The organism is Shewanella sp. SR43-4, from assembly GCF_014163845.1.
GTDB lineage: Bacteria > Pseudomonadota > Gammaproteobacteria > Enterobacterales > Shewanellaceae > Shewanella > Shewanella vesiculosa.
In genome coordinates this window covers 57,672-115,342 of the sequence record NZ_JACJEB010000012.1, presented here as the reverse complement: position 1 = coordinate 115,342, position 57,671 = coordinate 57,672, and the positions used below count along the sequence as shown (strand labels likewise).

54 protein-coding genes and 1 tRNA gene (2 of these 55 cut by a window edge) are annotated in these 57,671 nt (G+C 41.6%); 25 read left to right on the top strand and 30 right to left on the bottom strand.

Annotated features, from left to right (window positions below):
• The 3 genes in view from H5123_RS14670 to H5123_RS14660 are tightly spaced (at most 9 nt apart) and all read left to right on the top strand, a layout consistent with a single transcriptional unit that may run on beyond the window.
• Positions 1–4: the 3' end of a fumarate reductase cytochrome b subunit gene (locus tag H5123_RS14670; RefSeq protein WP_182698438.1), read on the top strand. The gene continues 740 nt to the left of window position 1, outside the view; the window shows 4 of its 744 coding nt (coding positions 741–744); the start codon falls outside the window, past its left edge; the stop codon is at positions 2–4.
• A gap of 9 nt (positions 5–13) precedes the next feature.
• Positions 14–2,008 (top strand): fumarate reductase flavoprotein subunit, encoded by a 1,995-nt coding sequence (locus H5123_RS14665; RefSeq protein WP_182698437.1) that lies wholly within the window; start codon positions 14–16, stop codon positions 2,006–2,008.
• A 1-nt stretch (position 2,009) separates the two neighbouring features.
• Positions 2,010–2,735, top strand: coding sequence for a fumarate reductase iron-sulfur subunit (locus H5123_RS14660; RefSeq protein ID WP_182698436.1), 726 nt, complete (start codon positions 2,010–2,012; stop codon positions 2,733–2,735).
• Between the two features lie 199 nt (positions 2,736–2,934).
• Here the strand turns inward: H5123_RS14660 and rho are convergent, their stop codons facing one another.
• Both rho and trxA read right to left on the bottom strand, forming a co-directional pair.
• A complete protein-coding gene (gene rho, locus H5123_RS14655) occupies positions 2,935–4,197 on the bottom strand; it encodes a transcription termination factor Rho (protein WP_124017248.1) in 1,263 nt (420 codons plus the stop codon).
• A gap of 221 nt (positions 4,198–4,418) precedes the next feature.
• Positions 4,419–4,745 carry a thioredoxin TrxA gene (gene trxA, locus H5123_RS14650; RefSeq protein WP_124017249.1) on the bottom strand — a complete coding sequence of 109 codons (327 nt, stop codon included), beginning with the start codon at positions 4,743–4,745 and terminating at the stop codon, positions 4,419–4,421.
• 153 nt (positions 4,746–4,898) lie between these two features.
• Here trxA and rhlB point away from each other — a divergent pair, with 153 nt between their 5' ends.
• The gene (rhlB, locus tag H5123_RS14645; protein WP_124017250.1) at positions 4,899–6,203 is read left to right on the top strand and encodes an ATP-dependent RNA helicase RhlB; all 1,305 of its coding nucleotides are present in this window, start codon (positions 4,899–4,901) and stop codon (positions 6,201–6,203) included.
• A 3-nt stretch (positions 6,204–6,206) separates the two neighbouring features.
• Entirely contained in the window at positions 6,207–7,142 is a 936-nt protein-coding gene (locus tag H5123_RS14640; RefSeq protein WP_182698435.1) for an exopolyphosphatase, read from the top strand.
• A gap of 99 nt (positions 7,143–7,241) precedes the next feature.
• On the opposite strand, the gene H5123_RS14635 is transcribed toward H5123_RS14640, so the two are convergent.
• From H5123_RS14635 to rraA, 13 genes are all read right to left on the bottom strand, one after another.
• Positions 7,242–7,793 (bottom strand): thioredoxin family protein, encoded by a 552-nt coding sequence (locus H5123_RS14635; RefSeq protein ID WP_124017382.1) that lies wholly within the window; start codon positions 7,791–7,793, stop codon positions 7,242–7,244.
• A gap of 213 nt (positions 7,794–8,006) precedes the next feature.
• Positions 8,007–9,020, bottom strand: a complete 1,014-nt coding sequence (gene hemB / locus H5123_RS14630; RefSeq protein WP_124017252.1) for a porphobilinogen synthase — start codon at positions 9,018–9,020, stop codon at positions 8,007–8,009.
• A 14-nt stretch (positions 9,021–9,034) separates the two neighbouring features.
• Positions 9,035–10,957: a diguanylate cyclase gene (locus H5123_RS14625; RefSeq protein ID WP_182698434.1), complete on the bottom strand. Its 1,923-nt coding sequence runs from the start codon at positions 10,955–10,957 to the stop codon at positions 9,035–9,037.
• Positions 10,954–11,775, bottom strand: coding sequence for a TatD family hydrolase (locus tag H5123_RS14620; RefSeq protein ID WP_182698433.1), 822 nt, complete (start codon positions 11,773–11,775; stop codon positions 10,954–10,956). The genes H5123_RS14625 and H5123_RS14620 overlap by 4 nt, the downstream gene beginning before the upstream one ends.
• A gap of 24 nt (positions 11,776–11,799) precedes the next feature.
• Positions 11,800–12,324 (bottom strand): hypothetical protein, encoded by a 525-nt coding sequence (locus tag H5123_RS14615; protein ID WP_124017255.1) that lies wholly within the window; start codon positions 12,322–12,324, stop codon positions 11,800–11,802.
• 53 nt (positions 12,325–12,377) lie between these two features.
• A complete protein-coding gene (gene tatC, locus H5123_RS14610) occupies positions 12,378–13,127 on the bottom strand; it encodes a twin-arginine translocase subunit TatC (RefSeq protein WP_124017256.1) in 750 nt (249 codons plus the stop codon).
• Between the two features lie 12 nt (positions 13,128–13,139).
• Positions 13,140–13,544, bottom strand: a complete 405-nt coding sequence (tatB, locus tag H5123_RS14605; RefSeq protein WP_124017257.1) for a Sec-independent protein translocase protein TatB — start codon at positions 13,542–13,544, stop codon at positions 13,140–13,142.
• 6 nt (positions 13,545–13,550) lie between these two features.
• Positions 13,551–13,784: a Sec-independent protein translocase subunit TatA gene (tatA, locus tag H5123_RS14600; protein ID WP_124017258.1), complete on the bottom strand. Its 234-nt coding sequence runs from the start codon at positions 13,782–13,784 to the stop codon at positions 13,551–13,553.
• 110 nt (positions 13,785–13,894) lie between these two features.
• Positions 13,895–15,544, bottom strand: a complete 1,650-nt coding sequence (ubiB, locus tag H5123_RS14595; RefSeq protein WP_182698432.1) for a ubiquinone biosynthesis regulatory protein kinase UbiB — start codon at positions 15,542–15,544, stop codon at positions 13,895–13,897.
• Complete coding sequence (locus H5123_RS14590) at positions 15,541–16,161, bottom strand: SCP2 domain-containing protein (RefSeq protein WP_182698431.1); 621 nt, start codon at positions 16,159–16,161, stop codon at positions 15,541–15,543. The genes ubiB and H5123_RS14590 overlap by 4 nt, the downstream gene beginning before the upstream one ends.
• The gene (ubiE, locus tag H5123_RS14585) at positions 16,161–16,916 is read right to left on the bottom strand and encodes a bifunctional demethylmenaquinone methyltransferase/2-methoxy-6-polyprenyl-1,4-benzoquinol methylase UbiE (RefSeq protein WP_124017261.1); all 756 of its coding nucleotides are present in this window, start codon (positions 16,914–16,916) and stop codon (positions 16,161–16,163) included. The genes H5123_RS14590 and ubiE overlap by 1 nt, the downstream gene beginning before the upstream one ends.
• A 256-nt stretch (positions 16,917–17,172) precedes the next feature.
• Entirely contained in the window at positions 17,173–18,207 is a 1,035-nt protein-coding gene (locus H5123_RS14580; protein ID WP_404948319.1) for a formimidoylglutamase, read from the bottom strand.
• Between the two features lie 345 nt (positions 18,208–18,552).
• Positions 18,553–19,038, bottom strand: a complete 486-nt coding sequence (gene rraA / locus H5123_RS14575) for a ribonuclease E activity regulator RraA (RefSeq protein WP_124017263.1) — start codon at positions 19,036–19,038, stop codon at positions 18,553–18,555.
• A 386-nt stretch (positions 19,039–19,424) separates the two neighbouring features.
• Between rraA and H5123_RS14570 the strand changes: the two genes are divergently transcribed.
• The 3 genes from H5123_RS14570 to H5123_RS14560 all read left to right on the top strand — a co-directional run bounded on the left by H5123_RS14570 (position 19,425) and on the right by H5123_RS14560 (position 21,678).
• Positions 19,425–19,673 carry a YgjV family protein gene (locus H5123_RS14570; protein ID WP_182698429.1) on the top strand — a complete coding sequence of 83 codons (249 nt, stop codon included), beginning with the start codon at positions 19,425–19,427 and terminating at the stop codon, positions 19,671–19,673.
• 339 nt (positions 19,674–20,012) lie between these two features.
• Positions 20,013–20,528, top strand: a complete 516-nt coding sequence (locus H5123_RS14565; RefSeq protein ID WP_182698428.1) for a phosphatase PAP2 family protein — start codon at positions 20,013–20,015, stop codon at positions 20,526–20,528.
• Positions 20,529–20,628: 100 nt separating this feature from the next.
• The gene (locus tag H5123_RS14560) at positions 20,629–21,678 is read left to right on the top strand and encodes an MJ1255/VC2487 family glycosyltransferase (protein ID WP_182698427.1); all 1,050 of its coding nucleotides are present in this window, start codon (positions 20,629–20,631) and stop codon (positions 21,676–21,678) included.
• An 87-nt stretch (positions 21,679–21,765) separates the two neighbouring features.
• On the opposite strand, the gene rsd is transcribed toward H5123_RS14560, so the two are convergent.
• Positions 21,766–22,233 (bottom strand): sigma D regulator, encoded by a 468-nt coding sequence (gene rsd / locus H5123_RS14555; RefSeq protein WP_124017266.1) that lies wholly within the window; start codon positions 22,231–22,233, stop codon positions 21,766–21,768.
• Positions 22,234–22,687: 454 nt separating this feature from the next.
• Here rsd and hemE point away from each other — a divergent pair, with 454 nt between their 5' ends.
• The 5 genes from hemE to H5123_RS14530 all read left to right on the top strand — a co-directional run bounded on the left by hemE (position 22,688) and on the right by H5123_RS14530 (position 27,958).
• Positions 22,688–23,752 carry a uroporphyrinogen decarboxylase gene (gene hemE / locus H5123_RS14550; protein WP_182698426.1) on the top strand — a complete coding sequence of 355 codons (1,065 nt, stop codon included), beginning with the start codon at positions 22,688–22,690 and terminating at the stop codon, positions 23,750–23,752.
• A 269-nt stretch (positions 23,753–24,021) separates the two neighbouring features.
• Positions 24,022–25,023 (top strand): hypothetical protein, encoded by a 1,002-nt coding sequence (locus tag H5123_RS20525; RefSeq protein ID WP_220487655.1) that lies wholly within the window; start codon positions 24,022–24,024, stop codon positions 25,021–25,023.
• Positions 25,024–25,029: 6 nt separating this feature from the next.
• A complete protein-coding gene (locus tag H5123_RS14540) occupies positions 25,030–25,377 on the top strand; it encodes a hypothetical protein (protein ID WP_182698425.1) in 348 nt (115 codons plus the stop codon).
• A 648-nt stretch (positions 25,378–26,025) separates the two neighbouring features.
• Positions 26,026–26,577 (top strand): GNAT family N-acetyltransferase, encoded by a 552-nt coding sequence (locus H5123_RS14535; protein WP_404948317.1) that lies wholly within the window; start codon positions 26,026–26,028, stop codon positions 26,575–26,577.
• 40 nt (positions 26,578–26,617) lie between these two features.
• Positions 26,618–27,958: an FAD-binding oxidoreductase gene (locus tag H5123_RS14530; RefSeq protein WP_182698423.1), complete on the top strand. Its 1,341-nt coding sequence runs from the start codon at positions 26,618–26,620 to the stop codon at positions 27,956–27,958.
• Here the strand turns inward: H5123_RS14530 and nhaC are convergent.
• The 4 genes from nhaC to purH form a co-directional block, all read right to left on the bottom strand.
• Positions 27,955–29,454, bottom strand: coding sequence for a Na+/H+ antiporter NhaC (gene nhaC / locus H5123_RS14525; protein WP_182698422.1), 1,500 nt, complete (start codon positions 29,452–29,454; stop codon positions 27,955–27,957). The genes H5123_RS14530 and nhaC overlap by 4 nt on opposite strands.
• A 352-nt stretch (positions 29,455–29,806) precedes the next feature.
• Positions 29,807–30,025 carry a hypothetical protein gene (locus H5123_RS14520; RefSeq protein WP_182698421.1) on the bottom strand — a complete coding sequence of 73 codons (219 nt, stop codon included), beginning with the start codon at positions 30,023–30,025 and terminating at the stop codon, positions 29,807–29,809.
• 256 nt (positions 30,026–30,281) lie between these two features.
• Positions 30,282–31,583 (bottom strand): phosphoribosylamine--glycine ligase, encoded by a 1,302-nt coding sequence (gene purD / locus H5123_RS14515; protein ID WP_182698420.1) that lies wholly within the window; start codon positions 31,581–31,583, stop codon positions 30,282–30,284.
• A 219-nt stretch (positions 31,584–31,802) separates the two neighbouring features.
• Positions 31,803–33,392 (bottom strand): bifunctional phosphoribosylaminoimidazolecarboxamide formyltransferase/IMP cyclohydrolase, encoded by a 1,590-nt coding sequence (gene purH / locus H5123_RS14510; protein ID WP_182698419.1) that lies wholly within the window; start codon positions 33,390–33,392, stop codon positions 31,803–31,805.
• 328 nt (positions 33,393–33,720) lie between these two features.
• On the opposite strand from purH, the gene zntR reads away from it, so the two are divergent.
• Both zntR and H5123_RS14500 read left to right on the top strand, forming a co-directional pair.
• Positions 33,721–34,182 carry a Zn(2+)-responsive transcriptional regulator gene (gene zntR / locus H5123_RS14505; RefSeq protein WP_124017274.1) on the top strand — a complete coding sequence of 154 codons (462 nt, stop codon included), beginning with the start codon at positions 33,721–33,723 and terminating at the stop codon, positions 34,180–34,182.
• A gap of 2 nt (positions 34,183–34,184) precedes the next feature.
• Complete coding sequence (locus tag H5123_RS14500; RefSeq protein ID WP_182698418.1) at positions 34,185–35,684, top strand: SO_0444 family Cu/Zn efflux transporter; 1,500 nt, start codon at positions 34,185–34,187, stop codon at positions 35,682–35,684.
• A 127-nt stretch (positions 35,685–35,811) separates the two neighbouring features.
• Here H5123_RS14500 and H5123_RS14495 read toward each other — a convergent pair whose 3' ends face one another.
• On the bottom strand, positions 35,812–36,618 hold the full coding sequence (locus H5123_RS14495; protein WP_182698417.1) for a S1/P1 nuclease: 807 nt from the start codon (positions 36,616–36,618) through the stop codon (positions 35,812–35,814).
• Between the two features lie 294 nt (positions 36,619–36,912).
• Here H5123_RS14495 and H5123_RS14490 point away from each other — a divergent pair, with 294 nt between their 5' ends.
• Entirely contained in the window at positions 36,913–40,086 is a 3,174-nt protein-coding gene (locus H5123_RS14490; RefSeq protein ID WP_182698416.1) for a TonB-dependent receptor, read from the top strand.
• 123 nt (positions 40,087–40,209) lie between these two features.
• On the opposite strand, the gene H5123_RS20670 is transcribed toward H5123_RS14490, so the two are convergent.
• Together H5123_RS20670 and H5123_RS14485 are read right to left on the bottom strand one after the other, a co-directional pair.
• The gene (locus H5123_RS20670) at positions 40,210–40,332 is read right to left on the bottom strand and encodes a hypothetical protein (protein ID WP_011635985.1); all 123 of its coding nucleotides are present in this window, start codon (positions 40,330–40,332) and stop codon (positions 40,210–40,212) included.
• Between the two features lie 267 nt (positions 40,333–40,599).
• On the bottom strand, positions 40,600–41,538 hold the full coding sequence (locus tag H5123_RS14485; RefSeq protein ID WP_124017278.1) for a LysR family transcriptional regulator: 939 nt from the start codon (positions 41,536–41,538) through the stop codon (positions 40,600–40,602).
• Between the two features lie 96 nt (positions 41,539–41,634).
• Between H5123_RS14485 and H5123_RS14480 the strand changes: the two genes are divergently transcribed.
• The 4 genes from H5123_RS14480 to H5123_RS14465 are packed head-to-tail and all read left to right on the top strand — an operon-like array spanning position 41,635 to position 45,197.
• Positions 41,635–42,729, top strand: coding sequence for an HlyD family secretion protein (locus H5123_RS14480; protein ID WP_182698415.1), 1,095 nt, complete (start codon positions 41,635–41,637; stop codon positions 42,727–42,729).
• 1 nt (position 42,730) lies between these two features.
• Complete coding sequence (locus H5123_RS14475; RefSeq protein ID WP_182698414.1) at positions 42,731–44,362, top strand: DHA2 family efflux MFS transporter permease subunit; 1,632 nt, start codon at positions 42,731–42,733, stop codon at positions 44,360–44,362.
• A 44-nt stretch (positions 44,363–44,406) separates the two neighbouring features.
• Positions 44,407–44,865, top strand: coding sequence for a GNAT family N-acetyltransferase (locus H5123_RS14470; protein WP_182698413.1), 459 nt, complete (start codon positions 44,407–44,409; stop codon positions 44,863–44,865).
• 14 nt (positions 44,866–44,879) lie between these two features.
• The gene (locus tag H5123_RS14465; protein WP_124017282.1) at positions 44,880–45,197 is read left to right on the top strand and encodes a putative quinol monooxygenase; all 318 of its coding nucleotides are present in this window, start codon (positions 44,880–44,882) and stop codon (positions 45,195–45,197) included.
• Positions 45,198–45,361: 164 nt separating this feature from the next.
• Here the strand turns inward: H5123_RS14465 and H5123_RS14460 are convergent, their stop codons facing one another.
• Entirely contained in the window at positions 45,362–46,390 is a 1,029-nt protein-coding gene (locus tag H5123_RS14460) for a porin (RefSeq protein ID WP_124017283.1), read from the bottom strand.
• Between the two features lie 799 nt (positions 46,391–47,189).
• On the opposite strand from H5123_RS14460, the gene tcdA reads away from it, so the two are divergent.
• On the top strand, positions 47,190–47,993 hold the full coding sequence (tcdA, locus tag H5123_RS14455) for a tRNA cyclic N6-threonylcarbamoyladenosine(37) synthase TcdA (protein ID WP_404948316.1): 804 nt from the start codon (positions 47,190–47,192) through the stop codon (positions 47,991–47,993).
• 26 nt (positions 47,994–48,019) lie between these two features.
• Here the strand turns inward: tcdA and H5123_RS14450 are convergent, their stop codons facing one another.
• On the bottom strand, positions 48,020–49,600 hold the full coding sequence (locus H5123_RS14450) for an ATP-binding protein (protein ID WP_182698412.1): 1,581 nt from the start codon (positions 49,598–49,600) through the stop codon (positions 48,020–48,022).
• A 229-nt stretch (positions 49,601–49,829) separates the two neighbouring features.
• Between H5123_RS14450 and H5123_RS14445 the strand changes: the two genes are divergently transcribed.
• Positions 49,830–50,441 carry a superinfection exclusion B family protein gene (locus H5123_RS14445; protein WP_124017285.1) on the top strand — a complete coding sequence of 204 codons (612 nt, stop codon included), beginning with the start codon at positions 49,830–49,832 and terminating at the stop codon, positions 50,439–50,441.
• Positions 50,442–50,614: 173 nt separating this feature from the next.
• Here the strand turns inward: H5123_RS14445 and H5123_RS14440 are convergent, their stop codons facing one another.
• Positions 50,615–50,746 carry a DUF3149 domain-containing protein gene (locus tag H5123_RS14440; RefSeq protein ID WP_011635995.1) on the bottom strand — a complete coding sequence of 44 codons (132 nt, stop codon included), beginning with the start codon at positions 50,744–50,746 and terminating at the stop codon, positions 50,615–50,617.
• A 349-nt stretch (positions 50,747–51,095) separates the two neighbouring features.
• Here H5123_RS14440 and H5123_RS14435 point away from each other — a divergent pair.
• A tRNA-Leu gene (locus H5123_RS14435) sits at positions 51,096–51,180 on the top strand.
• A gap of 327 nt (positions 51,181–51,507) precedes the next feature.
• Here the strand turns inward: H5123_RS14435 and H5123_RS14430 are convergent.
• Positions 51,508–52,479 (bottom strand): DUF4862 family protein, encoded by a 972-nt coding sequence (locus tag H5123_RS14430; RefSeq protein WP_182698411.1) that lies wholly within the window; start codon positions 52,477–52,479, stop codon positions 51,508–51,510.
• Positions 52,480–52,946: 467 nt separating this feature from the next.
• Here H5123_RS14430 and nagA point away from each other — a divergent pair, with 467 nt between their 5' ends.
• Entirely contained in the window at positions 52,947–54,083 is a 1,137-nt protein-coding gene (gene nagA, locus H5123_RS14425) for an N-acetylglucosamine-6-phosphate deacetylase (protein ID WP_182698410.1), read from the top strand.
• Between the two features lie 17 nt (positions 54,084–54,100).
• Entirely contained in the window at positions 54,101–55,018 is a 918-nt protein-coding gene (locus H5123_RS14420; protein WP_182698409.1) for a dihydrodipicolinate synthase family protein, read from the top strand.
• Positions 55,019–55,476: 458 nt separating this feature from the next.
• Here the strand turns inward: H5123_RS14420 and nagB are convergent, their stop codons facing one another.
• The 3 genes in view from nagB to H5123_RS14405 are tightly spaced (at most 33 nt apart) and all read right to left on the bottom strand, a layout consistent with a single transcriptional unit that may run on beyond the window.
• The gene (nagB, locus tag H5123_RS14415) at positions 55,477–56,277 is read right to left on the bottom strand and encodes a glucosamine-6-phosphate deaminase (protein WP_182698408.1); all 801 of its coding nucleotides are present in this window, start codon (positions 56,275–56,277) and stop codon (positions 55,477–55,479) included.
• 33 nt (positions 56,278–56,310) lie between these two features.
• Positions 56,311–57,195 (bottom strand): ROK family protein, encoded by an 885-nt coding sequence (locus H5123_RS14410; protein WP_182698407.1) that lies wholly within the window; start codon positions 57,193–57,195, stop codon positions 56,311–56,313.
• On the bottom strand, positions 57,192–57,671 hold the 3' portion of the coding sequence (locus tag H5123_RS14405; RefSeq protein ID WP_182698406.1) for an N-acetylmannosamine-6-phosphate 2-epimerase. The gene runs 240 nt beyond the window's last position; 480 of the gene's 720 nt are visible here — the last part of the coding sequence; its start codon lies beyond the right edge, outside the window — the gene reads right to left on this strand; its stop codon occupies positions 57,192–57,194. The genes H5123_RS14410 and H5123_RS14405 overlap by 4 nt, the downstream gene beginning before the upstream one ends.

The window sequence follows — 57,671 nt, the reverse complement described above, 5'->3', positions numbered from 1 at the left end:
ATAAGGAATTCGCATGAAAATTATCTATACCGACACCTTAGTGGTTGGCGCAGGGCTGGCAGGATTAAGAGTCGCGATAGCATCAAAAGATCGCGGACTTGATACCTTAGTTTTATCGCTTATTCCTGCAAAACGTTCTCACTCTGTCGCTGCCCAAGGTGGTATGCAAGCCAGTTTAGCCAATACCATTAAAGGTGCTGGTGACGATGAAGATATACATTTTCAAGATACGGTAAAAGGTTCTGACTGGGGCTGCGATCAAACCGTGGCTCGAATGTTTGCTCATTGCGCGCCTAAAGCGGTAAGAGAGTTGGCTCAGTGGGGCGTCCCCTGGACTCGAGTGACTAAAGGCGACAGACAAGTGATTGTTAACGCAAAAAAGGTCACTATTACTGAGGCTGAGGCTGCTCACGGATTAATTAACGCGCGTGACTTTGGTGGCACCCAAAAATGGCGCACTTGTTACACCGCAGATGGTACCGGTCATTCTTTGTTGTACGCTGTCGATAATAAGGCTATTTCGTTAGGTATTCCTGTGCACGAGCGCATGGAAGCATTAACCCTTATCCACGACGGCAAGCGCTGTCATGGGGTGATTGCTCGCTGCTTAATTAGCGGTGAACTGCGTGCTTATATCGCTAAATCGACCACCATTGCCACTGGTGGTTACGGACGGATTTATGCTGTGTCGACCAATGCCATGATTTGTGAAGGTATCGGCCAAGCGTTGGCGTTAGAGACTGGCGTCGCGACGCTGGGCAATATGGAAGCGGTACAGTTTCATCCTACGGCTATCGTACCGGTGGGGATTTTAACCACAGAAGGCTGTCGAGGTGACGGTGGTGTACTGCGCGATAAAGACGGTTACCGCTTTATGCCTGATTATGAGCCCGATAAAAAAGAGCTAGCTTCTCGCGATGTGGTCTCTCGCAGAATGACCGAGCATATCCGCAAAGGTAAGGGGGTCAATAGTCCTTATGGGCCGCATTTATGGCTAGATATAACCTTATTAGGTCAAAAGCACATCGAGACGAATCTGCGTGAAGTGAAAGAAATTTGTGAGAACTTTCTGGGCATCGATCCGGTAAAAGAGTGGATCCCGGTTAGGCCGACTCAGCATTATTCTATGGGGGGCATTCGGACTAAGGCGAACGGAGAAAGCCCGCAATTATCAGGATTGTTTAGTGTTGGAGAAGCCGCTTGCTGGGACATGCATGGCTTTAATCGGCTCGGCGGTAATTCTTTGGCGGAAACTGTGGTTGGCGGGATGATTATTGGTAAATATGTTGCTGATTTTGGTGAGCAAAATAGTTTGGTGATTGATACTGAATTAATTGCGCAGTTTGCGCAGCAGTTACAAACTGAAATAGATCAGTTAATTGACGGCGAAGGTACTGAAGACCCCTTTAAGCTTAAAGCTGTGATGCAAAAAATTATGATGGATTACGTGGGTATTTTTCGAAATGGGCCGGATCTTGAGCTGGCTGTTAATCAATTGTCTGAACTACTTGAACGTTCGAAAAATTTGGGCTTAAAGTGCAAAAAACGTCATGCCAACCCAGAATTAGTTGAGGCGTTAAGGATTAAACGGATGCTGAAAGTCGCGCTTACCGTTGCATGTGGAGCCCATGCTCGCACAGAAAGTCGTGGCGCCCATTCTCGTGAAGACTTTCCACAACGTAACGATAAAGACTGGTTAAACCGGACATTAACCAGTTGGCCAGATACCGATAGTTTTCGGCCCCAACTGCGCTATGAAGCGATTGATGTCATGCAAATGGAGTTACCGCCCGGGTATCGCGGTTATGGTATTGATAATGTTATTGCTCATCCTGATACGCAAAAACGTCAGCAACAGGTTGAAGCTATTTTGGCTGATCTAGATGAAAACACCGATAGGCATGTCAAGCAAGCGGCATTAATGCCTTTTGAGTTACCCGAAGAATATCAACCTGGAAATCAGCGATTAACTGATGTCATAGCGAATGCTTCGACGGGAGTAAAGTAACATGAGTCAAGCTCGTACGTTAACCTTCTCTATTTTTCGATATGACCCACAAGAGCCTGGTGATAAAGCGAAAATGGTCAGATACAGCCTAACTGAAACACCCGGAATGACGGTGTTTATCGCCTTAAATCAATTACGTGAAACTCAAGACCCATCGCTGCAATTTGACTTTGTTTGCCGTGCAGGTATTTGTGGCAGTTGTGCCATGGTGATCAATGGTAAACCGACTTTAGCTTGTCGAACCTTAACCGCTAATTATCCTGATGGGCATATTAAGCTCATGCCATTACCAGGCTTTGAGCTGATTGGCGATTTATCGGTGAATACTGGCAAATTTATGCGCCAATTATCTGAGCGCTTAGCGCTGTGGTTGCATCCCAATACAGCTGATAATGATATTCATCGAATTGAAACACCGATGTCGCCAGAAGAAGCCACCAAACTTTATGAGTTAGAGCGATGTATAGAGTGCGGTGTGTGTGTATCAGCTTGTGCCACTAAACAAATGCGTGAAACCTTTGTTGGCGCTGTGGGGATGATGAAAATTGCCCGTTTTGAATTAGACAGTCGTGATACTCGCAGTGCAGATGATTTTTATCATGTGATTGGTAATCAAGACGGTGTTTTTGGCTGTATGACATTATTAGGTTGCCAAGATACTTGCCCGAAAGATTTACCGCATATGCAACAAATTGCCTATTTACGTCGAAAAATGGCATCTGTTTAAGGCGGGAAGAGCGTTAATAAACGCTAGAATGATAACCGGCGATAGCAAGCTGAAAGCCTAGAGACTAATACTTTTATCGCTGCGGATCGGGAGAGTAGGACTGAGTCTTATCAGGATCTTTAGTCATAGGTTATTGAGACATAAAAAATGCCGCTAAATAAGCGGCATTTTTGCGATTATAGTGCGTGTCGGTAATAAATTACTTAGCGCGCTTCATTGCAGTGAAGAATTCTTCGTTAGTTTTGGTCATAGCCAATTTATCGATTAAGAATTCCATTGCTGAAACTTCATCCATTGGGTGTAAGATTTTACGTAAAATCCACATCTTCTGAAGTTCTTCCGGTGTCGTTAGTTTTTCTTCACGACGAGTACCAGAGCGGTTGAAGTCAATCGCTGGGAATACGCGTTTTTCAGCGGCTTTACGAGAAAGGTGTAACTCTTGGTTACCAGTACCTTTAAACTCTTCGTAAATCACTTCATCCATTTTTGAGCCGGTATCAACAAGCGCGGTAGCGATAATGGTCAAGCTGCCACCGTGTTCGATGTTACGTGCTGCACCAAAGAAACGCTTTGGACGATGCAGTGCGTTAGCATCGACACCACCGGTAAGCACTTTACCTGATGATGGGATAACCGTGTTATATGCACGAGCTAAACGAGTGATAGAGTCTAACAAAATCACCACGTCTTTTTTATGCTCAACAAGACGTTTTGCTTTCTCGATAACCATTTCGGCTACTTGAACGTGACGGCTGGCTGGTTCATCAAAGGTAGAAGCAATCACTTCACCTTTAACCATGCGTTGCATTTCGGTCACTTCTTCAGGACGTTCGTCAATCAGTAATACCATTAACACCACATCTGGGTTGTTGTAGGTAATACTTTGAGCAATGCTTTGAAGTAATAATGTTTTACCCGCTTTAGGCGGCGCAACAATCAAACCACGCTGACCTTTACCGATCGGTGAACATAGATCAAGGATTCGCGAGGTAATGTCTTCAGTAGAACCATTACCGCGTTCCATACGAAGACGTTCTTCAGCATGAAGTGGGGTTAAGTTTTCAAATAGGATTTTATTACGAGAGCTTTCTGGTTTATCGAAGTTAACTTCACTGACTTTCAATAGTGCGAAGTATCTTTCGCCTTCTTTTGGCGGTCTGATTTTACCAAAAATACTGTCACCGGTTCGCATATTAAAGCGGCGGATCTGGCTTGGAGAAACATAAATATCGTCAGGACCCGCAAGGTATGAGCCATCTGAACTTCTTAAAAATCCAAATCCATCTTGGAGGATTTCTAATACACCGCCACCGAAAATGTCTTCTCCGCTTTTAGCGTGAGCTTTCAAAATAGAGAAGATGATATCTTGTTTACGGGTACGAGCCATGTTTTCCAGATTCATACTTTCAGCAAGCGAAACTAGATCTGAAATTGGCGTGTCTTTTAATTCTGTTAAATTCATGTATGGGAGTCTTGTATTGCGCGACGAAGCTTACCGCAATCAATCAGTAAGGTTGAAAAGATATTTTTTGATTGATAAGCGAGAAGAGGTTAATTGAAAAAATCTGATGATTAAATTAGCACTTTATGTGTTGGCCGTCCAGAAATTTAGACTAAATAAAAACTAAAAATGGCACAAATTGTTTAAAACTTGTGCCATTTAACATTTTTAGCTACTTCTGATTAGATTTTAGCGTCAATGAATTCTTTTAGTTGCGTCTTTGATAATGCACCCACTTTGGTTGCTACCAACTCGCCAGCTTTGAATATTAACAATGTTGGAATGCCACGCACGCCGTATTTAGCTGGTGAAACGCTGTTTTGGTCAACGTTAAGTTTTGCTACGGTCAGTTTGCCTGCATATTCTTCAGCAACGTCGTTGAGAATTGGAGCAATCATTTTACAAGGACCACACCACTCAGCCCAGAAGTCTACTAATACTGGTGTTTCAGACTTTATTACATCGTTTTCAAAGCTGTCATCGCTTAGGTATACAATTTTATCGCTCATGTTGTTCTCCAGATTTGGTTCCATTGCTAGTTTATTAATGGCTTACCATGTATATTGGGTCAGTTAAATAGCTTTTCAAGAGACCGTTTTAGTAATGTAGCTATTTCAAACGATCGAATCTTTTTTTGCAACCCCTACAGGTATGCTTGTGCTATGAGCCAAACACATTTATCGACCAAGAAATTCGCCGACTTCCCTTTAAAGCCCGAAGTACTAGCGGCGTTAAACGAGAACGGCTTTGAGTTTTGCACGCCCATTCAGGCGTTATCTTTACCAATATTACTTAATGCAAAAGACATTGCCGGACAAGCCCAAACCGGTACAGGTAAAACCATGGCCTTTTTAGTGGCCACGTTTAACCATTTATTAACCGTTGCTGCACCAGAGGGTCGCAAAGTAACAGAACCTCGCGCTATTATAATGGCGCCAACCCGTGAGTTAGCAATACAAATAGCCAAAGACGCTAATTTATTAGCGGCACATACCGGACTCAAAGTCGGTATTGTTTACGGTGGCGAAAGCTATGAAACTCAACGTGCAGTATTAGACAAAGGCGTTGATATTCTGATTGGTACCACAGGGCGTATTATTGATTATGTTCGTCAAGGTGTCATCAGTTTAAGCCACATTCAAGCAGTAGTGCTTGATGAAGCTGACCGTATGTTTGACCTTGGTTTTATTAAAGACATTCGCTTTTTATTCCGCAGAATGCCTGATGCTAAGTCACGCTTAAATATGTTGTTTTCTGCCACGCTTTCAATGAAAGTGCAGGAATTAGCTTATGATCATATGAACGACCCTGAAAAAGTTGAAATTGAACCATTAGAAAAAACCTCTAAAAATATCAAAGAGGAAATTTTCTATCCGTCAATGGAAGACAAGATGCGTTTATTACTGAGCTTAATCGAAGAAGATTGGCCAGATAAAGCGATTGTGTTTTCGAACACAAAACACAGCTGTGAAAAACTGTGGTCTTATTTAGAAGGTGATGGTCATCGAGTGGGTTTGTTAACTGGTGATGTTCCACAAAAGAAGCGTATTCGTATTCTTGAGCAATTTACCTCTGGTGATTTAGATTTATTAGTTGCAACAGATGTTGCCGCTCGTGGCTTGCATATTTCTGATGTGTCACACGTGTATAACTATGATTTACCAGATGATTGTGAAGATTATGTGCACCGTATTGGCCGTACAGGCCGCGCAGGACAAAAAGGCATTTCGGTGAGTTTTGCATGTGAAGAATATGCATTAAATCTTCCCGAAATTGAAACCTATATTAATCATTCAATTCCCGTATCTAATTACGATCGAGATGCACTTTTGGATGATATTCCTGCACCAGTTCGTATTCACCGCAAGCCTGCGCCATCTCGTTCACGCGATGGTGCGAGTAAAGGTGCGCATCGTAGTGGCGGCAATACTTCGCGTCCTCCACGTCATAGGACCCGTAGACCATAGTCAATGCTAACAGTATCTCAACCCTATGCGGCGATAACATTAGGTTCTAACAGTTTTAATATGTTGGTGGCTAATTCGGTGGGAAATAAACCGATTGTTATCGCTAAATATAAGCGTAAAGTTCGCCTTGCCGAAGGTATAGGTGACGATGGCATGTTGTCTGAACATGTTATGCAGCGTGGTTTAGAATGCTTGGCCATGTTTGCCCAGATGTTAAAGCAACACCATATTAATAGTGCTAACGTTGCCGTATTTGCTACCGCGACATTGCGTGTTATTGGTAATGCCGATGAATTTCATCAACGTGCGATGCCTATTTTACAGCATCCCATTGAGGTTATTTCAGGGCTACGTGAAGCTGAACTCATTTATAAAGGCATGGTGGCCACCACTAAAGGTGAGGGGCGCCGGTTAGTGATAGATATTGGCGGCGCCAGTACCGAGTTTATTATTGGTGACGGTAGTAACGTGCTGTTTAAAACCAGCCTGCCAATGGGATGTGTGCTGTTTAATCAACGATTTTTTAGTCAAACACCACTACAAATCATCGATGTTGAACAGGCAATAGACTATGTTAATCATATTTTGGCTGAATGTCGGCCTCAGTTGCTCGACTTTGGTTGGCAAAGTGTTGTCGGCGCTTCTGGAGCTGTGCAATCAGTCGTATCTGTATTACAGCACAGACAACGCCCAGAAGTGATTACCCTTAAGATTTTGTATGCTTTTCGTGATGAAATATTATCGCAAGCAGATGCCAGGCTTAGTGGCATTAAGGGCTTAAATGCCGAACAAGCTCCTACATTTGCGGCGGGAGTGGCAATATTAATCGCGCTATTTGAAAGCCTTTCTATTAGTCGTTTACATCTTGCTGGTGGTGCACTTCGTGAAGGTGTATTACAACTGTTAGCCGATCGTATCGCCGCTAAAGCATCGATGTAGTGGCTGACATAAGCGCAATAAAAAATAGGTCGCCCATGGCGACCTTTTTTGATTATTTAAGTGATGACGATATTTGAGTTAAATAAGTCATTTACATCACTACTTTAAAATCTCAACTAAATCGGCTTCTAATGTGGCTTGCGGGCGTTCAACGATACGACCTAGCTCATTGCCTTGTTGTTTAACGATAAACGTTGGAATTCGGCTGAATGCGTATTTTGCCGCTAAACCTTCGGGATCCTGCTTGTTTCGGTCGACACCAATGTATTCAACCTCAATGTTGGGATTGGCTGCCGCTTCAATAATTCGCATAAAGTGCGGTGTTTCGCGATGGCAGTCTGGACACCAAGTGCCAATAATCACCACTATTTGTATCGGTTGTTTAATGGCTTTGAGTACATCGATGGCTTGCGCATCAACTTGATAATTAGTGAACCCTTCAGCATAGCCTGGTAATTGAGTTGTTAGAGTTTGTGGTTGGATTATGCCAGTTAAAATCACTTCTTGTTTCTCCTCGCTGCATGTTGCAATAAAGCCTTGTTGATCTTTTTCAAATGCGCATCCAGGATTTGCTGATGCGGCCATAGGCAACATTTGGGTACTGAAAAAGAGTGCGGTTGTGGCCAATAATGTTCTAACGTTATTGTGCATGATAATGTCTCGCTTAAGAAGAAAATACTGTACTTGAGTGTATTCAAGCATGCTTAATCAAGTCTGTTAAGAGGCGATAGCTTATGATGCAATGCTGATCACGATAATAGGAGAATTCACTTACTCAATAGGGTTAATGCTAGTGCAGAGTCTGGGGTATAAAATAAAAAGCCAACCCTGAATGGATTGGCTTAATACCTCAATAAGCGAGTTTTATTGGTTTTGCTCTTTAAGCCACTGGGCCGCGCGTTTAGCAAAGTAGGTTAAAATACCGTCGGCACCAGCGCGTTTAAAGCAAAGTAACGACTCCATGACAATGGATTTTTCTGCAAGCCAACCGTTTTGAATAGCGGCCATGTGCATGGCGTATTCACCGCTGACTTGATAAGCAAAAGTCGGTACCGCTAATTCTGTTTTAACGCGGTGTACTATGTCTAGATATGGCATACCGGGCTTAACCATTACCATGTCGGCACCTTCTTGGATATCTAATGCCACTTCATGTAAGGCTTCGTCGCTATTGGCAGGATCCATTTGATAACTGTGTTTATTGCCACCTTTTAGGTTGCTAGCCGATCCGACAGCATCACGAAATGGTCCATAATAGCTGGATGAATATTTAGCGGAATAAGCCATAATTTGGGTATTCACAAAGCCATTAGCTTCTAGAGCTTGGCGAATTGCGCCAATACGACCGTCCATCATGTCTGATGGCGCGACAATATCAGCACCTGCAGCAGCATGTGATAGCGCTTGTTTGACTAAAATGTCTGTAGTGATGTCATTGAGGATATAACCCGTATCATCAATGATACCGTCTTGCCCATGAGTCGTGTAAGGATCTAAGGCGACGTCAGTCATGATGCCAAGCTGTGGGAATGCTTGCTTTAATTCACGTACTGCACGTTGTACTAAACCATCAGGATTATAAGACTCTTCTGCAAGTAAGCTCTTTTTATCTGCCGGTGTTACCGGGAATAACGCGATAAGTGGAATACCAAGTTCAACCAGTTCAGCGGCCTCTTTTAATAATAGATCAACTGAAAAACGCTCGATACCCGGCATTGAAGCAATTTTCTCTGAACGTTGAAAACCTTCCAACACGAACATTGGATAAATCAGATCGTTAACGGTTAAAGTATTCTCAGACATTAAACGACGGCTAAATTCATGTTTACGCATGCGGCGCATTCTGCGCTGTGGAAAAGCACTGGTAATAATATTCAATTTCGACTCCTGGTTTAGATCGTGTCTGTTTCACGCTGGTAATAGCAGACTTGGTTTCGACCACTGCGTTTAGCTTGATACAGGGCTTTATCTGCTTGTTCTAGTAATAACATTGGATGCTCATCACTGTCGATAATGGTCTCGCTAATACCAATGCTAACAGTAACGGGTATTATGTCTTCATTGTGTACTATGTTGAGTTCACTAACGGCTTGGCGAATTTGCTCTGCAACGAGCAGAGCACCTTCAATATCTGTGCAAGGCAAAATAATAGCAAATTCTTCACCACCAAAACGTGATACGAGATCCGTTGGACGTTTTACGTATTCAGACAGTGTGTTGGCTATTGCCCTTATGGTGTGGTCGCCACCAAGGTGTCCATATTTGTCATTAATATTTTTAAATTTATCGATATCAATCATTAGCAAAGACATTGGCGTTTGCTGACGACGGCTAATACGACCTTCAGCAATGAGACGGCGATCAAAAGCGCTGCGGTTTTTTACCCCTGTCAGGCTATCGATAGTATTTTGCTCAGTGAGCTTTTGATTAACCTCACTTAGTTCGCGCAAGGTAATTTCTAACTCAAGGGTACGCTCTTGTACCATTTTTTCCAATTTTTCACTGTTCTCTGCTTCACTTCGAAGTGCTTCTTCACGGGTTTCACGCAATTTTTGGGCTTGTTCTAACGTGTGTTGCTGGATCTCAAATTTGGCTTTTCGTTCATCGTTATAGCGTAACGCAAGCACTGCAGCCATAGTAATAACTTCAAAGGTCAGCCCTAGCATTATGGGTATTTGCGGCGATATATTGGTAGAGATCAGGCCAAGATAAATGAGTCCTGTAACAATACAACCCAACATAAATCCCATACGGCCAATGGCGTATAAAGGGGCATTCCGTTGGCCGCCGAAGGCTTGGATCAAGGAGAATGCCATCAAGATAGTACTGATTGTTAATACCACAAATACCAATACATACAGGGCAGAGCTGTAATTAATAAATGGCATGACAATCGTTAACCCAAAACTCAGTACTGCCATGATGCGGCATATACGTAACATTTTCAGATTATGATATTTAAGTTGTAAAACTTTTTCAGTAAACATCAATGAAAATCCCAGGGTTAAGGGGATAACAATAATGAAAATATACTGCTGCATAATGGGCCATTGAGGCCACAAATAGCGAAATGATACTCCGTGTATTGACGCCGAGAGTATCGTGAGCCCTAATACATAGCCGCTGTAATAACTGTAACTAAAAGATGCAGAAGCAAGTGCAATGAATAAACTGAACAAGCAAATCGCAAGTAGTACACCTATTTGCATGCCACTGAACAAGTTCTTGGTTTCGGTCAGTTGGGTAAGATCATTCGATGACCACAATATCAATGGTAAGCTGATGGTACCTTTATTATCGATTTTGAGATAAAAAGTATGGGTATCACCAGGTTCAAAGTTAACGGGATATAAAAAAATATTACTTTGTAATGGCCGTTGCTTAAACGGTAATGTATCTCCCATGACTTCAGTGCTGACCAGTTCCCCATTAATCAGGTGGTATATTTTAACGCTGTCGAGCAAAGGATTGTCTAAGGCAATAATGCGTGCAAGATGATCATTGGGCGTAAATATACTAAAACTCACCCAATAGTTTTTAACGCCTATTTTATAGGGGTGATCTGTGTTGAGCTTTTTCCAGCTATTTTCTGGCTGTTGTAATAATTGGCTTAGGGTTTCAATGTCGTTACTTTGATTGGCATATACCCAGTCTTGCAATTCAATTTTGGTGATGGAATTAGCGGTTAGCCGCAGCGGAGTAGGGTAAAGGGTATTAGACCAACTACTTTGGCTAATGAGCAGTAACAAAAGTCCAACAATAATCCTAACATGATATTGATTGTACAGCGTCAAACAACGATATCTTATGCTCATAGTGCGTCGTTACTCGTGTGTAGAACCACAGGTAGTTGGAAAAAATCACAACTGTTTTGGTAACATTGTTGCGCTAATAATATCGGCGACTGTTGACGTAAATTAGCCATATACTCAACAATATAAGGTAAGTATTGGGGGAGGTTCTTACTCGATTTTGGTTTAGGTCGCATGCTGCGCGGTAATAAATAGGGGCTATCTGTTTCTGCCATTATGCGATTATTGGGGATCAAAGGTACTAGTTTTGCTAAATCTTGGCCTCGGCGTTCATCACAAATCCACCCTGTAATACCAATATATAAATCTGTGTCTAGGCATTCAATCAACTCATCTCTGTTACCCGTAAAGCAGTGAAGTAAAGCATTTGGAAGTTGAGTTCGATATTCATTTACTATGGCAATAAAGTCGCTGTGGGCTTCACGGCAATGCATTAAAACCGGCATATTGAGTTCACAAGCCAGTTCTAATTGGGCGGAAAATGCTTTTCTTTGGGCAGCTCTTGGAGAGAAGTCACGGTTGTAATCAAGGCCACACTCACCAATCGCCACCACAGTATCTTGCTGCGCAAGTTGTGTTAAACGTGTTTTGCTGTGTTGATCCCAAGAGGATGCATGATGGGGATGAACACCGGTAGTACAGTAGAGTTGTTGCGGATATTGTTGGCAGGTTGATATGGCTTCAGTGCTTTCATCGAGATCGCTGCCAATAACAATTAACGGCGAAACATGGTGTTTCGCCGCATCATTAATAACAGTGTCAATATCGTGCTTGAGCCTTTCGCTAAGCAGATTGACAGCAATGTCGATGTATTGAGTCATGTCATCATAATCAAAGTAATCAGGCTACTTTAATCGTTTAACTCGAGTCGTCGCATTACGATCATCACTGCCTAATAAAAACGAGTTTAATGCACCCGTTTCAATGAATATGTGTTGACCCTTTTTGATTTTATAATACTTGGAGCTATTTTGTTTCCACACTTGGCCATTGTTCAATGTGATTATAAATGCGCCTAAAGCATCTTTTTTAACGCTGACGACCTCTGAGTAAATCTTACTGACTTCATCTTCTATTACTTTCTTTTGCAATCCAAAATCATCAACGCTTAATGCTTTTGGGCTGGCAACAACAGATACTGCAGCGGCTGGGACTGTCGCGACTTCAGGTGCTATAGAATTGACAGGGCTTGCTGTAGCCATAATATGGGCACTGGGTTTAGCATTCGCCGCTAATGTGTCATAACAGGTCAATCGCGCCGTTTTGTCGGTTTTAGCGGCGCATATAGACAGCTGCTGACCAAGATTGGTATTGGCATATGCATTAGCTGACATCAATATGATCCCAGCAGCAATTAAACTTAAACGCATTGATTGTTCCTTATTATTATTTGCTTCTGAGCCTTAGAGACTTGTGCTATTGCCTAACTATCAGCTTGTTCGTTCTCTGGCTCATCATCTTCATTTTTACTGTAAAAACGTGCAGCGATTAGCCCACCTTCAAACAATAACAGCATTGGGATTGCTAGCATAGTCTGCGAGATAATATCTGGTGGTGTCAGTATCATACCAATAACAAAGGCGCCGACAACGATATAAGGACGTTTTTGACGTAACTCGTCAGGTGTAGTGACACCCGCCCAACAAAGTAAAACCACTGCTACTGGAATTTCAAAGGCTAAACCAAAAGCAAAAAACAGCTTTAAAATAAAACTCAAATAACTGCTGATATCAGTAGCGACTTGAACGCCTTCAGGAACTACGCTGGTAAAAAAGCCGAAAACAACCGGAAAAACGATGTAGTAAGCAAAGGCTATTCCAAGGTAAAACAGCAAGGTGCTACTAGCCAATAAGGGCACGACTAAGCGCTTTTCATGTTTGTATAACCCAGGGGCAACAAACGACCATACTTGATAAAGGACATAGGGAATGGCAATGAAAAATGCTAACACCAATGTTAGTTTAAATGGTGCAAAAAAGGGTGCAGCCACGTCGGTTGCAATCATGCTACCTGTTGCTGGCAGCGATCGCATTAATGGTAGGGCGATGTAGTGATAAATATCGTTGGCCCAATACACAATAGCAATAAATACCAGTAATACGCTGCCAATGGCTTTAAGCAATTTATTACGTAATTCAAGCAAATGGCTAATAAGCGGTTGCTGTTGCGACATGAATTATCCGTTTTATTTAGGGGTTGAGCTGCTTTCGCTAGTCACTTCTGATGACTTAGCTTCTGCGACAGGGGCCGAAGGTTCAGTTGGTTTTGCTGGAGTAACAGGTGATGTGTCTTCAACTTTGTAAGGTCGATTCACAGATGCAGCCGCTTTTTTTAACTGATCAATTGATTCTTGTAGCTCTGGCGATAAACCAGATAAGCCTTTGCTTTCCGCTTTTTTTAAATCAGCATGCAACTGATCAATTTTAAGCTCTTGTTCAAGTTCATCTTTGACAGAGTTAGCCATGCGCTTGAGTGCGCGGATCCAACCCGTTACTGAACGCACTGCAATCGGAAGTCTTTCGGGGCCGAGAACCACTAGCCCCAAAATACCGATCAGCAGCAGCTCCATAAAGCCGATACCGTCAAACATAATAAATTACGCCTGTTTATCTTTAGATTCAGGTTGCTTTTCGTCAGCCTGTTGCGAGGTCGCTGCTGTCTTGTCTTTATCTTCTAATGATTTACTTTCATCTTCTGGTGTCATGGCGTTTTTAAAGCCTTTTACTGCCCCGCCTAAATCACCGCCCAAAGAACGTAATTTTTTAGTTCCAAATAATAGAATGACAATTAACGCTACGATTAGAAGCTGCCAAATACTGATGCCGCCCATGAAGATTATCCTCTTTAAATAAAAAATGGTTTTTGTAAAAAAATTAATTCAAAATCCACAATACCACCCAATTCTTTAAGTATTATGAACGTCTCATAAATTAGTGCTAGCTAAAATTTACGATTCTTTGGTCTAGATCGCCATCCTACCGCCCAAATTAATATACCAACACTAATACAGGTATACGTTGGCCATAGTGTAGCTATCTGAGTAAATAAAATTGTGCCACAGATCAATAATACAGCAGAAGTGATAAGTAGATAATTACTTTTGTGAGATTTTTGCTGATATTTTAGGTACTTATCAAGCATCTGCTGTTGGGTGCCGAGTAATTTACGGCCTAATTTTAAGTTATCATAAATCAGTTCAGGAAATTCGGGGAGTTTATCGGCCCAAAACGGTGTATTGGATTTGACTTTTTTGAACATGGCTTTAGGGCCGACTTGCTCAGACATCCAGTTTTCTAGGAAGGGTTTTGCCGTTTGCCATAAATCTAATTGTGGATATAACTGGCGGCCTAAACCTTCAATATACAGTAAGGTTTTTTCCAATAATACCAGCTGTGGTTGCACCACAATATCAAAGTGGCGAGCTGTTCTAAACAGCTCCAGCAATACATGGCCAAATGAAATTTCATCAAGTGGTTTGTTAAACATGGGTTCGCACACTACTTTTACAGCTTGTTCAAAAGCAATGATATCTGTGTGTTCTGACACCCAGCCAGACTCAATATACAGCTGAGCAATCCGGTGATAGTCGCGATTAAAAAAGGCTAAAAAGTTTTCTGCAAGATAGCGCTTATCCACCTCGGTTAAGGTGCCCATAATGCCGCAATCTAGGCCTATATAGAATGGGTCGTCTGGATGTTCACGACTGATAAAGATGTTACCCGGGTGCATATCGGCATGGAAAAAATTATCGCGAAATACTTGAGTAAAAAAGAGTTCTACGCCGCGTTCGGCAAGCAGTTTAAAGTTGGTTCCTTGTGCGCGTAGCGCTTCGGTATCAGAAACTGGAATACCGTAAATACGTTCCATGACCATTAATCGTTGGTAGCTATGTTCTTCGTATACAAATGGCACGTACAGCGAATTGGAATCAATAAAATTATTGCGCAGCCTGATGGCGTTAAGTGCTTCGAGTTTAAGATTTAGCTCGCCCAAAATAGTGGTTTGATAATCTTCAATCACTTCAGCAGGGCGTAAACGATTACCTTCACCTAATATTGCTTCCAGGATATTGGCTGTTTGCGTCATTAACTGAAGGTCAGCTAAAATTTGCTGCTCAACATTTGGGCGTAATACTTTAAGCACCACAGCTTTACCGTTAGATTTTAAGGTTGCGGTATGAACTTGTGAAATTGAGGCTGATGCTAATGGGGTATCGTTAAAATCATCAAAGTAGGTCGTGATGGGTGCACCCAGTTCAGCTTCGATTGCTTGGCGTGCTAAAGCAGAATCAAACGGCGGTACTCTGTCTTGCAGCATAGCCAATTGATAAGCCCATTCGTCGTCAAGTAAATCTCGACGAGTCGACAGCATCTGCCCTAGCTTGATGTACACCGGTCCTAAATCTTGCATCGCCAGCTTTAAGCGTTCGGCAGGTGATTTATCTTTGTGTTTATTACGGATCCAAAACAGACTATTGCGCAGGATTGAGAAATACCAGGGCTTTTTGTGTCGAGGAATTAGGTCATCTAAGCCAAAATGTAAAATGGTTTTAATGACATGGTAACCACGCCTGATACTTGCAGTTGTCATTGAGTTATGTTTTCTCTTAATTGGGCTATTTTGGCTTCAATACTATCGGTTTGGCTAACGAGCTCATCCAGATTATCACGAAAATGTAGCCATTCAATTTTATGCGGTGCCAGACGATATTCTTCAGTGGTTAACTGGCTGATGTGCGAGCGTGTTTTATGGATGACTTGCTTAATATCATGGCTAAATTGTTTGGCGCCAGAGACAATTTTATGTGTCGGAGCATCACCGATATAGCGTGATAATGGCTCGGCAAAATCAACATGAATGTGCTGTAAATAGTGGCTTAATGATTGTAATAATTGAATATCACCTTGCAAGCTGAGCTTATCTTGTTTGATGAGCTCAGTTAAGTTGGCACCTTCGGTAAGCTGATATAAAGTCGATATATCAGCGCGCACAGTTACCGCAACGTCACCTTCATAATGGCTAAGCACTTGAACTTGCTTAGCAAATACTAAGTAAATAGGCCAATTTAACTGGCTTAACTGGATACAAAATACTTTGCCGTGCAATGATTTTTGTCGCGCATAGTCACTTTTAGCCTGTGCTGGCAGTTGGTTAAAAGCGGTTTCTATCGCGGCACAAGTTAGCAAAGCAAAGTGATTAGGCATCATTAGAACTTATAACCTCTGTGCAATGCGACAACGCCGTCTGTCATATTGGTGTAGTCAACTTGCTCAAACCCAGCATCTATCATCATTTGCTTAAGGGTTTCTTGGTCTGGGTGCATACGAATAGATTCAGCTAGGTATTCGTAGCTGTCAGCATCTTTGGTGATTATCGCGCCCATTTTTGGCAATACTTTAAAGCTGTACATGTCGTACACTTTGCGCATTAACTCATGTTTTGGGGTAGAAAATTCCAATACTAAAAGTTTCCCACCCGGTTTTAAGACGCGCTTCATCGAGCGTAACGCGGCATCTTTATCGGTTACATTACGTAAACCAAACGCAATAGTAATGATATCAAAATGGTTATCTGGAAACGGCAGTGCTTCAGCGTTAGCTTGTACATAGCTGACGTTATTGACTATGCCTTTGTCGCGTAATTTAGTGCGACCCACTTTGAGCATAGAATCATTAATATCGGCAAGTACCACTTGGCCACGTTCGCCAACTAAATGAGAGAACTTAGCGGTTAAGTCACCTGTTCCACCGGCTAAATCCAGCACTTTCATACCTGGGCGAGCTGCAGCGACTTCAATAGTGTGACGCTTCCAAAAGCGATGAATACCAAAAGACATTACGTCATTCATAATGTCGTATTTTGCCGCGACGGAATGAAACACATCAGCGACTAAGTCTGCTTTTTTATCGGCTTCGACAGTTTTATATCCAAAATGAGTGTTTTTTGGTTCGCCTTCAGACATCGGTATATTCCTATAATGTGCGATTATTAATAGCAAGTGTATGCCATTGCGAATGATTGCTGAAATGTTGCGGTGTGAGAGTGTGACAACAATCAATTAGTTGTCTTGCTTTACACCTAATATACATTCCACATCAACTTGAACATAGCAATGATCTTCGCGCCAATTAGCCTCAATAAATATCCACTATTAGGGCTAAAAATTTGCACTGCATTAGAGCATAAAATTAGTGTTTAATGAATAGCTGCTACAGATTCTAATTGAGACAAGTTAGTCGTCCCTGGATATATGCATAGATTAGCTCGCTTAGACTTTGGCCTGCATCGCGATATCCCGCATCTATCCCTGCGTGATGACATGCTGGAGCGGCTTCGGCAAAATGAGCATAACGACATGAACAATGCTTAGCGATATAGTGCACATAATGACAGGCATCGAGGAGCGGAATACCGGCAAAGGTAGCCGCGCTGCTAGGCATATTGGCAATTGCATCGACATCAAGCTCTAATGCTACTGGCAGTTGAGTTTGATTTAATGATTTAGCGATCTGTTTTAATGCTGTTTCAAGTGACAGTTCACGCCGGATCCAAATTTGTTGAACACTGTTCCATGTAGCGCCAAACAAACTCAGTTGTTCTAGGGTTTGTTCGCTGTTTTTTAGCTCGTGCAATCCGAGGATATGATAATGGTCGAGGGCGCCATTAGCTGCCGCGTAACTGAACCCATTACCACTATGGCGGCCTTCACGCGGTCTAAAGTCACTGTGAGGATCAAGGTTTACCGCTGCAACGGGTAAGCCTGTAATAGCCTTAGTCGCCATCAATAATCCATAGGCATTGTTGTGGCCGCCGCCAATGACGATAGGTTCTAGCCCGGCTTGCATTACATCACTTATCGCAGTAATAACGATGTCATCTAATTGCGCAGTTGCATCACGTAATTGTTCAATACTTGCGGTTATGGGTAGCGAATGGTCAAGACTAATTTGCCCCAAAATGGCACATTCATTGCCATTAAGAAAGCGATTGGACTGTAAGTTTAGCAACTGCTGCATGCTGGCGATAAAGGCATCATCCGCTCCACCCCGGCCTAAATTAGCTCTTGGTCCAACATCTTCTGCAATGGCGATAATGGCAAACTGTGCGCCAGCAGATTTAGCCTGCTGGGCATTTTGTGCTAATGACCATTGTGTCGATGCCAGATAAACTTGCTGACCGAGTTTTGCTTCATTAGGCCGCAAGGTTAATAAGCTATCGCAGTGCTGTTGGGTAAATGCACTAAACATGATGATTCTCCAAATTACCTGAAAGACAAGATTCAGAGTCTCATCATCGGTTTCAATTCGAGTTAAAAATACAATCTAATGCGCTGTCATTGTATGCATTTCTATACCACGAAACAGGGCCGATGATGGACTCCAAAGGGCCAGTGTTTTTGGCCGCCAGCTTGCGTTAACCATTCTAGATGGAGAATAACTAACCCATGAAAATGATTACTTTGTCTAACAACCAAGCTATTTTTGCTGAACTAAGCATATTCAGGTCGCTTAGGTATAGCCATAAAAAAACCAGCATAGCTGGTTTTTAAAGTAATCGTTTGCCAGCTTTTTTACAAAGCGAAATCGGCTATGACGTCATTAATCAATATCTAATGGTTCTGGCGATAAAATAACACCGGTGTTATCGGCATAGATATGGTCACCAGGTAAGAAGGTTACGCCACCAAAATTAACTGGAATTTCGATTTCGCCTACTCCGTTACTTTCAGCTCCCACAGGAATTGAAGCAAGTGCCTGAATACCAATATCAAGTTCTTCAAGAGCATCAACATCGCGCACTGAACCGTAAATGAGAATACCTTCCCAGTTATTGGCAACAGCTAGTTCAGCTATTCTGGCATCAAGCAGAGCGCGTCTTAATGAGCCACCGCCATCAACAAGTAATACTTTACCTTCACCGTCTTCTTCTAAGGCTTCTGCAATCAGACCATTATCTTCAAAACACTTAATTGTACTGATTGAGCCACCGAAGGAGCTGCAACCACCGTAGTTACTGAACATTGGTTCAACGACATCGACTACATCTATATACATGTCGCAAAGTTCTGAGGTGTTGTATTCCATATTTAACTCCTGTTGGACAGCAAAGGTAAAATGCTGGGTAAAGCAAAGTTAAATGAATTATATGAGCTTTTTATGAAAATAAAAGCCTTATCAATCACCGGATTGTTATAAATCAACTTATGGTGTTACATATGCCTAAATATGCCATTGACCTAAATACAGAACAGGGATCAGATTTGGAAGTAATTTTCTTTCAAATTGAATGTATTAGTTGATATATGTTGATTTAGGTCATCCTAATACGTTTTTTAATTACATTTTTACTCAGCAGTTTGTTAGCATATTGGTAGATTAATTAATGTTAGTTTACAAAATAATGCTAGCTTTAGGGGCATGGAATCCTCGTTACGCTTACGGAAGGCAGAGAGCCTGATACAGAGGTTCTTATGGAAAATATCAATATTATTGAAATCTTAGGGTATGTTGCATCAGTTATGGTTGCCATTTCTCTGATGATGAAAGACATCATTTTACTAAGATGGTTAAATTTTACCGGTTGTGCTTTTTTTGTTGCTTATGGATATGCAATTGAAGCGTGGCCAGTGGCGGGCATGAATGCCTTTGTTGCATGTATTAATATTTATCACTTAGTGAAGATTTATCGTAATAAAAGTCAGCAGGCGCAAACGGCATAACGTTTGTCAAATTGGGTTGACTCTACTTACGCTAAGCTTCTAAAAAATACCCCCGCATACTTGTATGCGGGGGTATTTTTATGGGAATTAATCATCTGCTATTGATTGGATTAGCTAGCGTTATAGTCCAACACACTTTGACGACGCTCACCTTGACTAGCGATGATCTAACATATCCCAGTAGACAGTTGATTCATTTCAGCTGTCACAAAACCTTAGGCTAACTGTCACCTCGCGTTCATTCCCTCACTCTATTATTCAGACTGTTAACAAATACATAACTTTAGTCAGACTAATATTAGCGCAATAATATTGCTGACGTTTGGCATGGAGGCAAGCATGAAGATAAGTATCAGTCAGTTAGATAAATATTGTTTTTATTGGATTGTACAATTTAGCCGAGATAACGGCTTAAATGTGGCGGCTAAACGTGTGTCAGCAACAGGAGATGGACATTATTATGCGTATCTATCTGTCGCATTATTATTTCTTCATCCAAATGGGCAGCATTTTTTTAATTTGGCACTTGGCAGTTTTGTCGTTGAATTTCCGTTGTATTTATTGTTGAAAAATACTATTCGACGTCATCGTCCATGTCATGCATTAGCCGGTTTTACGTCAAGTTATGAGCCTTCAGACAAATTTAGTTTACCTTCAGGGCATACCGCAGGTGCATTTTTGTTTGCTAGTGTCATCAATGTGGTTTTTCCTGCCTTGGCCCCAGTAGCCTTTGCCTGGGCGTGCTTTGTCGGCATTTCACGTATCTCTCTTGGAGTGCACTACCCTATGGATATTATTGCTGGAGCAGGGTTAGGGATCGCAAGCGTATTATTTGTTGAACAATTCATATTATAGCGACATATATGGTAATCCTTCATAGTGCCACAGCGTATGTGGTAACCAGTGTAGCGTCTTGCAATCTTAATTAATAAGCCGTCAAGGAAAGTGAGCTAACATGAAAATTTTGTACGGAGTTCAAGGCACTGGGAATGGCCATATTAGTCGTGCTCGTGTGATGTCTAAAGCGCTTAAGCAACAGAATATTGATGTTGATTTTCTATTCTCTGGTCGCGCACCCCAACATTATTTCGATATGCAATGCTTTGGCGATTATCAGACTCGAAATGGTATGACATTCGTGACTGAAAGTGGCCGTGTTAATACTGTAAAAACGGTCATGTCCAATATGAAAACCTCAATCTTATCTGAGATAAAACAGTTAGATTTATCAGGTTATGATTTAGTGTTGAATGATTTTGAACCCGTGAGTGCCTGGGCTGCAAAGCAACAAAATGTTCCATCAATTGCCATTAGTCATCAGGCGGCATTACAATATCCTGTGCCTAAGCAGGGTAATAGCTGGTTTAATGAGTATTTACTGAAACATTTTGCTCCAGTTGATATTGCTTTAGGCTGTCACTGGCATCACTTTGGCTTTCCTATTTTACCTCCTTTTGTTGAGGTCTCACCCAATGGCGGCGATCATAGTCATCAAATTCTGGTGTATTTACCGTTTGAGGATGCCGATAGCGTCGCTGAATTTTTAGCACCCTTTGATCAATACCACTTTTTTGTTTATCACAGTACACAACCTTTGAAACCGTTATCGGATCACATTCATTGGCATGGCTTTGATCGCGATGGTTTTAAGCAGCACATGGCGCAGTGCGGTGGCGTTATGGGTAATGCTGGTTTTGAGTTAGCCAGTGAAGCGATGACATTAGGTAAGAAATTATTAGTTAAACCTCTACAGGGACAGTATGAGCAATCAGCCAATGTTGCAGCGTTACAATTACTCGCCGCCGCAGATAGTATGCAAACGTTAGATCCTGTGGTGCTGAAACGCTGGTTGAAAAGTCCATCGCCTAAGCCTATCGCGTATCCGCAAATAGGAGATGCATTGGCTAAGTGGATAAAAATGGGGGATTGGCAGCAACCGCAAGAGTTATGTCAACAATTATGGTCACAAGTTGAAATACCTGAAAACTGGCGTAAGCGTCAATAATATTGGTAGTAATATAAACTTGTTATGGTAAAAATCCCGCGGCATTTAAAAGTGCGTAAACGTCGCACTTTTAAGCAACCATTTCACTTAAGGAAGACGTTGGTATAGTAGTTCTATTAGCTCATCTTCTAATTCGAAACGTGACTCCATTGCTTGTGCCAAATGGGATAAATCGTTGTCGAGTTGATACAATACTTGCTCGTCTACCGCATCGGTATATTTATCATTAAAGTCTAATGCGATGTCAGTGCTTTCACTTATCATTGGCAATAAACCGTTAGCGGTTTCTATACTGGCTTCACCAAACTTTTCACAGGCTTTAACAACATTGTTGTACACCTCAAAGTGACCTTCCGAAACATAATCAACTAATTGAGCGCAAAACTGTTTTACTTGATCCATGCTAGGAAGTGATTTTTCGCTACGAGAATAGGGTGCTAAACCTGCAACGATAAAATATTGGATCAATAATTTACGGCGATGATTAATCCATTGGTCGATCAAATTATGAGAGCCACCCCAGCGTTTCTCTGCTTTTTCTAATTTAGTTAGCATGTTTTCTCTCTAATTAGCCGTTTTTCTATAACAACTAATGTATTGGACAAAGTATATAACGATCAACTGTTTTATTTTATTTGCCTAGGAATAAGCCATTTTTGTGCAAAAGACATCAGATATTAAAACCACACTCATAAAAAAACCCGTGATGGGCATGCCATCACGGGGTAACTAAGTTTTCAAAGGCTCGATGTGTCGGGCTTCTTGATTGTTCTTGCTAGCGCACACTTTTTATACCAAACCCGATAACTCGACGCAACTTTTAATCCGATAAATTGCGATTTACACATCAGAGTTGTGCGTTTTGTGAGCACAAGGGCGGTTGTGCTAATAAAATCGCCAATAGATTTAGGATTAGCTCACATAAATTCGGCATCAGTGGTTACATTAATCGCGTAAGTGCTAAACTAACGCCCAGCAGAAATCATAACAGTCTAGGAACAAAGTCCACATGGCAGAATTAAAAAATGATCGTTATTTACGTGCGTTGCTAAAGCAGCCAGTCGATGTCACTCCAGTTTGGATGATGCGCCAAGCAGGCCGCTATTTACCTGAGTACAAAGAAGTTCGTGCCCAGGCTGGTGACTTTATGTCGTTATGTCGTAATGCGGAACTCGCTTGTGAAGTGACATTACAGCCATTACGTCGTTATGATTTAGATGCTGCGATTTTATTCTCAGATATCCTGACTGTGCCAGATGCAATGGGCCTAGGGTTGTACTTTGAAGCGGGTGAAGGCCCTCGTTTTGAGCGTCCAACTGACACAATCGATGCCATTAAAAAATTATCTATTCCTGATCCAGAAGACGAGCTAGGTTATGTAATGCGTGCTGTGAGCACCATTCGCCGCGAATTAAATGGTTCAGTGCCATTAATCGGTTTCTCTGGTTCACCTTGGACTTTAGCCACTTATATGGTTGAAGGCGGATCAAGCAAAACCTTCGAAAAAATTAAGCGTATGGCCTATGCAGAACCTGCTGCATTGCACATGTTATTAGACAAGTTAGCAGACTCAGTAGTGTTATATCTTAATGCTCAGGTGGCTAACGGCGCACAATCGTTAATGATATTCGACTCGTGGGGCGGTGCATTATCGCATCACGCTTACCGTGAGTTCTCATTACGTTACATGCAAAAAATTGTTGATGGTTTAACCCGTTTTGCTGACGGCCGTAAAGTGCCTGTTACTTTGTTCACTAAGGGCGGCGGATTATGGTTAGAGTCTATGGCTGAAACCGGTTGTGATGCATTAGGTTTAGATTGGACTGTTGATATTGGTGATGCTCGCCGCCGCGTAGGTCATAAAGTGGCTTTACAAGGCAACATGGACCCATCAATGTTGTATGCTACGCCAGAGCGTATTCATCAAGAAGTTGATCAAATTCTAGCAAGTTACGGTGAAGGTACTGGCCATGTATTTAACTTAGGCCATGGCATTCATCAACATGTTGATCCTGAACATGCAGGTGCATTTATCAATTCTGTGCATGAGTTGTCTGGTAAATACCACAAGTAATTTAGTGGTACTGACTAACAAAAAAAGCGAATCTTCGGATTCGCTTTTTTGTTGCCAAAATTAAAAGTTGTTTGATGTTTTTCTAACATTGCCAGTTAAAATATACTTATCATTTTTGAGTAGGCCCTGCTTTTATCATAGTTATTTATGACTATAGAACGAAAAGGTTAAACATAATAAAATTATCCGTAATTACATTTGAGCTATAGATTGTGGTTCAAACATAACGTTTATTTAAAATGTGCACTTAATTAATCAAGGAAGATATTATGCCAATTGAAATTTGTATTTGCCCTAAAGGGCGGATAACAGGTCTTAGTTCTAATACACCACCATCAATCTTAGAAGCAACTTTTCAGGCTCCAGGTGTTCCACAAGTTAACTTCATGGATAGTTTTAAAACAGCATATACTCAAGACCATTTATTGAATAATGAATTAGGTAAATTTAAAACTAAACCATTACATCAAAGACAAACCATTGCGCAGGTTAATGCAGCTGTTGGGCCTGATATGCTATTAGCATTATCTGATTTCTATGATCAACAGCTAGATAGTTTACCAAAAGATTTTTTTGCAGAGCAGAATAAAGCAATGATGGGAGCATCCATCGGTGCTATGGGTCATCATTTATCACAATTACAAAGCGTAATAAAAGAATACCAAATGGCGCTTGAAAACGTGCGTAATGCTTACCGTTCAAAAATGCCAAAGCTAGAAGTCCTTAAGTTTGAACAAACGGCGCGGCAGTTACATAGTCGGTTAAATACACAGTTTCACAATGAAATTTCAAAACGACTAGCTAGCTCAAGAGCTCGTAAGGCGAGTATTTGGAACAATGCTGATCGTGGCCTTAATCAGGCCAAAAGTGCTAGAACGACTAAACCGATTCAAATTTCGTCTGCAAAAGAACTAAGATCATTAAGTAAATTTGCTGGCGCAGCTAAATTTGGTGGTAATGCTCTATTACTGCTGGATGTTCACTCTCGAGCGACAGGAGTAAGGGATACCTTTGAGAGCGGCGGTAATTGGGAAAAACAGGCTTTGCAAGAAACTGTCGGTTTTTCTGCAGGTTTCGCGGCTGGAACTGTCGCGGCAGGTAGTGCTTATAGCATTGGAGTTGGTATTGCGCTAGCATTTACACCAGTTGGATGGGCTGTTGTGATTGGTGTTGGTGCAGCCGCTTCTGTTGGTTTCCTTGTTGGATTGGGTTTCGATACAGCAGGTAAAAAAATTACGGGTAAACTTTATGATGCAAGCAGTAATTGGTAATTGATGATGGAAAATTATGAAAGTATATTTTGGTTGTGTTGCTGTATTCCGTTAGTCAATTTCTTTATAGCTTATTTGGTTTTTGCGCAAATGACCGTCCACCCTATAGAGAAGAAAATTAAGGCTTCAGGTGGAAGCATACCGGAATGGGATAATATGGGGATGAGAATTCCGAGTTATGCTGTAGCAATGCTCTTACCGGTTAAAGTAAAGGCTGCACAAGCTATAGATGAAGATTCTGTTCAGAAGTTTACTTCTAAAAGTGATAAAAAAAGAGCTATATATTTTATGTGCTCGTTTGTCATTATATTAATACCAGTAATGGCTGGCTACTTTATATTTGGTCCCAATTAGAGCCCAAGAAATTCATTTATTATAAGTACCTTTATATTCAACTAAAAGTGTTGAGATCCTCATGTTTTCAATCACAACAAATTCAACCTCTAACTCTGCGTAACCAAGCTCTATCTTAAATTCACTGCCTACACTCGGTTGGCTGTCTATTCCAATTATATATTTCAATAAGCCTAATAACTGTCTGATGATGGCAGCCCGACGCCGAACTGTGGCAGGCTTTGATTAGCGTTAAACGACAATGTGATTATCGCCAATTGTTTAAGATCATCAAGGGTATACCTGCGCCAGAGTCGCGCACGAACAAGTATTTTTGACCATTGTGGAGTGCATTGATGATTTGACTTTTGCATCCGGCGGGAGTGTAACGCAGGGCATGATCGGCCAATTTGTGAGCCTATTTTGCCATGTTTAAGAGAGGTAAACTCTAAAACTTTGTCTGTAGATGTTTGCTGGCCAATGCTCAAGCTGTCATGGATTTGGATGATCTAGTATAGGATCATAATCAAAAATGCTTTATTTAATTGCGGCCCGTATGAATAAGGAGTCTCAACTAATTTTTGCCAATTTATTACAAAGGCTTAACATCGTAGCCGCTAATATAGGCGTGTGCTAAAGTGTGTTAACACTCACAATAATAAAATGAATATGATTAGAGAGCTTACTGCCACTGACTTTGACGCGGTGATCAACTTAGGTGAAATCGTCCACGGAAGTGGCTATATGGATTTGGCTGAACTAACAGCTATTTACCATAAAGGGATAAAAAAGGGCATTAATGCCAATTTTGTCGCACTTGAAAATGAACAACTTATTGGCTTTCGGTTAACGTATGCCGCAGGACAATGGCCGCAAGATCAATGGTGCACTGTTGATCTATGGGGCGTTGATTTTAATGATGTGTGTTATTTCAAATCAAACACCATTGCTGAATCTGGCCGCGGTCAAGGGCTTGGTGGTAAGTTGTTAGCAGCCTCTAAAGCGGCAGTCATGGCACAAGGCGCTAAGGCGGGAGTGAGTCATTTATGGCAGCAAAGCCCTAATAATGCTGCGGTGCGTTATTTTACCAAGGCAGGTGGTAAGCTGATCAAGCAACATCCTCAGCGTTGGCATCAACGTTATATGGGCGAAGATTATATTTGCGTGTTATGTGGTGAAGATTGTCACTGTGTTGCCTGCGAAATGTTGCTGGTATTTTAATGTCTACTGTCTAAATCAATAATAAAAAAAGAAGACTAATATGTACGATCCGCTGATTAATTCTCACCCCAATAAGCAAAAGTTCGCCTCCAGTTATTGGGCAAGCACCCAAGCATTACCCGAGCCGACGGCACCATTATTGGGTCGCCAAAAAACTGATGTCGCCATTGTCGGGGGCGGCTATACCGGCTTATTAACGGCGTATTATTTAGCAACCGAATTCAATATTGATTGCCATGTACTTGAGGCCAACCAAGTCGGTTTTGGTGCCAGTGCCCGCAATGCCGGTTTTGTATTAAAAGGCTCGGGTCGTTTAGGTTATGCGGCAATGACTCAGCGTTGGGACTTAGCGACGACTAAGGGGATATATGATGAGTTTACTCAAGCAGTGGCTAGAGTTGATGGTCTGATAAAACAGCACTGTATTGCTTGTGAACCGCAAGAGGCGGGATACTTAAAAGTAGCGCATAATCCCAAGGCGCTAGTGTCGCTGCAAAATGCCGCCAATTATATTCAACAAAACCTAGCAAGTAGCCAAGATTCAGGTGCTGAATTTATTTCAAGCCAAGACTTTCGGACGCAGTATTTAGATCATCATCAAGCTTTTGGTGCGCTTCGCCTAAAAGACGGTTTTGGGGTCAATCCGTTAAAGTTACTGCTCGGTTATAAAGCGATGGTGCAAGCTCAAGGGGTGACGATTTCTGAACAGTCGTGCGTGTTAGATTGGATTGAAGAGGGTGGTAAACATCGTCTGATCACCGACAGTGGGGAACTGGTTGCCAATAAAGTGATCATGGCTGGCAATGCTTATACACCTAAACGGTTTAATCACCGCGTAGACGATAAGTTTTTACCAATACTAAGCAATGTTATTGTGACCCAGCCGCTTACCGCTCAAGAGCTTACAGAAGCGGGTTTACATACTCATCAAGTGACCATGGATACCCGTATTTTAAAATATTATTACCGATTATTACCCGACAACCGTTTATTGTTTGGTGGCCGAGGCGCGGTGTGGGGTAAAGATGCTGGTAACCCTGTTTACGGCGAGCGTTTAAAAATGGCGTTAAATAAGTGCTTTCCAAGCTTAACTAATAAAGCCATTGCCTATAACTGGACCGGGTGGATTGCTGCCGCAATGGATGATATGCCTCATGTGTACAGCAAAGGTGGTGTGGGGTATAGCTTAGGATATTGCGGTGCTGGAGTGTCTTTTAGTAGCCAAGCTGCGTATCGCTTAGCGCAAAGTATTGCCGGTGAAGCTTTGCCCAATTTACCCTTGTATCAGCAACCACTGCCGAGATTCCCCTTTACCCAAGCAAGGCGGCTTGGGCAATGGGGTTATTATCATTATGGCTGGTTAAAAGATCGCTTTGGTTAACCGACCACTTCACCTGTGCTGATTTTAGTTTCGTCTAATGGCTCGATTTTAAAATTAAAATAAGCATAAGAAGCACTCACCAATGGGCAAACTAGGTTAAAAAAGGCGTAGGGTAGGTAAGCGATAGTTGCAACACCTAGGGTACTTGCCATAAATGCGCCACAGGTATTCCAAGGCACTAGTGGGCTGGTTACTGTTGCAGCATCTTCTAGTGTGCGGCTTAAATTAACTGCGGCTAATTTACGGCGAGTGTACTCTACTTTTAACATTCTGCCTGGCAGTACGATGGCAATGTATTGGTCTGCAGTAATGATGTTAGCGCCAATACACACTCCCAGAGTGGTAATGATCAAACTGGTGGTACCGCTTACTACAGTAAGAATGCTTTCTAAAATGCGGCTTAATAATCCGGTCACTTCCATCACGCCACCAAAGGCCATCGCACACAGTATGAGCCATACTGTCGTTACCATACTGCTCATGCCGCCGCGACTTAATAAGCTGTCTAATACAGCATCACCAGTGTTAGCAACATAGCCGTCAAACATGGCTATCCAGATACCTTTCACAAGGGCGACAATGGGTAGCAAGGTGTCATCGTGTACAAAGGCTATCACGTTATCAAACTGAAATAGCGCTGCACATACCGCGCCCGCCAAGGTGCCTAATATGACCGTTGGGAATGCTGGCATTTTTCGGTTCGCTAAATATAACACCACTAATAATGGTATTAATAAATGTATTCCCGGATGATAAGTTTGATCCAGTAATGCCAGAGTATCGGTCAGTTGGTTTTCAATTGGTGCGGCATCTGCGGTCAGGCCTAAAAAGGTAAAACCAATAAGTGCAATGATAATGCTGGGTACAGTGGTCCACGTCATGTGGCGAATGTGGCTAAAAATATCTGTACCCGCAACTGCTGGAGCAAGGTTGGTGGTGTCTGACATTGGCGACATTTTGTCACCAAAATAAGCGCCACTGATAATAGCGCCAGCAGTGATATTAACATCTAACCCCATCGCTGAAGAAATTCCCACCAATGCAATACCAAGCGTACCGGCTACTGTCCAAGAGCTACCAATACTCAGCGCGACTACTGCACACAGTAAGCAGCAGGCGGTGTAAAAATAATCAGGGTTAAGGATTTGCATACCGTAATAAATCATCGTTGGTACTGTACCAGCGAGAATCCAGGTACCAATCAGTGACCCCACGCTGAATAAAATCAGCAATGCGCCTGTGGCTACGCCAATACTTTTTACAATACCGCGCTCCATTTGATTCCAGCTATAACCATTTTTATAACCGATAATCATCGCAATACACGCCGCCAGCACTAGGGCAATTTGGTTAGCGCCAGAGGAACTGTCTGATGAAAAAAGATACACTGCCGCCGCGAGCATAATAATTAGCGCAAAAACGGGGATAAGAGCATCGAATAAAGTAGGTTTTTTGTGCTCGGATGGAGATGGGTTTTGTGGCGCCGATTGAGACATAGTACTTCCCTTGTTGTTATTATTTTTGACCAATATCTCATTCGTGTGAGTTGGCTAAGTGTTATCGTAATAGGTTGGTAACTTATTCGTAACAGGTCCACATCCTGACATAAAAATACCTGTTAAGTCGAACATTGTTGGGCTTAACAGGTATTTTTATGATGGGGTTTTATTACTGTTAACTATGAGTGTGCTTGGTTAAGTACTTTGTGTGGTTATATATGTGATATATAAGGGTTGGTGTGAATAAATAGCCGCCGAGGATACCTGGTGTTACCAGACGTATCCTCATGGAAACGAAGAGCGTTAATAGAGCGATATGCGCAATACATCAGTATTGCTATGACACAGATTATTTATTTAAATGACTTATTATGGTCTTTTCAGCATCTGCTTTAGTCGCCTTTCCTTTGACTACATCGAGTTTTGCTGTCGCGCTGTGACCTGTCATGTCTTCTGCAATATGTAACCAATCAGGATGCCAATAAAAAGAGGTTCCTGACACGGTATTCCAGTTGTGTACCCCTGATTTTTCACCTTGATAAATCAGGTCGCCGCTAGAAAATTTCATTTAATCCTCCAAAATCTTTATGAATAGGCTATCTAAAGTACAGAAGTTGAAAGAGCTGAAAAGCTCATCACACTCCTTTGGACTTAGTAGATTGCGCCATGGGATAAGATGTTTTTGTGATCTAAATCAAAAAAATGGCTGATGATGGATAATCTAAACAGTAATTAATTTTTCGCACAACATTGTTAATAATGAAAAATCCCTGAGATGTTGCCATCACAGGGATTTTTATAATGGGCTAAATGATACTCGCTATTTAGCCTTTAGCTTGCTCACGAGCTATTGCGCGATAAGCAATATCGGTACGGAAATAGACATCATCCCAGTGGATGGTATTCACTAATGCGTAAGCCGCTTTTTGTGCTTCAGTGACGGTATTTCCTAATGCGGTAGCACATAACACGCGGCCACCATTCGTCACTGCATGGCCGTCTTTGATGCAGGTTCCTGCATGGAACACTTTCCCGTTAGTATCGCCAAGGGTTAAGCCGTCAATCACATCGCCTTTGTTATACGCGTCAGGATACCCGCCTGCAGCCATAACAACACCAACAGCCGCACGTGGGTCGAAGTCTGCAGTGACTTTGTCTAATTCGCCACGAGTTGCTGCTAAGCAAAGCTCCACAATATCAGACTGTAAACGCATCATGATCGGTTGGGTTTCAGGATCACCAAAACGGCAATTATACTCAAGCACTTTGGCGCTACCGTCTGGTGCAATCATTAGACCTGCGTATAAAAAGCCAGTATAGACGTTACCTTCAGCCGCCATGCCATCAACCGTTGGGCGAATAACATTAGCGATAGTCCAGTCGTGTACAGCTTGTGTTACCACTGGAGCTGGTGAATATGCACCCATGCCGCCAGTGTTAGGGCCGTAGTCGCCATTATCTCGGGCTTTATGGTCTTGGCTGGTGGCCATAGCAAGAATATTTTTGCCGTCTACCATAACGATAAAGCTGGCTTCTTCACCTGTTAAAAATTCTTCAACCACCACACGAGAACCAGCATCACCAAACTTATTGCCTGCTAACATGTCATCAATGGCGGCATCAGCTTGGGCTTGATCTGCGGCGATAATCACCCCTTTACCCGCAGCCAAACCGTCGGCTTTAATCACAACTGGAAAGCCTGTTTTGCTCGTCAGTTCAGTCACGTACGCTTTAGCTAATGGAATGTCAGTAAAGTTTGAATACTCAGCTGTAGGAATATGATGACGGGCTAAAAAGTCTTTGGTGAAGGCTTTTGAAGATTCAAGCTGTGCAGCGCCTTTAGTTGGGCCAAAAATCGCTAAACCAGCGGCATTAAAAGCGTCAACGACACCTAACGATAATGGAACTTCTGGGCCGACAATTGTGATTGCAATAGCGTTATCTTGGGCAAAGGCGACTAAGGCGTCAATTTGCTCTACATCAATGGCAACGTTTTCTAATTTTGGTTCTAAGGCAGTACCGGCATTACCGGGTGCAACAAAAACTTTTTCAACTTGAGCAGACTGAGCGGCTTTCCAAGCTAGAGCATGTTCACGACCGCCGCCACCAATTATAAGTACCTGCATCTTTAATCCTTTTATAGCTGCGCTATGTTCTCTATTTCTGCTTCAAGCATGCCCACTTATCCTTATAAGCTGCGCGTGCTTTCATTGAACTAGAAAAAATAGCTATGCTCTAATTCGTTTAAACAAAATTTAAAAAGTATCGCTTGTTATCTATTTTTGCAAAAGCATTTAGCAAAAAAATGAGTGATAAGCGATACCCATATTTGATATTAGCGTTGCTTAGTGGCGGAAGTGGCGCATGCCAGTAAATACCATGGCCATACCGTGCTCGTCTGCTGCGGCGATGATTTCTTCATCGCGAATAGAACCACCCGGTTGGATAATGCAGCTAATACCAGCCGCGGCAGCGGCGTCGATACCATCGCGGAATGGGAAGAAGGCATCTGATGCCATTACTGAATTTTCAACCACTAGACCTTCATCGGCAGCTTTAATACCCGCTATTTTAGCTGAGTAAACGCGGCTCATTTGGCCTGCACCCACACCGATCGTCATGCCGTCTTTGGCGTAAACAATAGCATTCGATTTAACAAACTTAGCCACTTTCCAGCAGAACATTAAGTCTTTTAATTCTGCAGCACTGGGTTGACGCTTAGATACCACTTTAACGTCGGCTAAGTCGACCATGCCTTGGTCGCGATCTTGTATTAATAAACCGCCATTAACGCGTTTGTAATCGAGCGTTGTGGTTTTGGTATTCCACTGGCCACATTCGAGTAAACGCACATTAGCTTTAGCGGCAATAATATCGCGAGCAGCTTGGCTCACTTTCGGGGCGATAATTACTTCAACAAACTGACGGTCAACAATCGCTTGCGCAGTGTCAGCATCTAACTCTTGGTTAAAGGCGATGATGCCACCAAACGCTGAAGTTGGGTCGGTTTTAAATGCGCGGTCATAAGCTTCTAACAAGTTAGCGCCTAATGCAACGCCACAAGGGTTAGCATGTTTAACGATAACGCAGGCAGGGCCTTCAAATTCTTTAACACACTCAAGGGCAGAGTCTGTGTCGGCGATATTATTGTAAGACAGTGCCTTACCTTGTAACTGAATCGCACTGGCAACAGAGGCTTCATCAATTTGGTTATCAACATAAAACGCCGCTTTTTGATGGCTGTTTTCACCGTAGCGTAAATCTTGCTTTTTAATGAACTGAGAATTAAACGTCCGTGGGAATGTTGAGTCGTCATGGCATTCGTCGTTACTGTGCGCCGGAACCATAGTGCCAAAGTAATTAGCAATCATACCGTCATAGGCGGCGGTATGTTCAAATGCGGCAATCGCTAGGTCAAAACGCGTTGCTAGCGTGGTGCTGCCGTTGTTAGCTTGCATTTCTGTAATGACGCGACGGTAATCTTTTGCATTAACCACAATTGTAGTGTCTTTGTGGTTTTTCGCGGTTGAACGCACCATGGTTGGGCCGCCAATGTCGATGTTCTCAACAGCGTCCGCTAAGGTACAACCTGGTTTTGCAACGGTTTCTGCAAATGGATACAAGTTAACTGCAACTAAGTCGATAGGCTTAATGGCGTTTTGTTCCATGACGATTTCGTCGATACCACGACGCGCTAAAATGCCGCCGTGAATTTTTGGATGTAAGGTTTTAACACGACCATCCATAATTTCTGGGTGACCTGTGTAGTCAGAAACTTCAATTACCGGGATGTTGTTGTCTGCAAGTAGTTTTGCAGTACCGCCCGTAGACAGGAGTTCGACACCTTGTGCATGCAGCGCTTGTGCAAACTCAAGGATTCCAGTTTTATCTGATACGCTTAATAGCGCGCGACGAATTGGTCTGACATTATTCATGTAGGTACAGGGTCCACTAGTTTGATTTTAAGGATCTTTCGTAAAACAGAATCAGGCTAAGTCTGCTTTACCAAAGTCCCTCATAATGTTTTTACGATTGCTTAATACCTTCTAGGCCGACTGTGTTGTGATCAGGCGGACGTATTTTATCGTAATCCGCTTCTTTAAGGTGTTTTTTCTACGTGATTTCACAATATTGAAATAAGAACAAAGATACGCAAACATAATCATTAAACAACCCTTGACCTTGGATTAAACTCTAAGGTTTATACTCAGGTAAAATCTACACTAGATTGATGGCTTCATTATCTCAAGCGGCGGTGACGATATGTATCGAATAGGCGAACTTTCTGCCTTGTACGACATTAAGGCTGACACATTACGGTTTTACGAAAAACACGGCTTATTATCACCATCAAGCCGTTCAGATGCCGGTTATCGACTCTATAACAGTAGTGATTCCGAGCGACTTAAATTTATTTTACGTGCTAAAGCGGTTGGTTTTTCGCTTAATGAAATTGCCGATTTGCTGTCTATTGAAGTGGACAAGTCAAACCGCGCATGTGCCGATGTTAAAGGCTTAGTCGATACTAAGCTTGAGCAAGTCGAAGCCAAGTTAGCTGAGCTACAACATTTTGCCACTTCACTGAAGAGTTTATCGAATACCTGCTGTGGCGGACCTGATAGTGCTGAGCATTGCTCAATACTTGAAGCGTTAGAGTCGTCAGACAAACACATTATTGCTAAAAAAGAACATCATCATTTTTCTCAACCAGGTCATAAGGATTAAGCATGTTATTGACCAATTTTCTGCACTTATTTTTAGAGTCTGCTCCGTGGTTGTTGCTGGGTCTAGTGCTTGCTGGGCTGTTAAAAGTATTTGTGCCTATGGTATGGATGCAAAAGCAACTCGGTGGCCATGGAATGAAAACCGTGGTGAAGGCGGCATTATTAGGCGCGCCTTTGCCTTTATGTTCCTGTGGTGTTATTCCTGCTGCAGTCGGTTTGCGTCGAGCTGGCGCCTCAAAAGCGGCGACCACCTCTTTTTTAGTATCGACCCCAGAAACTGGCGTTGACTCTATTACCGTATCCTATGTTTTGCTCGGGCCTTTTATGGCTATTGTGCGTCCGATTGCGGCGATTACCAGTGCGATAGTGGCGGGGTTGTTAGTCGGCCGTGATGACGATGACGGTATTCCAGCATCAGCATCAGCATCTGCAAAAGGGCAAACGGCAACAGATGCCTCAACAAGTGCCAAAGCAGTTTCATCGTGTTGTGGCTCTAAATCAACGCCTAGTCCTGAAACAAAATCAACACATAAAACCCCTGCTAGTACAATGCAAACTGCTAGCGTAAAAATGACGGCGATTAACTCAGCATCAGTTAAGCCTGAGTCTGTGTTGAGCCCGATGGCGCCAGCGCGTTCATTTTCAACCAATACTGCAGAAGCAAAGCAGAGTTGTTGTGCCTCTAAAGCCGCTGATAAACCCATTGAATCTGTACCCTCAAGCTGTTGCAGCGCGACAGTGAAAGATGAAGTAAAAGACGAAACGGTTACATCAAGCTGTTGCAGTAGTAAAATTGAGCCGCAAGCTGAAGTGGCAGCAACAAGCAGTTGTTGCGCCTCTAAAGCGCAAAGCCAGGCGCCAAGTGAAAGCAGCGATCAAGCCAGTTGCTGCGCTTCGACCCAAGATATGGCAACAGAATTGAAGCACAACAGCGTATTCAGCCGAGTGTTATCGGGTTTGCATTACGCCGCAACAGATTTAGTTAAAGACACAACTTTGTGGCTATTAGTCGGATTATTTTTCGCCGCCATCGTGCAGACTTATGTGCCGGCTGACTTTTTAGTTAAGTGGGGCGACGGTATTCTGGCGATGTTAGTGATGGTACTGGTGTCGATCCCGATGTACATCTGCGCCACTGCTTCAACCCCCATTGCTGCTGGTTTGCTATTAGCTGGGGTATCACCAGGTGCAGTATTGGTATTTATGATGGCGGGGCCTGCGACCAATATTGCCACTTTAGGTGTGGTGACTAAAGAGCTAGGTAAGCGCGCATTATATGGCTATCTTGGTGGCGTGATTGGTGTAGCATTAGTCTTCGGTATATTAGTCAATTATTTAGTCGATACCTTTGGTTTTGAAGTGATGCCGCAAATTGGTCAAGAGCATGCCTTATTACCTCAAGGCATCGTGGCTGTTTCTGGCATTGTGCTTGCGGTGTTAATGGCCAAAGTATTGTGGGACATGATCCCAAAAGGCCATAAAGAGAAGGGCTGTTGCTCGTAATCTGTTACACCAAATAGGTTAACTAAAGTGAGTTAAGCACATAACAAAGCCAGTGATAAATATCACTGGCTTTTTATTAAGCTAAAACATTGCTGGCCCACAATAAAGATAACAACTAGTAATAGCGCTAGTTAAAAATAGCATTGAGTTTTTCTGCCAATCTGATGCCTGCTTGCTGCAATCGCTGCTCGATAATTGGTTTACTGGTAAATACATAGTTAAAACGTAAATCGTCTTCACCTTGATAATTCTGTTCGAGCTGGTAAGTACCTTGCCTTAATGCTTTTGACTCATCTGCCCATTGGTAATAGCTTTGACCTATCCACTTTTGGCGTTGTTGCTCGTTAATACGCTTTAAAAAATCACTGTACTCTGTATAGCTTAACTGCTGCTGTTCTATTAGTTTGCTGTCCCACACTGTATGCAAATTTGTTTGTTCACCGAACCACTTCAGATTAACGGTATTGCCACCTTTATCATGGCTATGACCCACATGTAGCGGTTGGTGAATGTCGCCAACAAAATGTACGTAAAATGCCAATGCTTGCCATTTTTCTTGCTGGCTGGCTTTAGGGTTCACCAATACTTTTTCAAAGCGTTGTAAACTTTCGATGATATCGCCATCAGGATTACGCTTAACGGTCTTCCATGTTTCATCGTCTTCAATTGAAATGTAATGCCATGGGGCAGCACGATTCCAGGTCTTATCGGAGCGGATTTCATCTGCCCAAGTCGACATTTGTGCTAAGCCTTCGCCATCTGTCAGTTGGTTTATTTGCTGTTGAGCTGTTGGGGACAAATTGGCTTGAGCGATTTGGCCTATAATTCTGTGACCTAATTGACCAAATGCTTTGGCTGGGAGGCTGAATGTTAAGGTGAACAAAGCACAGCTCACCAGCAATAACATGTTATTCAGTAAAACAGACGATTTCATAAAAAATTTCCCATTCATTATTATTTCTAAAGCAAGAAGCGCGTCTTTAATGTGCCAGCATACGAGATGATTTTTATGTCGTGACACAGACTCGAGTCGCGACTATATAGCAACAATATGACATTTATGTGTTACTCCAAAGTTGTTTTTCTGTGGCTTTTTTCGTTTAAAAATGACATTAAAATGCAACATATCGACCTTAGACTTCGCCCTGAAGTTTTTGCTCTATTGATTTACCAAGCCCGATAAACGGGTAACTAAACATTAAAATATAAAAATATTCAGGGGTTTGAAATGTTGCTTAATCATAAGATGAGTCGTCTCGCGCTGGCGACATGTTTTGCTATGGGAATTGCTCTACCTGCAATGGCGGCCGATACCGCATCTGATATTCGTGGTCAGATTATAGGTCCTGCGGGTAATGCTGTGACTGATGCAAAAATTACTATTATCCACCAGCCAACCGGAACTGTTACTGAAGTTCCTGTGAGTGCCAACGGGCAGTTTACTGCCCGCGGTTTGCGTGTCGGTGGTCCTTATATTATCAAAGTTGATTCTGATGTGTTTGCTGACACAGTTGAAGACAATGTCTACTTAGGATTAGGCGAAACATTCCGTTTTAACCGCACGCTAGAGGCCATTTCTGCGATGGAGCGTGTAGGTGTCGTTGGCAATGCGAGTTATTATCGAAGTGCCGGCAGTAACAGTGATTTTGGTGAGCAAGATATTGCTAATGCACCCGGTATTAGCCGTGATTTAAAAGATGTATTACGCCAAAACCCAATGGCTGTTGTGGGCACTGACGGTATTTCAATGAGCGTGGCAGGCATGAATCCACGTTTTAACACTTTCGTCGTCGATGGTATTTCTCAAAACGATGATTTTGGCCTTAATTCAAATGGCTATCCAACTCAGCGTTCACCTATTTCTATCGACGCAGTAGAGAGTGTTGCCCTAAACGTATCGCCTTATTCCGCTCGTAGTGGTGGCTTTACTGGTGCGCAAATTAACGCGGTCACTAAGTCTGGCACCAATGATTTATCTGGGACGGTTTTTTGGGAAACCACCAATGATAGTATGGCTGGTGATGGTAAAGACCAAGACTCTGGTGACACCTTAACCCAAGATTTTGAAGAAACCACATTTGGTGGCACGGTTGGCTTTCCTCTAATTAAAGATACCCTGTTTTTCTTTGGCTCATATGAAAACTTTGATGCGCCAAAATCAGCTGAGTGGGGGCCAAAGGGCGCTGGTTTTGCCAATGAGTCAGATGTGACTTCAGAAGAGCTTATTCGAATTGAGCAAATTGCCCAGTCTGTTTATGGTCTTGATAGCATTGGCGGTTACACCACCTCACCACAAGAAAAAGATGAAAAAATCTTAGCTAAAGTGGATTGGAATATTAATGACCAACACCGTGCTAGTTTTACTTACCAATCGACCGTAGGTAATTTAACTAACAACATGTCATCGAATAGTTCGTCATTAAAATTATCAAGCACTTGGTATGATAAAGAAGAGACTTTAGAAACCTACGCGGCAAACTTATATAGCGATTGGACTGACGATTTTAGTACTGAGATCAAAATTGCTTATAAAGATACCACCACTAAATCGAAAACCATTGATGACTTAGGCATTGGTATGGTGTCGGTACAAACTTTCGAAAAGTCCGGTGATAAAGTTATTTTTGGTACTGACAGTTCTCGCCAAGCAAATGAATTAAATAACCAAAATCTTGAGCTACGTTTTGTGGGCGACTATTACTTAGGCGATCATGATGTTGGCTTTGGTGCTCAATACAATAGCGTCGAAATATTTAACTTATTTGCTCAAGATGTGTTGGGTAATTGGGAGTTTGATTCTATTGATAACTTAGCGACAGGTACTGTCGATGGTTTCCGTTATCAAAATGCAACCTCTGGTAATCCAAATGATGTAAGTGCCAATTTTAACATGGACACCTTGGCATTATTTGTTGAAGACACATGGGATATTACGGCCGATTTAGAGCTCACGTTCGGCATGCGTTATGAAACCATTAGCATGTCAGATAAACCAGCCATAAATGAAAATTTTGTTAATCGATATGGTTTTGCTAACAACGAAACCTTAGATGGCCAAGATATTTGGTTACCTCGCGTAGGGCTTAAATACCTGTTAAGCGATGACGTGACCCTATACGGTGGTGTGGGTCGTTACAGTGGTGGCTCGCCATCAGTATGGATTTCAAATAGTTTTTCAAATGATGGCAACAGCTTATTAAGCTATAACGATGGTTGGAACCCAGCTTGGGGCACCCCAGATTTTGGTAATGTCCCAGCTGATGCTCAAGCGGGGTTAGTCGGGGGCGACGGTAATGTTAATGCTATCGATCCTAACTTTGAGTTACCTTCTGACTGGCGTGCAAGTATTGGGTTTGACAGTACATGGGATTTAGGTGCTTTAGGTGATAATTGGTTTGTGGGTGGTGAATTTTTATACATTCAAAAAGAAAACGACTTAGCTTGGGTTGATTTAGCCCGTCGCCAAGTGAAAACCGATGCCACTGGCCGTGTGGTATACGAAACATGGGACCCATTAGCCAATAATGGTGCTGGTGGTAATACCGAGCGTTATGACCTCATGTTAACCAATGCAGAAGAAGATGGCTCAAGTAAGACGTTAAGTTTCTCGATTGCCAAAGAGTGGGATATGGGCCTTAGCATGCGTGCGGGCTATGCATATAACTCAGTTGAAGAAGGCAACCAAGGCTCGTCATCTACAGCAACGTCTAATTATCAATATACTCCAGTACAATATGATCGTAATGGCACCACTATGGGGACTGGCTATTATGAAACACCGCATCGCTTCACCTTTAGCTTGGGTTATGATGTAGAGTTTGTTGCAGGTTACAACTCTAGCTTTAACTTATTCTACGAAGCTCGTGAAGGTAACCCATTAACCTGGACACTAGGTTCATATCGTGATGGTAATTTAGGTGATCAAAGTAAGTTTGCTGGCGCATCATATTACTTACCTTACATTCCAACGGGTGCTGATGATGCCAATGTTCAGTATGCAGGTGGATTAACTTATGAGGAGTTTAAAGCGGCTATTGATGAAATTGGTTTAGGCCAATATGCCGGTGGTATAGCGCCAAAAGGTACTGACAACCAGCCATGGATACATCAGTTAGACTTCCGCTTTACGCAAGAGTTGCCAGGATTTACTGACGAGCATAAAGGTATTTTATACTTTGATATCAAAAACGTACTTAACCTAGTTAATGAAGATTGGGGCGTGGTTGAATACCAAAGTTTTAATAATGCTAAGTTAGTTGATCATGACTACAATGCGACGACGGGAGTTTATACTTATTCTGTTCCATTTGGCCAAGATGGTATTGAGACTAACAATTACGATACTTATGACATCAACAAATCTGCTTGGCAGCTTAAAGTGGGCGTGAAGTACAAGTTCTAGCCATCTGTTAAGCAGGGCGCGAATAAATAAGCGCTAAACAAAAAATACCGAGCAATTAGCTCGGTATTTTTATGTGCTCAGCATGCCTGCATCAAGCTATTTATAGGTTAAACGACGCATAAATTATTTGATCTTGCTGGCAAAATTTTCAGGTGAATTTTTTGACTGCTTAACTGCACGTTTCTCTTTTAAAGATAATGCCGGTTTTTTCTTCGCTTCTTTTGAATTATTACGTTCTTTGCTCATTTGTATAGCTCCTAGCGCGCATAATGCGTGACTAATAAATGTAATGTGTGTGGTTAGTATTGAAGCAGACAATGGATCAGTCGCTTAATACTTACCTAGCCTTTGAACAATTTCCTGAACCAAACTTATCATTGATATTGCGAATTAATAGTGCGAAAGCTGACCTCTACGATCTCAATTAATCACTTTATTGAGTTGATACTAGCACCTAGTCAGTTAAAAATATCTATATATCCTATAGATTATTTTGTGCTTAAAAACTCATCTTTAATTATGATTGTTTTGTACTATAAAGTCGGGGATTTCCAGCACACCATCTCCCCAACGCTGAAACAGGGCATCATATAAAAATTCGATGAATACTCGGTATTTTCGTGGAAGATATATTCGCTTTGGAAAGCTGAGTGTGACCTTAGTTTGCATCATGGGGAAATCTTCTAATACTGGCAGTAGTTGCTTACTATCAATAGCTTCTTGAGCAATAAAAACCGGTACCGCGGTAATACCTAGGCCTTCAATGGCTGCCTCTCGGGCAAAGGTAACATTATTGACCTTCAGCTGTGCTGGTGGATCGAGATCTAGCCATTTGATGCCATCAAAAATACGCCAGCCACCATCAATATGGGCAGATTGAAGCTTGATTGCAGTATGATTCATTAAGTCCTGCGGTGTTGCGGGAGCTCCATGACGTTTAAGGTAACTTGGACTTGCCATTAATTGTCTGCTTGCGGTCACCAGAGAGTAACTTTGCAGCTTTGGATCGTGTTGTTCGGTAATTTGAAATAAGAAATCGACGCCTTCTTCTATTACATCTACTTTGCGGTTAGTCAGTTCTGCATCAATGGTAATGTTGGGATAAGTCGCCAAAAAACGCGCAAGAATCCGCCCCAGATATAACTGACCTAGCTCGATAGGACAAATTACTTTTAAATTGCCTTTAATATCTTGTTGGCTTGCGCTGAGTAAGTCTTCGGCATTTTGTAAATCTTGCAAAATTTTACTGATGCGATGGTAATAACTCGAACCCGCTTCGGTCAGTTTTAATGATCGAGTGGTTCTAAATAGTAATAGCACACCGGCATCGGCTTCGAGTTCAGCAACCTTTCTGCTCACTGTGGCTTTGGTGATCCCTAAAGCTTTGGCTGCACCAGTAAAACTGCCTTGTTCAACCACCTGTGAGAAAATTTGTACACGATTTAGATCCATATTGTTACACCTGTGGAACAGTGGGTTATATTTTTACTATCTAATAAACTAAAGGAAACAGTAGTAAACTAGGCGAGAATAAATTAGGAGTCAAACATGTCTATCAATAAGCGCTTAGTATTAGTGCCAAGTATTATCCTTGTATTAGTTGTTGCCGGTGTTTATTGGTGGTCACAAGTTCGATTTATAGAATCAACGGATAATGCTTATGTCGAGGCCGATATTTCTAATATCAGTGTCAAAGTGCCAGGTTATATTGTCCAGTCTACCGTGGTAGATAATCAACATGTCAGCAAAGGTGAACTATTGGCTCAACTTGAAGATAGCCAATTTGTTGCCAAGCTAGCCCAAAGTAAAGCCTTATTAGCCAGCTCGCAAGCTAACTTGCAAACCTTGGCGGCGAAGGTTGATTTGCAGCAAGCGTTAATTAATCAGGCTAAGGCTGCTGTTGTGGCCTCACAGTCTGAACAGTTAATCGCCCAGCAACAATTAAAACGTTCACAAAAATTAAAAGTCAGTAATTACAGCTCACAAAATGATGTTGACCAACTTCAGGCGGGTTTCGATTCTGCCTCGGCACATGTCGATGAAGCTCAAGCTGCATTGGTGGCTAAACAGCGTGAATTATCAGTGTTTAATGCTCAGCTATTGCAAGTGCAAGCAGATGTTAAGCAGGCTGAGGCTAGTGTCGAATTAGCCAATATTCAATTGGCTGATACACGCGTTACAGCGCCATTTTCAGGCATTATAGGTAAGCGTGGTGCCATGGTAGGCCAGTATGTTCAACCGGGACAGGCATTGTTTAGTTTAGTACCAGATACTCAAGTGTGGGTAACTGCTAACTTTAAAGAAACTCAAATTGAGCACATGCAAGCCGGACAAAGCGTTAACGTCAGTTTCGATGCCTATCCTGATGAGGTGTTTAGTGGATTTATCGACAGCTTAGCTCCAGCATCGGGCTCTAAATTTAGCTTGTTACCTGCAGAAAATGCGACCGGTAACTTTACTAAAATTGTTCAACGTATTCCGGTGCGCATTCGGCTTGAACGAAAGCAGTCTTCATCTGCTATTGGACGTATTTTGCCTGGACTGAGTGCGGTGGTTGAAGTCGATACTGAATCTGCTGCTCAATCTCAGGCGCTGGCTAAGTCGTCCGCTGATCAAGCCACGTTAGCGGCAGCAGGGCATTAATATGAGTCAATCAACTGCAGAGGTAAATGCTTCTGAAGTTAGCTCTGCTAGTAAACAGGATGATAAACCGACTGGGTACCAGCGTGGTAGTGTCCGATCTTGGATAGCCGTTGCGGGCGGCCTAATTGGTGCATTTATGGCGATTTTGGATATTCAAATCACCAATGCGTCGATGAAAGAGATCCAAGGTAGTTTAGGCGCCACTTTAGAGGAGGGTAGCTGGATTGCTACCGCCTATTTAGTGGCAGAGATGATCGCGATTCCCCTTTCGGGTTGGTTAAGTACCGGATTATCGACTCGACGTTATTTACTCTGGACCACAGCGGCTTTTATCTTGGCATCGATATTATGTTCTTTGTCTTGGAACCTTGAGTCGATGATTGCTTTTCGTGCCTTGCAGGGGTTCTTCGGTGGAGCATTAATTCCGTTAGCATTTAGACTCATACTTGAGTGCTTACCTGACAATAAACGTGCTATGGGTATGGCTTTGTTTGGGGTGACGGCCACATTTGCCCCTTCTATTGGGCCGACGCTGGGAGGCTGGTTAACTGAGCAATTTAGTTGGCATTATTTATTTTATATTAATGTTCCGCCAGGCTTATTGGTAATGGCGATGTTAGCTTATGGTTTAGAGCGCAAACCCATTATTTGGGAAAAGTTAAAAGATGCTGATTATTCCGGTATTGTGACGATGGCACTGGGTATGGGTTGCCTAGAAGTGGTGCTAGAAGAGGGCAATCGTAAAGACTGGTTTGGTTCAGATCTTATTCGTAACCTCGCGATAATTGCCGCCATTAATATCAGTCTATTTATTTGGATTCAGTTACGTAAAGCACAACCCTTAGTCAATATCCGTCTGCTTGCTCAGCGTGATTTTGCCTTGTCTACCGTGGCATATTTTTTACTCGGTATGGCATTATTTGGGGCCATTTACATGATCCCCTTATATCTATCACAAATTCATGACTACACTCCGCTAGAAATAGGTGAAGTCATTATGTGGATGGGTTTTCCACAATTACTGGTGCTACCTTTAGTGCCTAAGTTAATGCAGAAGTTTGATCCGCGTTATTTGGCGGCACTTGGATTTGCTTTATTTGCCACCAGTTATTACATGAATAGCAATATGACTCTTGATTATGCGGGCGATCAGATGATTACCTCGCAAATCGTACGCGCCTTGGGGCAACCGTTTATCTTAGTTCCTATTGGTATTTTGGCGACCATGCATTTAAAACCACATGAAAATGCTTCGGCATCGACTGTGCTCAATGTGATGCGTAATTTAGGTGGGGCGTTTGGTATCGCTTTGGTGGCAACATTAACCGATAACCTCGCAAGGGGGCATTTGGCACACATAAAAGAAACGTTACCCGCCGTGAGTTCGCAAGCCTATAATTATATCGCTCACACCAGTTCGATATTACAAACTGCTGGCTCGGACGCTGTAAGCGCTAACTCGCAAGCTTATGCTTTACTTGCTAAAACCATGTCACAACAAGCGTATATTCAAGCCTATAATGATGTGTTTTTTATTATGGCATGTTTTCTTTTTATCGCAGTCTTTGCAGTATTATTTATTCGAAAACCCCCAGAAAAAAGCCCATCAGATGAGCCTAGTGAGTTACATTAATCATGCTAATATGGCGTATAGAGCAGGGATAAATAAGGTTTGTGATGACATTACAATGGGTAGATGTTGGCTTTTCTGAATTGACGCTGGAACAACTTTATGGGTTATTACAACTTCGAGTTGATGTGTTTGTGGTGGAACAAAATTGTCCGTACCCTGAGTTAGATGGTAAAGACAAACATCCGCAAACAAGGCACTTACTTGGGCTGGACGATCTTGGCCATGTCGTGGCCTATAGTCGTGTGTTAGCACCTAGCCTGAGTTATCCTCAGGCCAGTATTGGCCGTGTTGCTGTGGCGAAAGTAACACGGGGTCAGGGGATTGCTAATCAATTAATGCAAAGAGCTATTAGTATAGCCAAACGACATTGGCCCAATGACAATATCCAAATCGGTGCGCAAGATTATTTACGTCAGTTTTATCAACAGCATGGTTTCGTGGTTAATTCTGCAGTGTATCTTGAAGATGGGATTGAGCATTTAGATATGCTGTTAATTTATTAATGTAAGGGAAAATAATGTCAGATTACGCAATAAACACCCAACAAATTGTTTGTGTCGCTCAGTTTACCGCTAAAGCAGGAAAACGCGATGCCTTAGTGGCTGCATTGGCAAGTTTAGTTCCAGATACTCGACGTGAGCTAGGCTGTATTCGTTATGAACTGAATATCAGTATTGATGATGACAATAAAGTCGCCTTTGTGGAAAAGTTTGTCGACCGAGCTGCGTTTGATCAGCATTGCGCTAAAGATGCGATTGAGCATTACTTTCACCATGTGATGCCAGAGTTAGTTGAGTCACATCATGTTGAAGTGTTCAATCAAGTGATTGCTTAGCTGACGGTTGTTAATCGTAAAGTGCAACAGCCTAATTTTAAATCACTGTTTAACATCTGATGACCACATCGTAATGATGATATTACAAATACAAAAATGCCAGTCTACATAGACTGGCATTTTTAATCATTTATGCTGTTAAGCCGAAGCGGCTAGCACTATGATTAGAAGTCGTAACGTGCACCAACAGTGAAGATATTGTCATCTTCTAAATCAACAGTAGCAGTACCGACTTTGTGGTCGCCTTCATACATAGCATAGTGACCATAAACTAAGGTTGACTTAGAGATACGATAGTCAGCACCCACAGTAATTTGAGTGATGTTTACGTCAGTACCTGTTGCTTCTTTAATATTTTTGTAGTAGCTACCAAAACCAGCTTCATCTTGACCGTATTCAGCTTTTAAGTTTACGCCGTTTAGGTTGTAAGATACGTTAAGGAAGAAAGAATCACCTTCTTGATCAGTGGTTTGGCTTTCAGTGTTTTGGTATAAACCACCAAGCTTGAACTCACCTAGCTTAACTTGCGCCACACCACGATAAGCATCAATACCACCAATAGTGTTATAAGCTGCAGCAATATAATAAGGTTGTGCTTTAAGACCTTTGTCACCAAGGGTTGCACTTAATGCATATTGGTCTTCATCTGAACCTTCGTAGTTGTCATCCATTAAATAAGTTGCGTTTAATGTGACTAAACCAGCAATCACTGGTGAGTAGTACCAAATACCGTCAGCTCTACGTAATTGGCCACCAATCATACGATCGATATCGGCGTTAAAGTTACCGAATAAATCGATGCCACCTTCAGATTGTTTGAATACTGTATCGTTACGGCCGACTAACACAGTACCAGCGTCACTTTTTAAACCTAAGAATGTGTTACGCGCTTTAAATACAACTTCGTCACTGCCATTTTTGCCTTCAGTTTGAGTGGTATTTTCAACTTGGAATTCCATTTGGTATAACAGTTCAATACCGTTAGCAAACTTTTCACTACCTTTTACGCCTAAGTTAGAAAAGTTGTTTTCTAATACTGTGCCTTCTTTACCATTTTGAGTTGTAGCGCCTTTATCAGAATTAGTCACAGCTAAATCTAAACGACCATAGAAACTTGGGCCTTCAGCAAGTGTAGCGAAAGAAACTAATGTGAGTACTGATGCTACCGATGCAGAGATTAAGGTTTTTTTCATCTTTCATGCTCCCTAGAACGTTATGTTCTATATTCCATTTTTCATGGTTTTAGTTAGTGAAGTTTGTCGCAGATTTAATTCTGTAACAATCTGGTGCAGATTTTCACAGATTTAGTTCCTTCATAGTGTGGGCTAGATCAAATAAACAAGCCCAACTTGAAATTTTGTCGATAAATCTGTGATATCAGCGACCATCTGTGTAATTAAATCAATATATGTCTTAAATCTGCCTCTTAGGGGCGTACCTATTTATGTAAAATCGGCTAGCGCTCATCCACAAAAGTTGCAGAATTGTATTTTAGCCCATGTTAATTTAATCATCGCGAATATTGAATGATAAATTGATCTCTTTAGTCTAATAAGGTCATAAATTAAGCATTTTTTAAGCGTTTTGTGATAATCGATTAGTTTGAGCGACCCATTTATATTTGATTACCTCCAGAGTGAGGCCTTTATTGACCACTACAAAATGCTGTTCCTGGCTTATTGCGAAGATTAATTGCTTGTATTAATTCGTAATAGACATGCTCTTGAGGTATCAATCCACTTTTTAGTAACTAAAGTGTCAGTTTTATTTGGATAGTTTAACCACAGGTTATTTTTGATTGCTTTATCGCAACACTTATCCAAGTTGATGTGGATCATTATCAGTAAATGCTTACATCAGATGCTTATGAATAACTTGAACCGCCACCTTAATCAGATTCATGTCGAGCAAATCGTGACAAACGTTTAGCTTTGGCGATAAATCGTTTAAAATTAGCCGCGAAAAAAATAGTCGTTAATTAGGGCGTAACCAATGTTGTCAGAATCTTATACTCATCGTTTTGCTGGTGTCGGCCGTTTATATGGTCAAGCAGCACTCGCGACTTTTTCAAAAGCACATGTGGTGGTTGTGGGTATCGGTGGTGTCGGAACTTGGGTCGCTGAAGCTCTAGCGAGAAGTGGTATAGGACAGATCACCCTTATCGATTTAGACGATATTTGTGTTACCAATACCAATCGCCAAATACATGCATTAACCTCTACTATCGGCCAATCAAAAGTCGAGGTTATGGCAAAACGCATTGGTGAAATCAATCCCGAGTGTGTGGTTAATGAAGTAGAAGATTTTATTACTTTAGACAATCTGGCGGAGTATTTTAAGCCAGCCTCACAGGGGGGTGATATTGATTATGTGATTGACTGTATTGATGCGGTAAAACCTAAAGCAGGTTTAATTGCTTGGTGTAAGCGCAATAAAATTGCCCTAGTGACTATCGGTGGTGCTGGCGGCCAAACCGATCCGACCTTAATTCAAGTGACTGACTTGGCTAAAACAGTACAAGATCCATTGTTGGCAAAAGTGCGCAACATATTACGCAAAGATTATAATTTTACTAAAAATATTCAGCGCCGCTTTGCGGTAGATGCGGTGTTTTCGACCCAACATCTAGTCTATCCTCAAGTTGATGGCAGCGTATGCAACACTAAGGAGACAGCACAAGGCAGTATGCGGATGGATTGCGCTTCTGGTTTTGGCGCCATTACTATGGTGACGGGAACATTTGCTTTTGTTGCTGTGAGTCGTGTACTGAGTAAATTAGCCGCGAGAACAGATTAACGCCGTTAAGTGCTGCCTTAATGATGTTATCGCGGCACGCTTATCACGAACATAGGTCCTCCAAGGGGTGACATAGCAACATAGCGAATGCTTCCTTTTATCTGCGTAATTGCATTAAATGCAGCTGCGAGCCCTAAGCCGACGCCACCTTTGTGGCGAGCGGTGGTAAAGAAGGGTTCAAATATATGCTCTGCAATATCACTTGGAATAAGCGCACCATTATTTTGAATTTCGATATCAATAGTGTCAGGTTTAGTTATAACATTAATGCAGATTTTCGCTTGTGAGGTATCTTTAAATGCATGTAAAAATGCATTTGATATCACGTTATTAATAGCTTGGGAGAGTAGGCTGGCATTAGTGTAAACCTGCAATTGCTCATCAATATTGACTGTTATCTCAACCTTTTGCGGCGAAAATATCATTAAGGTTGAGTCGGTAATATCGCGTAATTGGTGATTAAGATTAAATAGAGTGTATTTTTCTTGGCTTTGTTCTGCCGCAATAGATTTAAACTGCTGGATTAAATAACTGGCACGAGTGATATTACTCACAATTAACTGACTGCTTTTTTGGTATTGCTCTAAAATCCCATTGATTTGTTCTAATGTGGCATGATCGCTATGGATAAGCTTGATCAGATCTTCTACATAAGCCAATTGTGAACTTGCAGCCGTTAAACAAATACCTATCGGGGTATTAATTTCATGGGCGACGCCGGAAACTAATCCTCCTAATGCGGCCATTTTCTCTTTTTCTATCAGCACTTGTTGTGTTCGTTTTAACATTTGCAGTGATTGTTCAAGTTCTCTGGTTTGCTCTTTTACTTGGCGAGCAAGTTCATCTTTATAACTACGCTCTAATAATAGTAAGCGATCTCGATCTTCAACGGCATGCATTAAATCGACTTTTGATTGCTGCAGATCTTGATAAGATCCTCGAATTTGTTGCTGCATTGTATTGACTGCTTCGGCGACTAAACTGAACTCATCACGTTGTGGCTTACGGTTAAAATTTAAGGGCGTAAAGGGATTGTCTAAGCTAATTTCATCACAATATTGGCTTAATTGGCGCAGATGTTTGGTGACATTGAACCAGACCAAAAACAAAATAAAACCAGCAACGAAGAAGGTTTTGATCGCGTTGGACAGTAAAATCAGTATTGTTTTATTATACAGACGATCATAAATGGCATTGAGATCGGCTTGTACTGTAAGGGTCCCAACAGGAATATTTTCATTGTTGGTATAAATCAACGGAAATTGCTTTTCGATAACGGCCGTTTTCTGATACTCACCAAAATGCCATTCTTGATTACTGTCATCACGGATAGAAATATATTTAATGTCAGGTAATTGGCTTAAACCATAGAGTTGAGTGTTAATTAAGTCTTCGTCTATTACCCAAACACTGGATGCTAATACTTCTAAATTTACCGCTTCTATACTTGAAAATACGCGATCAATTCTATTCACATCCTCCTGATAATCACTTATAAGCTGATAAGCTGTCGTCACAATCGTAATCAAAGAGCTAAACACCACGATAGACAGTGTTAACTTTCGGGCAATAGGGCTCTGGAGTAATTGTCGTATGAATATCAGCATATTTTCTTCAATGTGATTAATTATCAATGATGAGTGACATATAAAATACGAGCTTACAGCTTGTTGCGCTAGTGTTAATTCCAACTTTCTGAATTTTATTCAAGCATAGCTTGAATGTCCTAATATGGAATTGAAATGGTGTAAATAAAGATAATGTTAGTGATGTTTTTTATGGCATATATTTTGCTTTAAGTCAGTATGATCAAAAATCTGACACTACGGGTAAGCTATGATGAAAATAAAAGTAGGTTCAATAAAGTTGTTTAATAGCAAACGTTTATTCGTAAGTGCTATGACATGGGTTGTTGTAACATGTACTAGTTTACTGTTTGCGCCTAAAGATTTACTGGCGTTTTTATCGTTAGATCACCTAGTCAATCAATATGGTCAGTTTATTGGCTTAGGACTAATAATGGGAGTCGCGTATTTTTTAAGTCAAATTTTTGCCTTTGTGGTTGATGAGTCTATTGTGTTTTTTCGCCAAAAACGCACAGTAGAAACCATCGAAGCAAAAGTGAAGCTACTCGATCCGGCAGAACGAGCCTTGTTACGCGAATTCTTTTTACAGGGACAGACTATTTTAACCCTGCCGCAAAATGAGTTAGCAGTTAAAAATCTAGTTCATAGCAGTATACTTGAGATGCTTGGAAATGAGCGCCACTATGCGATTCAAGGACCAACGGCAGAATACAAGATATCGATGCCGGCGCGAAATTATTTAAATCGCGATGTATTACGTTTACCTGCAGGTGAGCCGAGTGCTGAGGAAATGACCTATCTAATCAAAACACGTCCACATTTTATTAATGGCTTGGTTCAATCACGCAAGCATGCCGCTTAATTTAATATTTTGTGCAGTATTTGATTGGTATAAATAAAAAAATGGGGGCCATATAGCCCCCAACTTGACATAAAAACACTCCATGTGTTTTATCGCCAATGTATGATTCGCAAGGAAGAATCCATATTGATCATGAAATAATAAGCAGTAAAATACTTAGCCTAGTTAGAGACTCACTTAGTAGGTGCAGACTTCACAATAAACATCCACATTAGATAAGACATTATTCCAAAGGTACAAAAGATTACAGTCATCGATAGTAATCCTATTGCGTTACCAAACATTAAATCTAACCAAAATGCCATGATATTTATCCTCTGGAATGTGAAATCATGATCATCATAAAGTCAAAACTCTGTCGTGATACTGATCTTGATCAATCTTCAGCAGTGATAATGTTATATTTGTGTGAAACTGCTAATTAGCTCACAAAAACCATCAGCCATTGTTATTTGGCACTATGAATGACTTTTGAGCAATTGAGTGTTTTTTATAGAAATAATAGGTAAAGTACTTGCGATTATTAAATGCAAAGGTATAATCGCCAACACTTAATTGTGACAACATAAGTTGATTAATTGAGTGGTTAGTTTTGCAAAGATATTTGCGTACAGCAGATTTTTTTGCAAAGCTAAATACAGCTTACAAGTCTTTGCCTGAGTGATGAAATTGGTATACATGGGGGATTCAAAATCCCCTGCTTCGCGGCGTGTCGGTTCGAGTCCGACCTCAGGTACCATTATTTAAAGCCCTGTTCTTAATCGAACGGGGCTTTTTTTATGCTTATAATTTAAGGTGACAGTGATAAGTTCATCACTTTAATACGTTAGCAAGCCATTGCATTCTTTAGTCGGTAAATTGACATGTTATCTATTTATACACCATTTCCGGTATAAACTGAGTTAAACATTTACTTGTCACTATGTTGCGCAATACACTCAAATACTAAGCGCTAGAATGGGTAAAATGCACTATACAAACCATTAAAGTAAATTTTTAATCAGAAATACATGTGGCATACCTCATATAGATTATATTTGGCTGGCCAAAATGATTGATAGATTGCTCATGATTTTATTTCGAGTACGTGATCGAGCAATGTTGTTAGGCTTTTTAAATAAGAAATTCGTTGGTCAACATTTGCCTCATTTGGGCTTAATGAAATTTTTCCACCAATAAACTTCAGTTGCTTGTAATCACACTGTTGCATGGTTTTTTCTATTTGCTCCATCGTTAATAAAGAGTTTTCTGCAAAGCTGGGAATGTATACGGCTTGTGCTGGAGGCATGTGAGTGTCTTTCCACTGCCCATAAGGGCCGTCTATATCTGAGGTACCAGAAAAGATGATCCCTTTTAACAAGCCGCTGAGATAAGCTTGTTTAGTATGTTGCAAGGGGCCATCGGTATTACGTGTTTCAATAGCTGAACGCCCCCAATTGATACTGATACCAATATCACTATTCAGTTTACTGTTAACGTGCGTAATCGCCGTCATTTCATCTTGTAATAGCATGAAGCCCTTTTCAGCTTCTTGCCCTGCGATATGTGCATCGCAATGTTCAATGACGAGTTTTGCGCCGTACCAGTTCCATGATTGCATGGCTTCAAGCGATGTTTGCAAAGCTTGAATAGATGATTGTGTGTTTTCAGTTATCTTTGGTGCTGTATGTATTTTTAAAAAGCTTACAGCCTCTCTTTTTAAGTGATTGTTTAATTTAAATATAGCTTGCTGTGCTTGTTGGTAAAAAGCCAGTGCAGCTTGTCTACCTGTTTCATTGGTGGAGGCTATGCCAAAATGCGGGTTTTTAGCAATCTGCCCCATCACCCCTGGAATTGATGTAAAAATGAATTGCCAATTCTCATCAATATTCTTAAGAAACCATTCATCATCATAAGGATGCAGCTTTCCCACAAAGGGGTGTTCTAAGCCAATGATATTACTTTGTAATTTTAGCCCCTGGTAGTAACTCGCTTCTAATTCTTGATCCCATTGCTGGGTCGAAGGTGCTGCGGCATACGCACCAATAATATATTCCATTAAATATTAGCCTTAATAAGCAGATCACGCTGTAGGTATACCTATTACACCACTTGAGTTGGTGTAATGCAATCCAGCTTTTGGATTTTTCTGATGAGTTGGATGGTAAATATCTCATTAATATCGAATGAAAATCGTTCATGGCCAAAGCAGAAGTATCTCTATGAACATCTAACAGCAATGTTTACGTAAGATTTTTAAGAAATATATTTTTCCAATCAAGTAACTGGTAGGGGAAGGATTTTAGACACTTAACTGTTGCTCAACATACTGCTTTTCAAACAGCTTCATCATGCGGCTTAGTTGCTGACAGATTTTTATTTTGACAAAAATAAAACAAAAGGTATATTGGTATAACAGGTTGATGGCGTACCTGTGATTTGTTCTGCCAATAGTAGGGCTACTTTTTAAAAGCCTTGTTGAGTTCGCAAAACACTTTGTATGAAGCAACGTAAAGTCGAGAAGTCATGATAACAACTGTAATTGCCGAACAATTATTTGATGGAAAAAGCATCACTAATAACCAACCGATAAGTTTTGAAAATGGCAAGGTTATCGCTTTTGATGTGGTTAATAACGCCAAGCTTATTAAGGTTTCAGGCTTACTAACTCCGGGTTTTATTGATGTACAGGTCAACGGTGGAGGAGGTTTTTTATTTAACCATGACACGAGTTTATCAACGCTTAAAGCAATGGTTGAGGCACATAGTAAGTATGGGACCACAGGATTATTACCGACGCTGATCACTAGTAATCTTGAAACTATAAGTGCTGCCGCTGATACGATCGCACTAGCAATCAAGCAAGAGATCCATGGTGTTATAGGTGTACATTTTGAGGGACCGCATATCAGTGAGCCCAAGAAAGGCATACATAGCAGCAAGCATATAAGGCCCCTAAGTGAGCAGGAATTAGCGATTTATTGTCGCGATGATTTAGGAATAAAAGTGGTCACCTTGGCACCTGAGCATGTGACAAGTGAGCAAATACAGCGATTAACTCAGCACAATGTAAAAGTGTGCTTAGGCCACTCTAATGCCAGTTTTGAATTAACCCAAGCAGCACTAGCTGCTGGGGCTGTTGGTTTTACTCATTTATTTAATGCGATGTCACCACTGACATCTCGTGAGCCGAACATGGTTGGTGCGGCACTACTCGATGAGCACAGTTGGTGTGGGCTGATACTTGATGGTCATCATGTTCATCCGGCAACGGCAAAGTTGGCAAATAGGCTTAAATGCTCTGGCAAAATGATGTTAGTCACTGATGCGATGTCAACCATTGGCAGTAGTCAAAAGGTGTTTGAGTTCGATGGTCATAAAATTGTGCTTGAAGGCGATAAGTTGATGAGCCAAACAGGTCAATTAGCGGGTTCAGCATTAGATATGATCACGGCAGTCAATAATGCTCAAGTGATGCTTGATATACCTCTTGAGGAGGCGCTAAGAATGGCGAGTATATACCCTGCTAATTTTCTTGGCATAAATGACAACATACAGCAACTTGCCATAGGTGCTAATGCAGATTTTACCGTGCTTGAATGCGCTAATAACTCTGCCTTGCACGTTAGCCACACCTGGATTGGCGGCAAAAAAATATTTTAAATTTATGGAGATTTATAATGCAAAAACTGACTGGATTAATTTCCGCCCCTCATACGCCATTTGATAGCAACGGTGAAGTTAATCTTCCTGTAATCGATCGCATTGCAGAACTTCTTATTCGTCAAGGCGTGAAAGGTGTTTATATTTGTGGCACAACGGGTGAAGGCCTTAACTGTTCTGTTGCTGAACGTAAAGCGATAGTTGAGCGTTGGGTTTTGGCATCACAAGGAAAGCTCAGTATTACAGTTCATACTGGTGCCTTATCCATTGTAGATACACTTGAATTAACAAGACATGCTGAAACCCTCGATATTTTTGGCACTTCGATTATTGCGCCTTGTTTTTTCAAACCGAGTTCTCTTGATAGCCTTGTTGATTACTGTGCCACTATTGCAGCAGCAGCACCGACAAAAGCATTTTATTATTACCATTCAGGTATGTCTGGGGTGATGTTTGATATGGAACAGTTTCTTATCAAAGCTGATAAGGTGATTCCAAACTTGGCTGGTATTAAGTTTAACCATGTTGATCTTTATGAGTATCAACGATGTGTACGAGTGTGTGATGGTAAATTTGATATTCCATTTGGGATTGATGAGTTTCTCCCAGGTGGCCTTGCTGTTGGCGCGATAGGTGCAGTAGGAAGTACCTATAATTATGCTGCGCCACTCTATTTGGATATTATTGCTGCTTTTAACAAGGGTGATCAGCTGGCTGTCGCTGCCCTCATGGATAAGGTTATTGCTCTCATTCGTCCACTGGTACAATACGGGGGAGTTGCTGCCGGTAAAGCTGCTATGTTGTTACATGGTATCGATGTTGGTGATCCTCGCTTGCCAATTAGTGCGCTTTCTAACCAAGAGAAAGAGGATGTTGTTGCTAAAATGACAGCGGCTGGCTTTATGGAACACATGCCGCATGACAAAAATAACTAATAATAATTATCTTTTTGGTAATTAGAAGATAATATTAATTATTTAGCATGAGGTTTTAGGAATATATAAAAAGTTTGAACGCGAAGATTTTTATATTGTAGTGTTTTTAAAGTGAAGTTGTTGTTAGTGCGCCATATCTAGCCATCAATATATTATTGGTGGTTTTTTTATGCAAGATAGTCGGGTAGGTAAATCTGGGCGGTAATAATTACTGTTCAGTGATGTGCTCTGTAGACAGTCCATCATGGCGAACAGGGGTTGCTTAATATTAACTTGCAGGTCCAATTGAGCGATCTATAGATTCCGAGTAGCAATTAGTTGAAAGCTTGGTATTTATTTGGTGTGTGATGAAAGATTAGATGTTCTTTGCTATGAAAACATGTGCCTGTATAGCCAAGTTCATTAATATTTAGTCGACTAAATATTAATGAACCATGAGTGAACTATGAATAAGTTATCTAGATGAATAGTCCATAGGCTTGGTTAATTTTTTGGTGTTCTTGGTTTGCCCAAATAAAATACTCTTGATCGCTTAATTCACATGCAGCCTCTTTGTCTAGCAGAATGATCGCATTTTCATGCATTTGTAAAGCGGATGCTGGACACATAGCGGTTACAGGTCCCATGATCATTTGCTTTACTGCTGCTGCTTTATTTGTTCCTGTCGCCATCAGTAACACATAACGAGCGTCAAGAATGGTGGCAATGCCCATTGTCATCGCCATCGTAGGTTGGTATTCATCTTTATCAAATAAGCGGCTGTTATCTTGTAACGTTTGCTTGGTTAAGGTTTTAATTCTTGTGCGAGATACTAAGCTCGAAGTCGGTTCATTAAAGCCGATATGTCCGTTTGCGCCTATGCCTAATATTTGCAAATCAATTCCACCCGCATTGCGAATTTTTTTCTCGTAAGCAAGGCCTTGAATACGTGGGTTTTGATCTTGCTGACAGATAGGTAAAAATGTTTTATTTTGGTCTATGTCTATGTGATCAAATAAATTATCTTTCATAAACTTGCGGTAGCTTTGTGCATTATCTGCGGCAATATTATGGTACTCATCAAGGTTAAATGTCGTGACATTAGCAAAGCTTAACTGTGCTGTTTGATGGCTTTGTACTAGCCGTTTATAAAGTTGAATAGGGGTAGTGCCTGTGGCTAGGCCTAAAACTGGAGTTGATTTTTGTTTAATAACTTCTGTAACCCATTGTTCAGCATGAGTTGCAACTTGGTCGGGATTATCTAAAATAATAATTTGCATGTTTGTTCCAATAAAATAGCATTTCAGTCGCGGCTATTGAGTACCATCATTGAAGCCATTTATCGTTTGAGCATACATGGCTGCGCCGATAAGATCCGCATGCTCTCCTGTTATAGGCGAGACCAAGCTAACCTGATATATCATCGGTAACTTGGCTATTTTAGCTGCCACTCTTTCTTTAAAAGCTGATGCATCCCCGACGCTTCCTCCTAAGACAACCACAGTCGTACCTGTAAGAGCCTTAATATTCGCAATTAAATCAACGAGCGCATCAGCACATTGGTCCAGTAGCGTGGTTATTTCTGGGTGAGACAGATGCTGTTCGAACACGTTTTTGCAGCTAACAGCAGTCTTTAAAATTGTTGATGCTTGCCTGGCGATTGATGTGCCCGATGAAATAGCTTCGACGCAATTGATTCGGCCACAATGGCATTGAACACTAAGAGCCGTGGGGCAATTAACTGACATATGACCGATATGTGCACAAAAACCATCACTAGCAGTGACCAATTGACCATTTTGGATAATGCCGCCGCCAATTCCGGTCGACACCGTAATATAAACTAAGGTGCTGTCTTGTCTTTTGGGACCTAAACAATATTCTGCCCATGCAGCCGCTGCAGCATCATTTAAAATAACTACGGGCAGCCCAAATCCTGTCTTGAGCTGCTGCTGTAAGGGTAGGGCTTGTTTGGCTGACAGAAAGTTAACTTGATGTTTACCAACTTGTCCGGTGCAGGCTACGGCGACTATATGTGCTTTTTCAATCCAGTCTTGGCATAAATGAACCACATAACTCGCTAAATTATCGAGATCGTGATGAATAATCGAATCAGTCTTTTTTGATTCAATGATTTCATTATTATCCATCAGTGCGGCAGATATTTTTGTACCACCAATATCGATTGCGATGATCATATTGCTGTTTCCATTGAAGGCAACGCCTCTGTGATGCTAGTAGCGAACCATTTGGTAATATGTTCTACGCGGGTGATTGCCGAGCCGACAGTGACAGAAAAGGCGCCTAGTTTAATCGCTTTAGCTGCTCTTTCTGGAGAGTGATAGCGACCTTCTGCGATAACATTTAACCCTTGGCTAACCCAATGAGCGACGAGGGCATAATCGGGATCATGGGGCGGGGGATTCAAATCGGTATAACCAGACATGGTACTGCCAATAAAAGTGCAGCCATGTTGTGCCAGCATGAGGCCAGTTTCATAGTCTGCGCAATCTGCCATGGCAATACAGCCTGCATTATGAATAGCTTCAAGTAGCGCTAACATTGGTACTGGTCTTTGTCTTTGTGTACCGTCAAACGCGATAATACTGGCTCCGGCTTGTGCCAAGGCTTTTACATCTTCAATAAACGGGGTGATGCGAACTGGACTATCTAT

Bases quoted from the DNA above. Each gene is read 5' to 3' on its own strand.
- nagA (WP_182698410.1), top strand. From the start codon at position 52,947: ATGATAACAACTGTAATTGCCGAACAATTATTTGATGGAAAAAGCATC.
- H5123_RS14480 (WP_182698415.1), top strand. From the start codon at position 41,635: ATGTCTATCAATAAGCGCTTAGTATTAGTGCCAAGTATTATCCTTGTA.
- H5123_RS14560 (WP_182698427.1), top strand. From the start codon at position 20,629: ATGAAAATTTTGTACGGAGTTCAAGGCACTGGGAATGGCCATATTAGT.
- ubiE (WP_124017261.1), bottom strand. From the start codon at position 16,916: ATGTCTGAAGGCGAACCAAAAAACACTCATTTTGGATATAAAACTGTC.
- H5123_RS14570 (WP_182698429.1), top strand. From the start codon at position 19,425: ATGGAAAATATCAATATTATTGAAATCTTAGGGTATGTTGCATCAGTT.
- rhlB (WP_124017250.1), top strand. From the start codon at position 4,899: ATGAGCCAAACACATTTATCGACCAAGAAATTCGCCGACTTCCCTTTA.
- hemE (WP_182698426.1), top strand. From the start codon at position 22,688: ATGGCAGAATTAAAAAATGATCGTTATTTACGTGCGTTGCTAAAGCAG.
- zntR (WP_124017274.1), top strand. From the start codon at position 33,721: ATGTATCGAATAGGCGAACTTTCTGCCTTGTACGACATTAAGGCTGAC.
- H5123_RS14640 (WP_182698435.1), top strand. From the start codon at position 6,207: ATGCTAACAGTATCTCAACCCTATGCGGCGATAACATTAGGTTCTAAC.
- H5123_RS14500 (WP_182698418.1), top strand. From the start codon at position 34,185: ATGTTATTGACCAATTTTCTGCACTTATTTTTAGAGTCTGCTCCGTGG.
- H5123_RS14520 (WP_182698421.1), bottom strand. From the start codon at position 30,025: ATGAAATTTTCTAGCGGCGACCTGATTTATCAAGGTGAAAAATCAGGG.
- rsd (WP_124017266.1), bottom strand. From the start codon at position 22,233: ATGCTAACTAAATTAGAAAAAGCAGAGAAACGCTGGGGTGGCTCTCAT.
- H5123_RS14460 (WP_124017283.1), bottom strand. From the start codon at position 46,390: ATGAAAAAAACCTTAATCTCTGCATCGGTAGCATCAGTACTCACATTA.
- H5123_RS20525 (WP_220487655.1), top strand. From the start codon at position 24,022: ATGCCAATTGAAATTTGTATTTGCCCTAAAGGGCGGATAACAGGTCTT.
- tcdA (WP_404948316.1), top strand. From the start codon at position 47,190: ATGTTGTCAGAATCTTATACTCATCGTTTTGCTGGTGTCGGCCGTTTA.
- tatB (WP_124017257.1), bottom strand. From the start codon at position 13,544: ATGTTTGACGGTATCGGCTTTATGGAGCTGCTGCTGATCGGTATTTTG.
- H5123_RS14420 (WP_182698409.1), top strand. From the start codon at position 54,101: ATGCAAAAACTGACTGGATTAATTTCCGCCCCTCATACGCCATTTGAT.
- purD (WP_182698420.1), bottom strand. From the start codon at position 31,583: ATGCAGGTACTTATAATTGGTGGCGGCGGTCGTGAACATGCTCTAGCT.
- nagB (WP_182698408.1), bottom strand. From the start codon at position 56,277: ATGCAAATTATTATTTTAGATAATCCCGACCAAGTTGCAACTCATGCT.
- H5123_RS14625 (WP_182698434.1), bottom strand. From the start codon at position 10,957: ATGAGCATAAGATATCGTTGTTTGACGCTGTACAATCAATATCATGTT.
- H5123_RS14615 (WP_124017255.1), bottom strand. From the start codon at position 12,324: ATGCGTTTAAGTTTAATTGCTGCTGGGATCATATTGATGTCAGCTAAT.
- H5123_RS14465 (WP_124017282.1), top strand. From the start codon at position 44,880: ATGTCAGATTACGCAATAAACACCCAACAAATTGTTTGTGTCGCTCAG.
- H5123_RS14540 (WP_182698425.1), top strand. From the start codon at position 25,030: ATGGAAAATTATGAAAGTATATTTTGGTTGTGTTGCTGTATTCCGTTA.
- tatA (WP_124017258.1), bottom strand. From the start codon at position 13,784: ATGGGCGGCATCAGTATTTGGCAGCTTCTAATCGTAGCGTTAATTGTC.
- H5123_RS14490 (WP_182698416.1), top strand. From the start codon at position 36,913: ATGTTGCTTAATCATAAGATGAGTCGTCTCGCGCTGGCGACATGTTTT.
- H5123_RS14620 (WP_182698433.1), bottom strand. From the start codon at position 11,775: ATGACTCAATACATCGACATTGCTGTCAATCTGCTTAGCGAAAGGCTC.
- ubiB (WP_182698432.1), bottom strand. From the start codon at position 15,544: ATGACAACTGCAAGTATCAGGCGTGGTTACCATGTCATTAAAACCATT.
- purH (WP_182698419.1), bottom strand. From the start codon at position 33,392: ATGAATAATGTCAGACCAATTCGTCGCGCGCTATTAAGCGTATCAGAT.
- H5123_RS14430 (WP_182698411.1), bottom strand. From the start codon at position 52,479: ATGGAATATATTATTGGTGCGTATGCCGCAGCACCTTCGACCCAGCAA.
- H5123_RS14450 (WP_182698412.1), bottom strand. From the start codon at position 49,600: ATGCTGATATTCATACGACAATTACTCCAGAGCCCTATTGCCCGAAAG.
- rraA (WP_124017263.1), bottom strand. From the start codon at position 19,038: ATGGAATACAACACCTCAGAACTTTGCGACATGTATATAGATGTAGTC.
- H5123_RS14470 (WP_182698413.1), top strand. From the start codon at position 44,407: ATGACATTACAATGGGTAGATGTTGGCTTTTCTGAATTGACGCTGGAA.
- H5123_RS14440 (WP_011635995.1), bottom strand. From the start codon at position 50,746: ATGGCATTTTGGTTAGATTTAATGTTTGGTAACGCAATAGGATTACTA.
- H5123_RS14530 (WP_182698423.1), top strand. From the start codon at position 26,618: ATGTACGATCCGCTGATTAATTCTCACCCCAATAAGCAAAAGTTCGCC.
- H5123_RS20670 (WP_011635985.1), bottom strand. From the start codon at position 40,332: ATGAGCAAAGAACGTAATAATTCAAAAGAAGCGAAGAAAAAACCGGCA.
- nhaC (WP_182698422.1), bottom strand. From the start codon at position 29,454: ATGTCTCAATCGGCGCCACAAAACCCATCTCCATCCGAGCACAAAAAA.
- trxA (WP_124017249.1), bottom strand. From the start codon at position 4,745: ATGAGCGATAAAATTGTATACCTAAGCGATGACAGCTTTGAAAACGAT.
- H5123_RS14475 (WP_182698414.1), top strand. From the start codon at position 42,731: ATGAGTCAATCAACTGCAGAGGTAAATGCTTCTGAAGTTAGCTCTGCT.
- H5123_RS14495 (WP_182698417.1), bottom strand. From the start codon at position 36,618: ATGAAATCGTCTGTTTTACTGAATAACATGTTATTGCTGGTGAGCTGT.
- H5123_RS14635 (WP_124017382.1), bottom strand. From the start codon at position 7,793: ATGCACAATAACGTTAGAACATTATTGGCCACAACCGCACTCTTTTTC.
- H5123_RS14410 (WP_182698407.1), bottom strand. From the start codon at position 57,195: ATGATCATCGCAATCGATATTGGTGGTACAAAAATATCTGCCGCACTG.
- H5123_RS14485 (WP_124017278.1), bottom strand. From the start codon at position 41,538: ATGGATCTAAATCGTGTACAAATTTTCTCACAGGTGGTTGAACAAGGC.
- H5123_RS14665 (WP_182698437.1), top strand. From the start codon at position 14: ATGAAAATTATCTATACCGACACCTTAGTGGTTGGCGCAGGGCTGGCA.
- tatC (WP_124017256.1), bottom strand. From the start codon at position 13,127: ATGTCGCAACAGCAACCGCTTATTAGCCATTTGCTTGAATTACGTAAT.
- rho (WP_124017248.1), bottom strand. From the start codon at position 4,197: ATGAATTTAACAGAATTAAAAGACACGCCAATTTCAGATCTAGTTTCG.
- H5123_RS14565 (WP_182698428.1), top strand. From the start codon at position 20,013: ATGAAGATAAGTATCAGTCAGTTAGATAAATATTGTTTTTATTGGATT.
- H5123_RS14590 (WP_182698431.1), bottom strand. From the start codon at position 16,161: ATGATGCCTAATCACTTTGCTTTGCTAACTTGTGCCGCGATAGAAACC.
- H5123_RS14535 (WP_404948317.1), top strand. From the start codon at position 26,026: ATGATTAGAGAGCTTACTGCCACTGACTTTGACGCGGTGATCAACTTA.
- H5123_RS14445 (WP_124017285.1), top strand. From the start codon at position 49,830: ATGATGAAAATAAAAGTAGGTTCAATAAAGTTGTTTAATAGCAAACGT.
- H5123_RS14660 (WP_182698436.1), top strand. From the start codon at position 2,010: ATGAGTCAAGCTCGTACGTTAACCTTCTCTATTTTTCGATATGACCCA.